The 57472-nt window shown below is 70.6% G+C and carries 48 protein-coding genes and 1 pseudogene (1 of these 49 cut by a window edge); 28 read left to right on the forward strand and 21 right to left on the reverse strand.

The genetic code is table 11. The features are described from left to right. Nucleotides 1-1820, forward strand: a 1820-nt coding sequence (locus BFF76_RS09355; RefSeq protein WP_065847972.1) for an ATP-binding protein, incomplete at its 5' end; no start/stop codon positions are given. A gap of 44 nt (nt 1821-1864) precedes the next feature. Here the strand turns inward: BFF76_RS09355 and BFF76_RS09360 are convergent. The 3 genes from BFF76_RS09360 to panB all read right to left on the reverse strand — a co-directional run bounded on the left by BFF76_RS09360 (nt 1865) and on the right by panB (nt 4746). Then, nucleotides 1865-2722, reverse strand: coding sequence for an ABC transporter permease (locus BFF76_RS09360; protein WP_065847973.1), 858 nt, complete (start codon nt 2720-2722; stop codon nt 1865-1867). Beyond that, nucleotides 2719-3738, reverse strand: coding sequence for an ATP-binding cassette domain-containing protein (locus BFF76_RS09365; protein WP_107418406.1), 1020 nt, complete (start codon nt 3736-3738; stop codon nt 2719-2721). The genes BFF76_RS09360 and BFF76_RS09365 overlap by 4 nt, the downstream gene beginning before the upstream one ends. Nucleotides 3739-3858: 120 nt before the next feature. Next, nucleotides 3859-4746, reverse strand: a complete 888-nt coding sequence (gene panB / locus BFF76_RS09370; protein WP_065847974.1) for a 3-methyl-2-oxobutanoate hydroxymethyltransferase — start codon at nt 4744-4746, stop codon at nt 3859-3861. Between the two features lie 197 nt (nt 4747-4943). On the opposite strand from panB, the gene BFF76_RS09375 reads away from it, so the two are divergent. The 5 genes from BFF76_RS09375 (at nt 4944) to BFF76_RS09395 (ending at nt 11520) form a co-directional block, all read left to right on the forward strand. Beyond that, a complete protein-coding gene (locus BFF76_RS09375; protein ID WP_065847975.1) occupies nt 4944-6551 on the forward strand; it encodes a DHA2 family efflux MFS transporter permease subunit in 1608 nt (535 codons plus the stop codon). Between the two features lie 147 nt (nt 6552-6698). Then, on the forward strand, nt 6699-7400 hold the full coding sequence (locus BFF76_RS09380) for a TetR/AcrR family transcriptional regulator (protein ID WP_065847976.1): 702 nt from the start codon (nt 6699-6701) through the stop codon (nt 7398-7400). Nucleotides 7401-7567: 167 nt separating this feature from the next. Continuing rightward, nucleotides 7568-8590: an endonuclease/exonuclease/phosphatase family protein gene (locus BFF76_RS09385; RefSeq protein WP_053928457.1), complete on the forward strand. Its 1023-nt coding sequence runs from the start codon at nt 7568-7570 to the stop codon at nt 8588-8590. A 318-nt stretch (nt 8591-8908) separates the two neighbouring features. Further along, nucleotides 8909-10102 (forward strand): Cmx/CmrA family chloramphenicol efflux MFS transporter, encoded by a 1194-nt coding sequence (locus tag BFF76_RS09390; RefSeq protein WP_065847977.1) that lies wholly within the window; start codon nt 8909-8911, stop codon nt 10100-10102. A 200-nt stretch (nt 10103-10302) separates the two neighbouring features. Then, on the forward strand, nt 10303-11520 hold the full coding sequence (locus BFF76_RS09395) for an MFS transporter (protein WP_031097065.1): 1218 nt from the start codon (nt 10303-10305) through the stop codon (nt 11518-11520). A 73-nt stretch (nt 11521-11593) separates the two neighbouring features. On the opposite strand, the gene BFF76_RS09400 is transcribed toward BFF76_RS09395, so the two are convergent. The 4 genes from BFF76_RS09400 to BFF76_RS09415 form a co-directional block, all read right to left on the reverse strand. Further along, nucleotides 11594-13348, reverse strand: coding sequence for an NAD+ synthase (locus tag BFF76_RS09400; RefSeq protein ID WP_053928455.1), 1755 nt, complete (start codon nt 13346-13348; stop codon nt 11594-11596). Between the two features lie 131 nt (nt 13349-13479). Further along, nucleotides 13480-13905, reverse strand: a complete 426-nt coding sequence (locus BFF76_RS09405; protein ID WP_031097067.1) for a CBS domain-containing protein — start codon at nt 13903-13905, stop codon at nt 13480-13482. A 123-nt stretch (nt 13906-14028) separates the two neighbouring features. Beyond that, nucleotides 14029-14697 (reverse strand): DUF305 domain-containing protein, encoded by a 669-nt coding sequence (locus BFF76_RS09410; RefSeq protein WP_065847978.1) that lies wholly within the window; start codon nt 14695-14697, stop codon nt 14029-14031. After that, nucleotides 14694-15377, reverse strand: a complete 684-nt coding sequence (locus BFF76_RS09415; RefSeq protein WP_031097073.1) for a DUF3105 domain-containing protein — start codon at nt 15375-15377, stop codon at nt 14694-14696. Before BFF76_RS09415 ends, BFF76_RS09410 begins: the two co-directional genes overlap by 4 nt. Before the next feature lie 244 nt (nt 15378-15621). Between BFF76_RS09415 and glnA the strand changes: the two genes are divergently transcribed. Next, nucleotides 15622-16983, forward strand: coding sequence for a type I glutamate--ammonia ligase (glnA, locus tag BFF76_RS09420; RefSeq protein ID WP_053928454.1), 1362 nt, complete (start codon nt 15622-15624; stop codon nt 16981-16983). A gap of 237 nt (nt 16984-17220) precedes the next feature. On the opposite strand, the gene BFF76_RS09425 is transcribed toward glnA, so the two are convergent. Further along, entirely contained in the window at nt 17221-18474 is a 1254-nt protein-coding gene (locus tag BFF76_RS09425) for an MFS transporter (RefSeq protein ID WP_065847979.1), read from the reverse strand. Nucleotides 18475-18730: 256 nt separating this feature from the next. Between BFF76_RS09425 and BFF76_RS09430 the strand changes: the two genes are divergently transcribed. Next, nucleotides 18731-19216 carry a hypothetical protein gene (locus tag BFF76_RS09430; RefSeq protein WP_053928452.1) on the forward strand — a complete coding sequence of 162 codons (486 nt, stop codon included), beginning with the start codon at nt 18731-18733 and terminating at the stop codon, nt 19214-19216. Nucleotide 19217: 1 nt separating this feature from the next. Here BFF76_RS09430 and BFF76_RS09435 read toward each other — a convergent pair whose 3' ends face one another. After that, the gene (locus BFF76_RS09435) at nt 19218-19556 is read right to left on the reverse strand and encodes a hypothetical protein (protein ID WP_031097082.1); all 339 of its coding nucleotides are present in this window, start codon (nt 19554-19556) and stop codon (nt 19218-19220) included. Nucleotides 19557-19588: 32 nt separating this feature from the next. Next, nucleotides 19589-20206: a CGNR zinc finger domain-containing protein gene (locus BFF76_RS09440; protein WP_065847980.1), complete on the reverse strand. Its 618-nt coding sequence runs from the start codon at nt 20204-20206 to the stop codon at nt 19589-19591. Between the two features lie 98 nt (nt 20207-20304). On the opposite strand from BFF76_RS09440, the gene BFF76_RS09445 reads away from it, so the two are divergent. Then, the gene (locus tag BFF76_RS09445; protein WP_053928688.1) at nt 20305-21042 is read left to right on the forward strand and encodes a metallophosphoesterase; all 738 of its coding nucleotides are present in this window, start codon (nt 20305-20307) and stop codon (nt 21040-21042) included. A gap of 235 nt (nt 21043-21277) precedes the next feature. Continuing rightward, nucleotides 21278-22066 carry a putative protein N(5)-glutamine methyltransferase gene (locus tag BFF76_RS09450; RefSeq protein ID WP_065847981.1) on the forward strand — a complete coding sequence of 263 codons (789 nt, stop codon included), beginning with the start codon at nt 21278-21280 and terminating at the stop codon, nt 22064-22066. Nucleotides 22067-22085: 19 nt separating this feature from the next. Here the strand turns inward: BFF76_RS09450 and BFF76_RS09455 are convergent, their stop codons facing one another. After that, nucleotides 22086-22619 carry a pyridoxamine 5'-phosphate oxidase family protein gene (locus BFF76_RS09455; RefSeq protein ID WP_065847982.1) on the reverse strand — a complete coding sequence of 178 codons (534 nt, stop codon included), beginning with the start codon at nt 22617-22619 and terminating at the stop codon, nt 22086-22088. 146 nt (nt 22620-22765) lie between these two features. Here BFF76_RS09455 and BFF76_RS09460 point away from each other — a divergent pair, with 146 nt between their 5' ends. Then, complete coding sequence (locus BFF76_RS09460) at nt 22766-25762, forward strand: bifunctional [glutamine synthetase] adenylyltransferase/[glutamine synthetase]-adenylyl-L-tyrosine phosphorylase (RefSeq protein ID WP_053928449.1); 2997 nt, start codon at nt 22766-22768, stop codon at nt 25760-25762. A gap of 56 nt (nt 25763-25818) precedes the next feature. Here BFF76_RS09460 and BFF76_RS09465 read toward each other — a convergent pair whose 3' ends face one another. Together BFF76_RS09465 and BFF76_RS09470 are read right to left on the reverse strand one after the other, a co-directional pair. Then, on the reverse strand, nt 25819-26832 hold the full coding sequence (locus BFF76_RS09465; RefSeq protein ID WP_065847983.1) for a phosphatase PAP2 family protein: 1014 nt from the start codon (nt 26830-26832) through the stop codon (nt 25819-25821). 76 nt (nt 26833-26908) lie between these two features. Then, a complete protein-coding gene (locus tag BFF76_RS09470) occupies nt 26909-27946 on the reverse strand; it encodes a LacI family DNA-binding transcriptional regulator (RefSeq protein WP_065847984.1) in 1038 nt (345 codons plus the stop codon). Nucleotides 27947-28328: 382 nt separating this feature from the next. Between BFF76_RS09470 and BFF76_RS09475 the strand changes: the two genes are divergently transcribed. The 6 genes from BFF76_RS09475 (at nt 28329) to BFF76_RS09500 (ending at nt 35150) form a co-directional block, all read left to right on the forward strand. Next, nucleotides 28329-29600 (forward strand): extracellular solute-binding protein, encoded by a 1272-nt coding sequence (locus BFF76_RS09475; protein ID WP_031097098.1) that lies wholly within the window; start codon nt 28329-28331, stop codon nt 29598-29600. Nucleotides 29601-29621: 21 nt separating this feature from the next. Then, entirely contained in the window at nt 29622-30638 is a 1017-nt protein-coding gene (locus BFF76_RS09480; protein WP_065847985.1) for a carbohydrate ABC transporter permease, read from the forward strand. Then, nucleotides 30635-31525, forward strand: coding sequence for a sugar ABC transporter permease (locus tag BFF76_RS09485; protein ID WP_065847986.1), 891 nt, complete (start codon nt 30635-30637; stop codon nt 31523-31525). Before BFF76_RS09480 ends, BFF76_RS09485 begins: the two co-directional genes overlap by 4 nt. Before the next feature lie 100 nt (nt 31526-31625). After that, the gene (locus BFF76_RS09490) at nt 31626-33302 is read left to right on the forward strand and encodes a glycoside hydrolase family 13 protein (RefSeq protein WP_065847987.1); all 1677 of its coding nucleotides are present in this window, start codon (nt 31626-31628) and stop codon (nt 33300-33302) included. Continuing rightward, nucleotides 33287-34345, forward strand: a complete 1059-nt coding sequence (locus BFF76_RS09495; protein WP_065847988.1) for a LacI family DNA-binding transcriptional regulator — start codon at nt 33287-33289, stop codon at nt 34343-34345. Before BFF76_RS09490 ends, BFF76_RS09495 begins: the two co-directional genes overlap by 16 nt. Nucleotides 34346-34523: 178 nt before the next feature. After that, nucleotides 34524-35150 (forward strand): NADPH-dependent F420 reductase, encoded by a 627-nt coding sequence (locus BFF76_RS09500; RefSeq protein ID WP_065847989.1) that lies wholly within the window; start codon nt 34524-34526, stop codon nt 35148-35150. Here the strand turns inward: BFF76_RS09500 and BFF76_RS09505 are convergent. From BFF76_RS09505 to BFF76_RS09520, 4 genes are all read right to left on the reverse strand, one after another. Continuing rightward, nucleotides 35131-36078: a MerR family transcriptional regulator gene (locus BFF76_RS09505; protein WP_065847990.1), complete on the reverse strand. Its 948-nt coding sequence runs from the start codon at nt 36076-36078 to the stop codon at nt 35131-35133. The two genes, BFF76_RS09500 and BFF76_RS09505, sit on opposite strands and share 20 nt — an antisense overlap. 108 nt (nt 36079-36186) lie before the next feature. After that, the gene (locus BFF76_RS09510) at nt 36187-36597 is read right to left on the reverse strand and encodes a hypothetical protein (protein WP_065847991.1); all 411 of its coding nucleotides are present in this window, start codon (nt 36595-36597) and stop codon (nt 36187-36189) included. Next, on the reverse strand, nt 36594-36815 hold the full coding sequence (locus BFF76_RS09515; RefSeq protein ID WP_065847992.1) for a DUF397 domain-containing protein: 222 nt from the start codon (nt 36813-36815) through the stop codon (nt 36594-36596). The genes BFF76_RS09510 and BFF76_RS09515 overlap by 4 nt, the downstream gene beginning before the upstream one ends. After that, nucleotides 36812-37690 carry a helix-turn-helix domain-containing protein gene (locus BFF76_RS09520; protein WP_065847993.1) on the reverse strand — a complete coding sequence of 293 codons (879 nt, stop codon included), beginning with the start codon at nt 37688-37690 and terminating at the stop codon, nt 36812-36814. Before BFF76_RS09520 ends, BFF76_RS09515 begins: the two co-directional genes overlap by 4 nt. Nucleotides 37691-37854: 164 nt before the next feature. Here BFF76_RS09520 and BFF76_RS09525 point away from each other — a divergent pair, with 164 nt between their 5' ends. The 4 genes from BFF76_RS09525 (at nt 37855) to BFF76_RS09540 (ending at nt 40752) form a co-directional block, all read left to right on the forward strand. Beyond that, nucleotides 37855-38292, forward strand: a complete 438-nt coding sequence (locus BFF76_RS09525; RefSeq protein WP_065847994.1) for an ATP-binding protein — start codon at nt 37855-37857, stop codon at nt 38290-38292. 280 nt (nt 38293-38572) lie between these two features. Next, on the forward strand, nt 38573-39493 hold the full coding sequence (locus BFF76_RS09530; RefSeq protein ID WP_065847995.1) for a DNA-binding protein: 921 nt from the start codon (nt 38573-38575) through the stop codon (nt 39491-39493). A 16-nt stretch (nt 39494-39509) separates the two neighbouring features. Then, nucleotides 39510-40409 carry a hypothetical protein gene (locus tag BFF76_RS09535; protein WP_065847996.1) on the forward strand — a complete coding sequence of 300 codons (900 nt, stop codon included), beginning with the start codon at nt 39510-39512 and terminating at the stop codon, nt 40407-40409. Nucleotides 40410-40482: 73 nt separating this feature from the next. Beyond that, nucleotides 40483-40752 (forward strand): hypothetical protein, encoded by a 270-nt coding sequence (locus BFF76_RS09540; protein ID WP_065847997.1) that lies wholly within the window; start codon nt 40483-40485, stop codon nt 40750-40752. A 3-nt stretch (nt 40753-40755) separates the two neighbouring features. Here the strand turns inward: BFF76_RS09540 and BFF76_RS09545 are convergent, their stop codons facing one another. Further along, nucleotides 40756-41529, reverse strand: a complete 774-nt coding sequence (locus BFF76_RS09545; RefSeq protein WP_065847998.1) for an alpha/beta fold hydrolase — start codon at nt 41527-41529, stop codon at nt 40756-40758. A gap of 455 nt (nt 41530-41984) precedes the next feature. Between BFF76_RS09545 and BFF76_RS09550 the strand changes: the two genes are divergently transcribed. Together BFF76_RS09550 and pulA are read left to right on the forward strand one after the other, a co-directional pair. Continuing rightward, nucleotides 41985-43700 carry a carbohydrate-binding module family 20 domain-containing protein gene (locus BFF76_RS09550; protein ID WP_065847999.1) on the forward strand — a complete coding sequence of 572 codons (1716 nt, stop codon included), beginning with the start codon at nt 41985-41987 and terminating at the stop codon, nt 43698-43700. A 95-nt stretch (nt 43701-43795) separates the two neighbouring features. Further along, on the forward strand, nt 43796-49102 hold the full coding sequence (gene pulA / locus BFF76_RS09555; protein ID WP_065848000.1) for a pullulanase-type alpha-1,6-glucosidase: 5307 nt from the start codon (nt 43796-43798) through the stop codon (nt 49100-49102). A 136-nt stretch (nt 49103-49238) separates the two neighbouring features. Here pulA and BFF76_RS09560 read toward each other — a convergent pair whose 3' ends face one another. After that, nucleotides 49239-49784 (reverse strand): YciI family protein, encoded by a 546-nt coding sequence (locus tag BFF76_RS09560; RefSeq protein ID WP_065848001.1) that lies wholly within the window; start codon nt 49782-49784, stop codon nt 49239-49241. Nucleotides 49785-49905: 121 nt separating this feature from the next. On the opposite strand from BFF76_RS09560, the gene BFF76_RS09565 reads away from it, so the two are divergent. Then, entirely contained in the window at nt 49906-51063 is a 1158-nt protein-coding gene (locus BFF76_RS09565; protein WP_031093810.1) for a GDSL-type esterase/lipase family protein, read from the forward strand. Nucleotides 51064-51202: 139 nt separating this feature from the next. Here BFF76_RS09565 and BFF76_RS09570 read toward each other — a convergent pair whose 3' ends face one another. Next, nucleotides 51203-51829: a TetR/AcrR family transcriptional regulator gene (locus tag BFF76_RS09570; RefSeq protein ID WP_065848002.1), complete on the reverse strand. Its 627-nt coding sequence runs from the start codon at nt 51827-51829 to the stop codon at nt 51203-51205. Between the two features lie 101 nt (nt 51830-51930). Here BFF76_RS09570 and BFF76_RS09575 point away from each other — a divergent pair, with 101 nt between their 5' ends. Next, nucleotides 51931-52656 carry a YqeB family protein gene (locus BFF76_RS09575; protein ID WP_065848003.1) on the forward strand — a complete coding sequence of 242 codons (726 nt, stop codon included), beginning with the start codon at nt 51931-51933 and terminating at the stop codon, nt 52654-52656. A gap of 51 nt (nt 52657-52707) precedes the next feature. Here BFF76_RS09575 and BFF76_RS32915 read toward each other — a convergent pair whose 3' ends face one another. Continuing rightward, on the reverse strand, nt 52708-53793 hold the full coding sequence (locus tag BFF76_RS32915) for a site-specific integrase (protein ID WP_065848004.1): 1086 nt from the start codon (nt 53791-53793) through the stop codon (nt 52708-52710). Nucleotides 53794-53890: 97 nt separating this feature from the next. Between BFF76_RS32915 and BFF76_RS09585 the strand changes: the two are divergent. The 3 genes and pseudogenes from BFF76_RS09585 to BFF76_RS09595 form a co-directional block, all read left to right on the forward strand. Next, nucleotides 53891-54613: pseudogene (locus BFF76_RS09585) on the forward strand (DUF4158 domain-containing protein); the annotation flags it as partial. Nucleotides 54614-54738: 125 nt separating this feature from the next. Further along, nucleotides 54739-56880 (forward strand): LamG-like jellyroll fold domain-containing protein, encoded by a 2142-nt coding sequence (locus tag BFF76_RS09590; protein WP_065848022.1) that lies wholly within the window; start codon nt 54739-54741, stop codon nt 56878-56880. Between the two features lie 361 nt (nt 56881-57241). After that, nucleotides 57242-57472: the 5' portion of a 5-carboxymethyl-2-hydroxymuconate Delta-isomerase gene (locus BFF76_RS09595; RefSeq protein ID WP_031093809.1), read on the forward strand. 120 nt of this gene lie beyond the right edge of the window; only the first 231 of its 351 coding nucleotides appear in the window; its start codon is at nt 57242-57244; the stop codon falls past the right edge of the window.

Below are 57472 nucleotides of genomic sequence, written 5' to 3' on the forward strand. Positions count from 1 at the left end.
GCCTGCTGTCCAGCGGGAGCCGCACCGTGCTGCCGCGCCAGCAGACCCTGCGTGCGGTCGTCGACTGGTCGTGGGACCTCCTCGACGACGGCGAACGCGCCGTCCTGCGCCGGCTGTCGGTCTTCTCCGGCGGCTGTACCCTCGCCGCCGCCGAGGTGGTCTGCGCGGACCGGCCGCAGGACGCGTACGACGTCGCCGGGGTGCTCGGCTCGCTCGTCGACAAGTCCCTCGTCGTCGCGGCCCCCGCCGCGGACGGCCGGATGCGCTACCGCCTCCTGGAGACCGTCGGTGAGTACGCATCCGGACGGCTCGACGAGGCGGGGGAGCGGGACGTCGTCGAACGGCAGCACCTCTCCTTCTACCGGGAGCTGGTCCGCAGGACCGATCCCGAACTCCGGGGTGCCGGACAGCTCGCCGCCCTCGAACTGCTCCAGCGGGAGTACGAGAACCTGCGGACGGCCCTGCGGCACGCCGTCGCCGCTCGCGACGAGCAGGAGTCGCTCAGCATGGTGCTCTCGCTCGCCTGGTACTGGCAGATGCGCGATCTGCGCAGCGACGCACTGCACTGGGCCGAAGCCGCCTCCGCGCTCGGCCCCGACCCGTTCGGCGCGGACGCGGGTCCCGCGCCCTCGCTCACCGAGCGCTGCACCGACGCGCCGCCGCCGATGGCTCCCGAGCTGCTCCAGGAGGCGCGGCGCCAGGTGGCGCTGCTCCAGATGGCCAGCATGGACCACGCGATGGACGTCTGGGCCAACGAGGCCGGCATGGCGCGCCTGCGGATCATCGCCGCCACCTACCGGGCAGGCCAGCCGCAGACCTGCCGCAGCCCGGGCCTGCTCTGGCTGCTGGCCGTCCTGCTCACCGGGGACAGCTCGGACCCGCGCGCAGTGCTGGACGAGACGGTCCGCGCCGCACGGGCCCTCGGACAGGACTGGGAGCTGGCCGGCGCGCTCCAGATGCGTGCCAACGTGCTGGCCAACCGGCCCGCCTGGGCGGGCGCGGCCCACGCGGACGCCGACGAGAGCCTGGAGATCTTCAGCCGTCTCGGCGACGACTTCGGTGCGGCGGAGGCCCTCTCCTCGCGTGGCGAGGCCAGCGAGAAGACGGGCGACCATGCCCGGGCGGCCGAGGACTACCAGGCCGCGATCGGCTACGCGGAGAAGCTCGGCGCCCGTGCCCAGGTGCTGGTGCTCCGCACCCGGTACGCCTCCGCGCTGATCGAGCTCGGCCGCGGCGCCGAGGGAGAGGCCATCCTTCGGGGGGTGCTTGCCGAGGGGCGCCATTCGGGGCACGAGGCGACGGCGTTCGCCCGGTTCTTCCTGGCCATGTGGCTGGGCACGTCAGGCCGCACCGTCGAGGCGCGCGAGCAACTGGGCTTGCTGCACGAGGATTTCAGGTCCGCGTCCATGGGTGTCTTCGAGGCGTTCGTGCTGGGCGGCCTGGCCTGGCTGGACAATCAGGAGGGGCTGTACGAGGACGCCCTGGCCCGGAGCCGGGAGGCGCTGGCACGGGCCGACGACCGGTTGACGCAGATGATGGCGCCGCACATGCACGTGCTCTACCTGGTCACCGTGGCACGTGCGCTGGGCGGGCTCGGTGGGGAGCGCCGGGCCGCCCTCGCGGCCCGGCTGCTGGCCGCCGGTCAGGTGCTGCTGCCGGACGGGCACGTGCTGACGCCGATGGAGCGGGACAACTACGCCGCGGCCGAGGAACTGGCCCGCGGCGTTCTCGGGGACGCCGCCTACGGGGCCGCGTACGCCGAGGGCGGCGGCCTCACGCTGGAGGAGGCCACCGCCCTCGTCGGCGCGTACCTGGACTAGGGGGTACCGGGGAGTCCGGCCAGGATTCCCCGGCATCCCCTCCGTCAGGACTTCTTCCGGAACCTGGACACCGCGAGCGGGGCCACCACCACGGTGATGAGCACGGTCCAGCCGAGCGTCACCCAGACCGAGTGGGCGAGCGGGCCGCCCATCATCAGGGCGCGGGCGGAGTCGGCCAGGTTGGACAGCGGGTTGTACTCGGTGAACGTCCGGAGCCAGCCGGGCATGGTCCCGGTCGGCGCGAAGATGGACGAACCGAACTGGAGCGGCATCAGCACGAGCATCCCCATTCCCTGGACCGCCTGAGCCGTCTTCATGGTCAGTCCGAGCAGGATGAAGATCCACATGATCGCGGCGCCGAACGCGGCCGACAGGGCGACCGCCCCGATGAGCCCGGTCACCGGCTCCTGGAGTTCCATGCCGAGCGCGAAGCCCATGCCCAGCAGGATCAGCGTGGCCACCATCATCCGGCCGAGCTCGACCACGATCTTCGCGATGAGCACCGAGGAGCGGGCGATCGGCATCGTGCGGAAGCGGTCCATGACCCCCTTGCGGAAGTCGTCGTTGACGCCGGAACCGACCGCCATGGCGATGTTCATGCCCATCATCGCCATCAGGCCGGGGATCAGGTAGTTGAGGTACTCCTGCCGCCCGCCGCCCATGCTGCCGCCCACCGAGCCGCCGAAGACGTACACGAACAGCAGCGTGAAGATGACCGGCATCAGGAGCGCGTCGAACATCGACTCCGGATCCTTCTTGATCTGGAGCAGGTTGCGCCGCACCAGCGCCCCGATGTGGCGGAGGTTGTTCCGCAGCCCGATCCGGCCCTCGTCGTGGAGCTTCGTGTCGGGTGCGTGCTGGGCCGCACCGGTGGGGGCGGGCGTCAGAGTCGTCGTGCTCATGCCGCGACCTCCTGGGGAATCGTGCCGGTGGCGGAGGCCTTGTCGCCCGTGATGGCGAGGAACACCTCGTCCAGGCTGGGCAGCGCGGTGGCGACGTGGGCGAGCGAGAAGCCCCGGGTGCCGAGCAGGCCGATCACCGCGGTCAGCTGCTCGTCGCTGAGGATCGGTACGCAGAGCAGTCCCTCGTCCGGGACCGCCTGGGCGCCGGCGATGCCGTCCAGGCCGGTCTCCCGCAGCGCCTGCGCCATCGCGGGCAGTTCGGCCGGGTCGGAGGGCCGGATCTGCAGCGTGCGGCCGCCGACCTTGGCCTTGAGGTCGTCGACCCCGCCCCGGGCGATGATCTTCCCGCGGTCGATGACGGTGAGCTCACCGGCGAGCTGTTCGGCCTCTTCCATGTACTGGGTGGTGAGCAGCACGGTCGCACCCTCCGCGACCATCCGCCGCACCTCGTCCCAGACCTCGTTGCGCGTCCGGGGGTCGAGGCCCGTCGTCGGCTCGTCCAGGTAGAGCACGGCCGGGCTGCCGATCATCGATGCGGCCAGGTCCAGCCGGCGCCGCATTCCGCCGGAGTAGTCCATCGCGGCCTTCTTCGCGGCTTCGGTGAGCGAGAAGCGCTCCAGCAGTTCGTCGGCGCGGGACCGTGCCCTCATGCGCGGCAGGTCGAGCAGGCGCCCGATCATGTAGAGGTTCTCCCAGCCGGAGAGCTTCTCGTCGACCGAGGCGTACTGCCCGGTGAGGCCGATGGTGCGGCGGAGCTGCCGGGGCTGCCTGACCACGTCGTAGCCGGCGACCACTGCGTGTCCGGCGTCCGGCACGATCAGGGTGGACAGGCAGCGTACGAGGGTGGTCTTCCCCGCGCCGTTGGGCCCCAGTACGCCGAGGACGGTGCCCTCGCGCACGTCGAGGTCCACACCGTCCAGCGCCTTGGTCTCGCCGTAGTGCTTGACCAGCCCCCGTACCTCGACGGCGTTCCTGCCGCCCTGGAGGTTCTTGTCGATTTGCGTCATGGACACCATCAGACCAGCCGTCACCGACAACTCACCGACATGTCGCTTACAGCTCGCCGACCGCAGGCGACAGCCCGCCGAGGGGGGAAGTCGGCGGGCTGTCGGTGGTGCGGCAGTGGTGTGTGGGCGTCAGTGGAAGGTGTGCTCCGCCGCAGGGAACGTGCCGCCGACGACCTCTTCGGCGTACTCCTTGGCGGCGTTCGCGAGCACCTGACGCAGGTTCGCGTACTGCTTGGTGAAGCGCGGGACCTTGCCGCCGGTCAGTCCGGCCATGTCGGTCCAGACCAGCACCTGCGCGTCCGTGTCGGGCCCGGCGCCGATGCCGACGGTCGGGATGTGGAGCGTACGGGTGACCTCGGCGGCCAGCTCGGCCGGTACGAGTTCCAGGACGACGGCGAAGGCGCCCGCGTCCTGGACCGCCTTCGCGTCGCGCAGCAACTGCTGGGCGGCCTCCTCGCCGCGGCCCTGCACGCGGTAGCCCATGGTGTTGACGGACTGCGGTGTCAGGCCGATGTGGCCCATGACCGGGATGCCGGCCTCGACGAGGAGGCGGATCTGCTCGTGGGAGCGCTCGCCGCCCTCCAGCTTGACCGCGCCGACACCGGCGTCCTTGACCAGCCGGGTGGCGTTGCGCAGGGCCTGGACCGGGCCCTCCTGGTACGCGCCGAAGGGCAGGTCGGCCACGACGAGGGCGCGCTTGGTGCCCCGTACGACGGCGGCCGAGAGGATGGTCATCTCGTCCATGGTGACGGGCACGGTGGTCTCGTAGCCGAGGTGGCAGTTGCCCATGGAGTCGCCGACGAGCATGACCGGGATGCCGGCCTCGTCGAAGACGGACGCGGTCATCGCGTCATAGGCGGTGAGCATCGGCCACTTCTCGCCGCGCTCAGTGGCGGCGGCGATGTCGTTGACGCTGATGCGGCGGGTGCTCGCGCCCCCGTACAGCGCCTTGCCGGCACCGGGAGTGGGGCCCGTGGGGGGCGTGGCGGACTGGTTGTGCGCAGCCTGAAGCGACATGGCCAACGGCTCCTTCGTCATCTCGAGGCGCCCTGACGGCGTCCCCGGATCCCTTCCATGGTGGCATCCCGGCACCGTTCCCGGGAAGTGGGCCCACCGTGCCCGGTCGTCGGGGAACGGTGAACGGTGCGGGGCAGCCGGGTAAAGTCTTTCCAATACGAGACGGTGTCGTATTGGAATGTGGCTAGAGTCGCGGCATGTCCATACCGTCCGGCGGCCCCGTCGCCGCGCCCCGCGTCCCGGAGGCGGTCCACCGCCGCCGCTGGGTCATCCTCGGCGTCCTCATGTTCAGCCTGCTCATCATCGTTCTCGACAACTCGATCCTGAACGTCGCGGTCAAGACGATCGCCAGCCCGGCGCCGACCGGGATCGGTGCCACCCAGAGCGAGCTCGAGTGGGCGATCAACTCCTACACGCTCGTCTTCGCCGGCCTGCTCTTCACCGCGGGCCTGCTGGGCGACCGCATCGGCCGCAAGAAGGTGCTGCTGGCCGGAATCCTCGTCTTCGGTGTCGCCTCCGCCCTGGCCGCGCTCTCCTCCTCGCCCGGCGAACTCATCGCCTGGCGCGCGCTGATGGGCTTCGGCGCGGCGTTCGTGATGCCCGCCACCCTCGCCGTCCTGATGAACGTCTTCGAGCGTGACGAGCAGCCCAAGGCCATCGGCATCTGGGCCGGCGGCGTCGGCCTCGGCATCGCGATCGGCCCCATCACCGGCGGAGTGCTCCTGGAGCACTTCTGGTGGGGCTCCATCTTCCTGGTCAACGTCCCCGTGGTGATCGTCGCGCTCGTCGCCATGGCCGTCCTCGTCCCCGACTCCCGCGACCCCGCCCCCGGCCGCGTCGACCCGCTCGGGGTCGTCCTGTCCATCGTCGGCCTGGTCCTGCTCGTCTACGGCATCATCCGAGGCGGTGAGCTCGCCTCCTTCACCGACATCACCGTCCTCGCCCCGCTGATCGGCGGCCTGCTGGTCCTGACGGCCTTCGTGTGGCACGAGAAGCGCAGCAGCCACCCGTCGATCGACATCTCCTACTTCCGCAAGCCCGCCTTCTCCGCCGCCGTCGCCGCGATCGCGCTGGTCTTCTTCGCGCTGATGGGCGTCACCTTCTTCTCCGTCTTCTACCTGCAGAGCGTGCGCGGCTACACCGCGCTGGAGTCCGGGCTGCTCATCCTGCCGCTCGCCGCCGCGCAGATGATCTTCGCGCCGCGTGCCCGCCTGGTCGTCGACCGGTTCGGGGCCCGGGCGGTCTGCACCGTCGGCATGCTGCTCGTCGCCGCCGGCCTCGCCGCCTTCGCGCTGTTCGGCGCGGACACCCCGCTGTGGGTGCTGTGCCTGGTCTTCTTCGTCCAGGGCACCGGCATGGCGCACATCATGCCGCCGGTCACCGTCACCGTGATGCAGGCCCTGCCCCGCGAACGGGCGGGCTCGGGCTCCGCCATCAACAACACGTTCCGCCAGGTCGGCGGAGCGCTCGGCATCGCCGTGCTCGGCTCGGTGCTCTCCACGGTCTACCGGGGTGACATCGAGGGCCACCTCGACGGTGTACCGGCCTCCGCGCGGGACTTCGCGGGCGAGTCGATCGAGGCGACCCGGGGCGTCGCGGAGAAGCTGGGCCCGGCGGGCAAGCCGCTGATCGCCGCGGCGAACGACGCGTTCATCGGCGCGATGCACGTCACCGCGCTCGGCTCGGCGGCGGTCGCCCTGATCGGCGCGGCGGTGGTGGCCGCGTTCATGCCCGGCCGACAGCCCGCGCAGGGGGAACCGGACCCGGCTCACCAGGCCGCCGGGGAGCCCGCGCACCAGTCCTGATCCGCTGCTCCGGCCGGGGGAGTCGCCCCGCCCCCGGCCGGTCGGCGAGAATCGGGACGTACGGCGAACGGCGACCAGCGGCCGGCGACCGGCGTACGACGACCAGCGGCCGGTGAACGGCGGACGGCGCAGCGAGAGGCGGCCCACGTGCGGCAGGCGGCACAGAACCCGGCGCGGGACCCGGCCGGTGGTCCGGCGGACCCGCCCTGCCAGGGGCAGGAACCGCGCCGCGGCCGTCCCCGCAGCGCGGCCGTGGAGCGGGCGATCCTCGACGCCGTCGTACAGCTGCTGGAGGCGGGGGAGACCCTGGACGGCCTGTCCATTGAGCGCATCGCCCGCACCGCGGGCGTCGGCAAGGCCACCATCTACCGCCGCTGGAGCGGCAAGGAGGAGCTCTTCGTCGAGGTCCTGCGCGACATCGAGCCCGCCGATCCCACCGTCTCCGGCACCGCGGGCCTGGACGACCTGCGCGTACTGCTCGAATCCATGCGTACGCGCGGTCTCGCCCAGCGCTCCTCCGCCCTCCTGCACAACGTGTTCGTGCAGATGAAGAAGCACCCCAGACTCTGGACCGAATACCAGAGCACCGTCATCGCACCGCGCCGCGCCGCGATGCTGGCCGCCGTGCAGCGGGCCGTGGACGCGGGGGAGCTCCGCGACGACCTCGACGTGGAGCTCATGGACGACCTGTTCCTGGGCCCGATGCTCGTCCGCACCGTCCACCGCCCCGAGGCGCCCCTGCCGGAGGACCTCGCCGACCGCATCATCCGCACGCTCCTCCAGGGCCTCGCGCCACGCGGACCGGAACCGCGGGCCGCGGCCACGGGGACGACGGCCGCCCCCGTGTGATCGTTCTGTCACAGACCCCGTAACCGGCGCCGTGCCCGGAACCCGCCGTACCGCATCCGTCGTCCTCATGGCAGAACGGCCGTCGTCGACGGCGGGAACGGCGTCACCCATCGCCTAGGGTCGTAAGGCGCGGTGATGTGTACGGCAAGGCAGTGAGGACGAGCGCAATGGTGCAGGCGTACAGAGCGGACACCGACGACGTGGGCACGGGGCCGCGGCCGGGCTCCCGATTCCGGGCCCTGCGTCACAGACTGGCCTCCGACCGGGGCATCTGGCGGCGCGGCATCCTGCTGGCGCTCTGCTCGGTCCTCCTCACCGTGGTGCTGGTCCTCCACTCGGACATCCCGAACGCGATCGGCAACCTGGGCAGCCTCATCGAGACCTTCCTGCCCTGGTTCGGCCTGCTCGTGCCGGTGCTGCTGGTCCTCGGCCTGGTCCGGCGTTCGGCGACGGCTCTGATCGCCCTCGTCCTGCCGGTCGCCGTCTGGCTCAACCTCTTCGGCGGCCTGCTGTTCGCCGACAAGTCGGGAACCGGCGGTGACCTCACCGTCGCCACACACAACGTCAACGCGGGCAACCCCGACCCCGCGGGCACCGCTCAGCAGGTCGCCGGCTCCAACGCGGACGTCGTGGCCCTGCAGGAACTGCCCAGCGGCAAGGTGGCGGCGTACGAGGACGCGCTGGCCGACCGCTATCCGCACCACTCCGTCCAGGGCACCGTCGGCCTGTGGAGCAAGTACCCGGTGACCGACTCCAGCCCCGTCGACATCAAGCTGGGCTGGACCCGGGCGATGCGCGCCACGGTCACGACCCCCGAGGGCCCGGTGAAGGTGTACGTCGCCCACCTCCCCTCCGTACGGGTCAAGCTGAACGCGGGCTTCACCGCCAACCAGCGGGACGACAGCGCGGACGCCCTGGGCGAGGCGATCTCCGACGAACCGCTGGAACGGGTCGTCCTGCTCGGCGACCTGAACGGCACGATGAACGACCGCTCGCTGAACGCGGTCACCGCCCAGATGCGCTCCACCCAGGGCGCGGCGGGCGACGGCTTCGGCTTCAGCTGGCCGGCGGGATTCCCCATGGCGCGAATCGACCAGATCATGGTGCGGGGCGTCGAACCCCTCGCCTCCTGGACCCTCCCCGCCACGGACAGCGACCACCTCCCGATCGCGGCCCGCGTGGAATTGTGAGCGCTGCCGCTTCGACCGGCGGTACGCTCCACCTCATGTCCAGCCCCGAGTCCGACAGACTCCGGCCGCCGGTTCGCCGGTGGCCGGCCGCCGATGCCGAAAGCCTCTGACCCCAGCGGTCACCGGGCTTCCCCGTCGCGCCGTCGACCACCGCCGGACCCTCCGCGGCGGTGCGGGCCGACTTTCATGTTCCATGGCAAAACCAGACATTCCACCGCGTTGCCGTCCTCGCGCTCCCGCGCGTGACGACGGGCGCGGCCCGCATCCCCTGCGCACCGCTCGTTCCTCCGACGGTTCCGTACAAGGGGTTCCCTTCTCATGCCATTCGCTGTGTACGTGCTCGGGCTCGCGGTCTTCGCCCAGGGCACATCGGAGTTCATGCTGTCCGGACTGCTCTCGGGCATCGCCGGTGACCTGCGCGTCTCACTGGGCGACGCCGGTCTGCTGACCTCGGCCTTCGCGGTCGGGATGGTGGTCGGCGCGCCGCTCACCGCGCTCGCCGGCCGCTCCTGGCCCCGGCGCCGGGCGCTGCTGTCCTTCCTCGGGGTCTTCGTCGCCGTCCACGTCGTCGGCGCCCTGACCTCCAGCTATGCCGTATTGCTCGCGACCCGGTTCGCAGGGGCGCTCGCCAACGCCGGCTTCTGGGCGGTGGCGCTGGTCACCGCGCTGGCGATGGTCGGCCCGCACCAGCGGGCGCGGGCCACCGCCGTGGTCCTCGGTGGTGTCACCGTCGCGTGTGTGGTGGGTGTTCCGGCGGGGGCGGCGCTCGGTGAACTGTGGGGCTGGCGCTCGGCGTTCTGGGCCGTGGCCCTCGTCTCCGCACCGGCAGCGGCAGCGCTGCTGCTGGCTGTGCCGGGCGGCCGCCCCGAAGGCGCGCCGAAGGTGAGCGCGGTGAGTGAACTGCGTGCCCTGGCCCGCCCCCGCCTGCTGCTGACGCTGCTGGTCATGGCCCTGGTGCAGGGGGCGACCTTCTGTACGTTCTCCTACCTGGAACCGCTGGTCACCCGGGTCACCGGCTTCGGCGCCGGCTGGGTGCCCGTGGTGCTCGCACTCTTCGGGGTCGGCTCGTTCGCGGGTGTCGCCCTGGCCGGGCGCCTCGCAGACACCCGCCCGGACGCGGTCGTCGGGCTCGGCATGACGGCCCTGGCCCTCGGCTGGGCCGCGCTGGCCCTGACCGCCTCCCACCCCGTCGCGGCGCTCGCCCTGGTCCTCCTTCAGGGGGCACTCGCCTTCGGCACGGGAACAACGCTGATCACCCGGGTCTTCCATCTGGCCCCGGACGCCCCGACGATGGCGGGCTCCTTCGCGACGGCCGCCTTCAACGTGGGCGCCGCGACCGGCCCCTGGCTCGGCGGCCTGGCCCTCGGCGCGGGCTTCGGCTTCCGCGCCCCGGTCTGGGTGAGCGCCCTGCTGATGTGCCTGGCCCTCGCGGGTGCGGGGGTGCTGTCGGCGCTCTCCGGCCCGGCCCGCAGGCCCCTCGCCGCCCGGAGGCGTCCGGCAGCGGAACGATGACGCCGAAGGCCCCGAGTGACGCCCACATCACACCCCGCCGCAACGGCATGTTCACGTCCGGGCATAAAACGTCTGAGAGACTTTGTTCCGACGGGGTACATAACCCGTTCCGGCAACGAAGCCGACGCTCCCGCACACATACCGCTGCCACCCGGCCCTCCACGGTCCCGGGCGGCCACCCTGCCCGAAAGGTCTCTTCCATGCCCCTGGCCCTGCTCGCCCTCGCTGTGAGCGCCTTCGGCATCGGCACCACCGAGTTCGTGATGATGGGGCTGCTGCCCAACGTCGCGGACGATCTGGGAACGTCCGTACCCACCGCCGGTTACCTCGTCTCGGCGTACGCGATCGGCGTCGTCCTCGGTGCGCCGCTGCTCACCGGTCTCGGCTCCAGGATCCCGCGCAAGCGGATGCTCCTGCTGCTGATGGCCGTCTTCACCGTCGGCAACCTCGCTTCCGCCTTCGCCCCCGACTTCGGCTGGCTGCTGGCCGGCCGGTTCCTGGCAGGGCTGCCGCACGGCGCCTTCTTCGGCGTCGGCGCGGTCGTCGCCGCCCGCCTCGTACCGGACGGGCGACAGGCCCGAGCCGTCGCCACCATGTTCCTCGGCCTGACCGTCGCCAACATCGTCGGCGTACCGGCGGCCACCCTGCTGGGGCAGCACCTCGGCTGGCGCGCCACGTTCATGGTGGTCGCGGTGATCGGGCTGGCCGCGATGGCCGCGCTCGCCCGCCTCGTCCCGCAGATACCCGTCGAGGCGCACCAGAACGTACGCCGTGAACTGAGCGCGCTCGGCAACCGGCAGGTGATGCTCGGCCTGCTCACCGCCGTCCTCGGCTTCGCGGGTGTCTTCGCCGTCTACTCCTACCTCTCGTCCATGACGACCGAGGCGATGGGCTTCGGCGAGTCCTCGGTGACGATCGTCCTCGCGCTCTTCGGCATCGGGATGACCCTCGGCGCGCTGGCGGCGGGGCCGCTGACCGACCGGGCACTGCGTCCCACGCTCTACGGCTCGCTGGCGGCCCTGGCCGTCGTCCTCGTGGTCTTCCCCTTCACGGTCCACGTGCAGTGGGCCGCGCTGGTCATGGTGGTGCTGCTCGGCGGCGTCGGCTTCATGACGACCACCCCGCTGCAGATGCTCGTCATGAACAAGGCCAAGGACGCCCCCACCCTCGCCTCCGCCTCCAACCACTCCGCCTTCAACCTCGCCAACGCGGGCGGGGCCTGGCTCGGCGGGGTCGCCATCGCGGCGGGCTGGGGCTGGACGTCTCCCGCCCTGGTCGGCGCGGTGCTCGCCGTGGCCGGTCTCGCCGTGGCCGTCACGGCGGGCGTGCTGGACCGGACCCCGGGCACCTCGCGCGTGGTGGCGACCGGCGCCCGCGCCGAGGAGCGCGAGTACGCGGAGGCACGCTCCGAGTTCTGAGCCCTGGACACCGCCCCGGGTTCCGGCGCCCGGGCCGACCTGCCTCTCCGCAGGCCGGCCCAGGCGTCCTCCGTCAGCTCGACTCGCGCCACCGGTTCGTGATCGGCAGCCGCCGGTCCTTGCCGAAGCCCTTCGGCGAGATCTTCGTGCCCGGCGGGTACTGCCGCCGCTTGTACTCCGCGGTGTCCACCATCCGCAGTGTCTTCGTCACCAGGGCCGCGTCGAACCCGGCGGCCACGATCGCGTCCCCGCCCTGGTCCCGGTCGACGTACATCTCCAGGATGCGGTCGAGCACGTCGTAGTCCGGCAGCGAGTCCGTGTCCACCTGGTCCGGGCGCAGCTCGGCGCTCGGCGGCTTGGTGATGGACGCCTCCGGGATCGGCGGCGTCTGCCCGCGCTCCTCGGCGGCGCGGTTGCGCCACCTCGCGAGGCGGAAGACCGAGGTCTTGTACACGTCCTTGATCGGCCCGTACGCGCCGACGGAGTCCCCGTACAGCGTGGAATAGCCCACGGCCAGCTCGGACTTGTTGCCCGGCGCGAGCACGATCTGGCCCTCCTGGTTGGAGAGGGCCATCAGCATCGTGCCGCGCAGCCGCGACTGGAGGTTCTCCTCGGCCAGCCCGGTGAGCCCCAGCGACCCCATGTACGCGTCGAACATCGGCTCGATCGGTACGGTGCGGAAGTTCAGCCCCGTACGCCGGGCCAGCTCGGCCGCGTCCCCCTTGGAATGGTCCGAGGAGTACTTCGACGGCATCGAGATGCCGTACACGTTCCGAGCCCCCAGCGCGTCGCAGGCGATCGCCGCGACGAGCGCCGAGTCGATGCCGCCCGAGAGGCCGATCAGGACGCCGCTGAAACCGTTCTTCGCCGCGTACGCGCGCAGGCCCACGACCAGCGCCGAGTACAGCTCCTCGTCGTCGTCGAGCCGCTCGGCGTACCCGCCTGCCAGCTCGGGTTCGTAGGACGGCAGCGGCTCCTCGCTGAGGACCACGTGGTCGATCCGCAGCCCGTCGTTGACGAACCCCGACGGCGGCTCGGGAGCAGCGGCCGGCAGGTCCAGGTCCAGGATCACGCTGCCCTCGGCGAACTGGGGTGCCCGGGCGATGACTTCGCCGTTCCTGTCGACGACGATCGAGTCGCCGTCGAAGACCAGCTCGTCCTGGCCGCCGGTCATCGCCAGATACGCAGTCGTGCAGCCGGCCTCCTGAGCCCGCTTGCGGACCAGCTCCAGCCTGGTGTCGTCCTTGTCGCGCTCGTACGGGGAGGCGTTGATCGACAGCAGCAGCCCGGCTCCGGCGGCGCGGGCGGCGGGGACGCGGCCGCCGTCCTGCCAGAGGTCCTCGCAGATCGCGAGGGCCACATCGATGCCGTGCACCCGCACGACGGGCATCGAGTCGCCCGGCACGAAGTACCGGAACTCGTCGAAGACGCCGTAGTTGGGCAGGTGGTGCTTGGCGAAGTTCAGCGCGACCTGCCCGCGGTGCAGCACGGCCGCGGCGTTGCGCGGGGACCCCGCGGGCTGGCCGTAGCGTGCCGCGGCGTGCTCCGAGCGGTCGAGATAGCCGACGACGACCGGCAGTTCCCCGAAGCCCTCGTCGACGAGGCGGGCGGCGAGTGAGCGCAGCGCCGTCCGGGAGGCCTCGACGAAGGACGACCGCAGGGCCAGGTCCTCGACGGGATAGCCGGTCAGCACCATCTCGGGGAACGCCACCAGGTGGGCGCCCTGCTCGGCGGCGTGCCGGGTCCAGTGGACGATCGACTCGGAGTTGCCGGCGAGGTCTCCGACGGTCGCGTCGATCTGATTGAGTGCGAGACGTAGTTGAGGCACGTCGCCAGTCTAATCGTCTGACTGACGCGATGTCCTGGTGTCTCCCCGCCCGGAGCCCCGGGCCGCCTGGGGCGGAGTGCGCCGGGAGCGTGCGGACGGGGTGGACGGACGGGCGTGTACGGCGAGGGGAGTCAGGCGCGGGCGTAGACCTTCTCCGCCCAGCCGGCCACCTGCTCGTCCGAGAGGTGGAGTGCCAGGTCGGCCTCGCTGATCATGCCGATCAGCTTCTTGTCCTCGACCACCGGCAGCCGGCGGATCCGGTGGCTCTGCATCTCCTCCAGCACCGCGTCGACGTCGGCCGTCGACTCGATCCAGCGCGGAGTGCCGTCGCAGAGCTCGCCCGCCGTCATCCTCGACGGATCGTGCCCCGACGCCACACACTTGATCACGATGTCCCGGTCGGTGATGATCCCGACCATCTTGTCCTGCTCACCTTCGGCGGAGACGGGAAGCGCCCCCACCCCGTGGTCCCGCATCATCTGAGCAGCACGGTCGAGCGTTTCGTGGGCGGGGATCCACTGGGCCCCGGTGTGCATGATGTCCCTGGCCGTGGTCATGGGTTGCCTCCTGCGTGCCGATGGGCACTGCTGTACGGCCCCGAGTCCTTCCATCGTCGGGGACCTGCCCGGCGCACGCGAGTGCTGTCACCCGTTCGGGCGTACGCCGGGCCGGTCCCGCGCTCAGGAACGGGGCGTCGCCCCGCGCGCCGCGAGCATGTCCGCCATCAGGTCCAGCTCGGACTGCTGGGCCTCGACCATCCCCTGGGCCAGACGCTTCTCCACGGTCACGGTGCACTGCTCCGCGCAGCCGCGGGCCATCGCGACGCCGCCCTCGTGGTGGTCGGTCATCAGTCGCAGGAAAAGGATCTCGGCCTGCTTCCCCTCGGCCTCGCCGAGCTGCTTCAGCTCGGTCCGGGAGGCCATGCCGGGCATGAGGACGCCGTCGTGATCCATCCGTTCCATGCCGTGGCCGCTGTGGCCGCCCCGCATCCAGGCCATCGGCCCCTGACCCTCGGGCGCGGTCTTCGGCAGCTCCCACAGGTCCAGCCAGCCGAGCAGCATGCCCCGCTGGTTCGCCTGGGTGTTGGCGATGTCGTACGCGAGACGCCGTACGTCCTCGTCCCGCGTCCCGTCCCGCACGATGAACGACATCTCCACGGCCTGCTGGTGGTGGACGGCCATGTCCCGCGCGAAGCCCGCGTCCGCGGACCGCTCCGAGGGTGTGCGGGGCCCGGCCGGAGCCCCGTCGCCGCGCGCGGAGGCGATCGTCGCCGCACCGGCGAACAGCAGGGCGAGGGCCACGGCGGAGCCCGCCGCCCACCGCGTGCGCCGCGTCCGCGACGGGGTCACCCGTCGATCCCGCCGGTGCAGGGCGCGCCCGGTTCGGGCGTCTGCGCACCCTGGACGTACCTCGCGAAGAACCGGGCCACCCGCGGGTCGTCCGCACCGTCCACGGTGACCTGCTTGCCCCACGCGCTCAGCATGATCGCTCCGGCCTGGCCCTCGTACGGGGACATCAGGGAGAACGGGGTGCTCCTGACGCGTGACGCGAGCCTGCCGATGTCGTCCGGGGATGCCTTCCCGTTGTGCGTCACCCAGACCGCGCCGTGCTCCAGGGCGTGCACGGCGTTGACGTCGGGGACGGCCTTTTCGTATACGACGCCGTCGCAGTTCAGCCAGGCCGGATTGTGGTTCCCGCCGACGGGCGGCTTCATGGGGTACTTCACGTCGGTCCCGACGTGGTGGCGGGTCAGCGTCTTCGCGTCCCACGTCCTCTCGTCCGCGATCGGCTCCGCGGCGAGCTTCTTCCTCTCCTGTTCCGTCTGCTCCGTCTGCTTGCCGTCCTGGGCCCGGCTCGCCCCGTCGTTCTCCTTCGCCTCGGACTTCTCCAGGAGCATGTACGTGCCGAAACCCAGCAGCCCGGCGACCACGACCGCGCTCAGGCCTATGGCCACGACCCGGTTGCGGCGGTCGCGCGCACGGTCGGTGCCGCGCGTCTGATCCATAGGGGTCCTGTGGTCGAAGCTCATGACGTCGGTCCTTCTGCCAAGGGGTCGGGAGGGACGGGGCGGGACGGGGAGAACCTGGCCGTGGAGGGCCGCGGCCGGGCGGCTGCGGCCCTTGCACACCATGGGCGCCGATCGTAGTGGGTGGCCGCGTGCTCTCTCTCACACCGTGTGCGTAATCTGGGTGAAATCCCGGGTCGTGATACTGAGGTGTCTCCCCTACCCCGGGCGGTGGTGCACGGACCGTCTGAACTGCAAGGATGTGGCTATGGACAAGCAGCAGGAATTCGTCCTCAGGACGCTTGAGGAGCGCGACATCCGCTTCGTACGGCTGTGGTTCACCGATGTTCTCGGTTACCTCAAGTCCGTCGCCGTGGCCCCGGCCGAGCTCGAACAGGCCTTTGACGAGGGCATCGGCTTCGATGGCTCCGCGATCGAAGGCTTCGCCCGTGTGTACGAGTCGGACATGATCGCCAAGCCGGACCCCGGCACGTTCCAGATCCTTCCGTGGCGTGCGGAGGCCCCGGGGACGGCGCGGATGTTCTGCGACATCCTGATGCCTGACGGCTCGCCCTCCTTCGCCGACCCGCGCTTCGTACTCAAGCGCATCCTCGCGAAGACCTCCGACCTGGGTTTCACCTTCTACACCCACCCGGAGATCGAGTTCTTCCTGCTGAAGAACAAGCCGGTCGACGGCAGCCGCCCCACCCCTGCCGACAGCTCCGGCTACTTCGACCACACCCCCCAGAACGTCGGCATGGACTTCCGCCGCCAGGCGATCACCATGCTCGAATCGATGGGCATCTCGGTCGAGTTCAGCCACCACGAGGGCGCCCCCGGCCAGCAGGAGATCGACCTGCGGTACGCCGACGCGCTCTCCACCGCCGACAACATCATGACCTTCCGCCTGGTCATGAAGCAGGTCGCGCTGGAGCAGGGCGTGCAGGCCACCTTCATGCCGAAGCCGTTCTCGGAGTACCCGGGCTCCGGCATGCACACCCACCTCTCGCTGTTCGAGGGCGACCGCAACGCCTTCTACGAGTCGGGCGCCGAGTACCAGCTCTCCAAGGTCGGCCGGTCGTTCATCGCGGGCCTGCTCAAGCACGCCGCGGAGATCTCCGCCGTCACGAACCAGTGGGTCAACTCCTACAAGCGCATCTGGGGCGGCTCCAGCCGCTCCGCGGGCGCCGGCGGCGAGGCCCCCTCGTACATCTGCTGGGGCCACAACAACCGCTCCGCGCTGATCCGGGTCCCGATGTACAAGCCCGGCAAGACCGGCTCGGCCCGCGTCGAGGTCCGCTCCATCGACTCCGGCGCCAACCCCTACCTGACGTACGCGGTGCTGCTCGCCGCGGGCCTCAAGGGCATCGAGGAGGGCTACGAGCTCCCGGCCGGCGCCGACGACGACGTCTGGGCACTCTCCGACTCGGAGCGCCGCGCGATGGGCATCGAGCCGCTGCCGCAGAACCTGGGCGAGGCGATCGCGCTGATGGAGAAGAGTGAACTGGTCGCCGAGACGCTGGGCGAGCACGTCTTCGACTTCTTCCTCCGCAACAAGAAGCAGGAGTGGGAGGAGTACCGCAGCGAGGTCTCGGCCTTCGAGCTGAAGAACCTGCTGCCGGTGCTCTAGGGTCTTTCGTCTGGATCAGGCCGGGTCAGGGAGCGGGGTCTGGTGCCGTGCATCGCAAGGCGGAGGAGGGAGTCAACGCGGAGCGTTGCCGACTGACGACAACGCCGCGAGGTGCGGTGCCAGGGCACGCGAGCCCGGCATGATCCAAACGAGAGGCTCTAGGCGCAGTTCGGCGCTCTCAGGGCGCGTGCACATGACTTCGGGCCGACGGTGCGACACCGTCGGCCCGAAGCCGTGTCAGTCCCGCCGGGCCGTGTGCGAGCCGTCCAGGGCCGGATCGGAAGCGGGCACCTGCGCGGTGTGCGCCTCCGGCCGCGTGGTGCGCCGGGTACCGATGGCCGGTGCGAGGAAGACCGCCACGGCGACGAACGCGAGGACGACGATCATGGCTGAGCGCAGCCCATAGTGGTCGCCGAGGAAGCCGAGACCGGGCGGCCCCACGAGGAAGGCGATGTAGCCGATCATCGCCACCAGGCTGACGCGGGCCGCCGGGTCGGGGCCCGAGTCGCCGGCCGCCGACAGTGCGACGGGGAAGCCGAGCGAGGCCCCCAGTCCCCAGAACAGCACCGCGGCGCCCGCGAGTACGGGGGAGTCGGCGAAGATGACGAGCGTGAGCCCGAGGGCCGCGGACAGTGCGCTGGCCCGGACGACGGCGGCCCGGCCGAAGCGGTCGATGAAGAAGCCGCCTCCGAAGCGGCCGAGCGTCATGGCGGCGGCGAAGCCCGCGTAGACGGCCGAACCGAGGGCGGGGTCCACGCCGTGGCCGTCCACCATGAGCAGCGGCAGCCAGTCGTTGGCGGCACCCTCCGCAAGTGCCATGGCGAGGATGATCCCGCCGATCAGCAGCAGCCGCCTGTCCTTCCACACCGCGGCCCGGGCCGGCGCCGCGTCGTCGTCGGCGGTCCGGGGCCCCCTCGTCCTGCCGACCGCGGCGGGGATGGCGCGGAAGGCGTACACGAACATTCCCGCCGCGATGACGGCCACGCCGCCCAGGTGCCACTGCACCGGGAACTCGACGGCGGTGCACACGATGCCGACCACGGCGCCGACGACCGTGCCGAGGCTGAAGAAGCCGTGCAGGGTGGGCAGCACCGTCCGGCCGGTGATCCGTTCGACCTCGGCGCCGTCGATGTTGACCGCGACCTCGCCGCCCCCCATCCCGGCGCCGAAGAGGAAGAGCCCGACGGTGACGGCGGGGGCGGAGGAGAGCAGGGCCCCGCTTCCGATGACCGCCATGCTGACGATGATCAGCACCGTGCCGACGCCCATGACCGGCCTCGTGCCGAAGCGTGCCACCAGGGCCCCGGAGCTGAGGATGCCGAGCATGGAGCCTACGGACAGGCCGAACAGGACCAGCCCCATTTGAGCCGTGGAAGCGTCCAGTTGATCCCTGATGTCGGGCGTCCGCGTCACCCAGGACGAGATCGACAAGCCGGGCATGAGGAAGAAGAGGAAGAGCGCCGTTCGGCGGCGGCGGGTGGCCAGGTCCATCAGGGCACGACTTTCACGAGAAAACGGCAGGGCGGACGGCACCCCGGGCTGAACATGTACGAACGTACACTCCCGGATCGAGCAGTGGAAGTGGCCCATGGCGGGCGGCGATCGCATGCAACGTGCTCACGCGGCCGGGTCGGCCCCGGTGCGTGTCCGGAGCGTGCGAGGGTGCAACCGGGGCAGCCGTATCCGTACACCGTGGGCGCGGAGAGCGGCCCGCGGCCCCGTTTGCCGAGCTGAGGAGGGACGGCGCATGACGACGCTGGCCGTGACCGGACACACCGACCTGACCGAGGAGACGGTGCCGCTCGTACGGGCCGCGCTGCGCGAGCTGCTGCATCCCTACAGCGAGGACCTCACGGGGGTCTCCTGCATCGCGGCCGGGGCCGAATCGCTCTTCGCGGAGGAGGTCTCGGCCATGGGCGGCCGCCTCGTCGCCGTCATTCCGTCCCTGGACTACGGCACCGCGGTGGTGAAGCCCGAGGACGCCGCGGTCTTCGACCACCTCAACGAGACCGCCGTCGAGGTGCAGACCCTCCCGTACGAGACCGCCGACCGCGCCGCGTACGAGGCGGCCGACTCCGAACTGCTGAAGCGGGCGGACCGGCTCGTCGCCGTATGGGACGGTACGCCGTCGTCGGGGAGGGGCGGTGGGACGGCCGACCTCGTCGAGGAGGCGCGCCGGGCCGGCGTTCCGGTCGACGTGGTCTGGCCGGACGGCGCGGCGCGGCGCGGCTGAGTCACCTTCCCCGTACGGCCGCCGTGACTGCCAGGGCCATGGTTGCCGACAGGGCGGTCACCACGAGTGAGGCGAAGAACAGCACCACCAGCCACCCGGGGGTCGCGCCGGTGGTCGTCCCGTCGAAGGAGGCGCAGGCCACCTCCGTCGGGAATACCTGCCTGCGTATGTCGCCGCAGGTGTTGGGCAGGTCGTCGTTGATCGCGTACGCCTTGACCCAGCACAGGGTCCAGCTCAGCAGGAAGACGGCCGACGAGACGGCGGAGACGGCCCACAGCTGCCTCGGTCCGTCGGGCCGGGATGCGGTCCGGGGCGTGCTGCTGGGCGGGTGCTGTGCCATGCGGGGAGCGTAGCGGCATGGCTGACGGGACATCAGGGCTGGGCTGATGCCCCGTTCTGTGCGCGGTGGTGGCGTTCGTAATGACGCGCCGCCCGGGCGCGGTTTCCGCAGGAGGGCTTGCACCACTCCTGGCGGCCGTGGCCCTTCACGAAGTAGCGGACGCAGCGAGGTGCCGTGCACGCCCGCAATCGCCCGCGCTCCGGGCCGCCGAGGAACTCGACGGCGGCACGCGCGAGGGCGGCGAGGAGCGTGGCCTGCGGGTCGTCCCGGGTGGCCGACAGACGCGCCTCCGGGGGGCCTTCGGGCGGCCAGTCCAGCTGGGGGACGACGGGGACCAGCGCGGCGGTCGCGTTCAGGTGTGCGACGGCCCTGTCGGCCGGCATCAGCCGATGGGCGTCCGGGGGGCTGGGGCGCGTCGGGCTGACCGCGCGGGCGAACAGCGCGCGCACCGCGCGTCGTACCTCGACGGCACGGAGCCTGAGGTTCTCGTCCACCACGTCCCCGGCCGCGGGGTCATGTCCGGCCGGCGGGGCGTGCTGCCGGAGGATCCAGTCCTTCAGGCCCTGGACGGTGGCCAGGTCGTCTGCCACGCCGCCCTCGCCGTCATGGCGGATCGTGCTCGCCAGCTCCAGTGCCGCCCACCGCTCCATGAGGTCCCGCTCCCGCCCGTACCGGTTGATCGCTCGGTACGCACAGCCTAGGGTCTCTAACGGATAACTGGAAATAGCCATTAGGGGGAGACGTGACCGTGCTGCTCGCACAGATCAGTGACCTGCACCTGGACGGCAGTGAGAGGGCGACCCGTCGCGCCGTACGCGTCATGGATTACCTGCGGGCCCTGCCCCGCCCCGTCGACGCCCTGCTGGTCACCGGCGACATCGCGGACCACGGCGCGGAGGCGGAGTACGAGGAGGCCGCGCGGATCCTGGCCGCGCCCTTCCCGGTCCTCCCGTGCCCCGGAAACCATGACGCCCGCCCCGCGTACCGGAAGGCGCTGCTGGGTGAGGCCCCCGACGCCGGACCCGTCAACCGGGTGCACCACATCGCGGGTGTCGCGATCCTGATGTGCGACTCCACGGTCCCGGGGCGCGACGAGGGGCGCCTCGACGAGCGGACCCTCGCCTGGATCGATTCGACTCTCGCCGAACTGCCGCAGGACACACGGGCCCTGATCGCCTTTCACCAGCCGCCCGTCGCGCTCCACCACCCGCTGCCCGACTCCGACATGCTCCAACGCCCCGGTGACCTGGCCGCCCTGCTCGACGCGCATCCGCGGGTGGCCGCCGTCCTCACGGGGCACGCACACACCGCGGCTGCCTCCACCTTCGCGGGACGCCCCCTGATCGTGGGACCCGCCATCACCTGGACGCTGCGGATGCCGTGGGAGGGCGACATCGCCGCCGACCGCGATCAGCCGCCCGGCCTCGCCTTCCACCTCCTGGATGACGACGGCCGGCTGACCACCCACTACCGCGTCGTGATCTGAGCCGGTCGTCGCCCGGCTGCGGCGCGTGCCCCCATCGACGGCCGAAAGGATTCGGGGGCACCTGCCTGTCCGGCGCCGGTCGGGTAGTGTGGCCGCTCCCGAGACCGGGACCGACCAAGGAGGTGAGACCCATTACCGCTTCAGCAGTCTGGGCGCTCACCCCCCGCCGTCGTCCGGCCCACCGGGCCTGAGCGATCGCGGAGCGCCCATCGGTCATCCCGAAAGGCTCCGCACCATGCAGGAATTCGCTCCGCCGCTCACCTTCTCCACGCTCGTCACCGCGCTCCGATCCGCCGGCTGTGTCTTCGCCGAGGACGAGGCGGAACTCCTCCTCTCCGCGGCGGCCGACCCCGCCGGACTCGCCTCCCTGCTGGAACGCCGGGTATCCGGCCTGCCGCTTGAACACGTGCTCGGCTGGGCCGAGTTCTGCGGGCTGCGGATCGCAGTGGATCCCGGGGTGTTCGTCCCCCGGCGGCGTACGGAGTTCCTCGTACAACAGGCCGCGGCGCTCGCACCCGGCCGGGCTGTCGTCGTCGACCTCTGCTGCGGTAGCGGCGCGCTCGGCCGGGCACTCGCCTCGTCGCTGCGTGAGGTCGAACTGCACGCCGCCGACGTGGAACCCGCCGCCGTGCGCTGTGCCCGGCGCAACGTGGGCGGACTGGGGACGGTCTACGAGGGCGACCTCTTCGAGCCGCTGCCCCCTTCACTGCGCGGCCGGGTCGACGTCCTGCTCGCCAACGTGCCGTACGTACCCACCGACGACGTCGAGCTGCTGCCCGCCGAGGCGCGCGTCCACGAGCCGCGCGTCGCGCTCGACGGAGGCGGCGACGGGCTGGACGTGATGCGGCGCGTCGTCGCGGAGGCCGCCGACTGGCTCGCCCCGGGCGGCAGTCTGCTGGTCGAGACGAGCGAACGGCAGGCGGCGCGCGCCCGGGAGACGGTGGGGAGCACCGGACTGGCCGCGCGCGTCGTCGTCTCCGAGGAGCTGTACGCCACCGTCGTCGTCGGGACCCGGCCCCGGTAGCCGCGGGCGCGGGCGCGGCTCAGTTGAAGCGCCAGCGCGTCTGGCCGTACGGGTCGCCCTTGGCGAAGCCGAAGGCCGTGCGGGGGTGCACCTCGTAGACCTCCGCACGGCCGCCCGCACCGTTGGAGAACATCCCGTCCGTGACGCCGAAGTGCCACTCGGCGCCGTACTTCGCCTCCCAGGCCTCGGCCAGCGCGATCAGCCGCTGTTCGTCCGTCACCCTGGCGGCAGGGCCCTCGACCACCACGTCGAAGCCCTCGCGCAGCGTGTTGGCGCCCGTGGTCAGGACGACCTCCGGGTTGGACGCCAGATTGCGCGCCTTGCGTTCCGAGGGGCCCGTGCAGAAGTGGAGCGCGCCGTCCGACCAGAGGCCGATCAGCGGGGTGACGTGCGGGCGGCCGTCGGGGCGGACGGTGGACAGCCAGTACAGCTCGGCGTCCTGCAGCAGCGAGACCGCCTCCGCCCACGGACGGGCGGTGGCGTCCTCGCCGCTGTAGTGCGGGTCGAGCACGGTCTCAGGGGCGGTGGCGTCCTTCTCCGGTGTGACTGACATGCGGGCCTCCCATGGCGTTGCATCGGCGCGTGGCGCCTTATTCCGATCGTCCCCGTGAAGTACGGACTCCGCCCCCGCTCCGGAATCATCGGCGCGGGGCTAGGCTCGAAGGGCGGATATGTGAGGTCGGCTGGCAGGAGACACGGATGACGACGGTGCCGGGACGCAGAAGCAGTACGTTCACCCGACTGCTGCGGCACGGTTTCACCGATCCGTCCGCCGCCGAGAGGCTGCTGGATCTGCCCGAGCTCTCCTCCGTGCGGGCCGATCCCGTCCTCTTCGACGCCCTCGGGGCGACCGCCGACCCCGATCTGGCCCTGCACAGCCTCGTACGGCTCGTCGAGGCGGAGGAGGCCGACGAGCGGCAGATCCTGCTGGACACCCTCGTCACGGCCAAGCCGCTGCGGGACCGGCTCCTCGGGGCCCTCGGCGCCTCCGAGGCCCTCGGGGACCATCTGGCCCGGCATCCGCGCGACTGGCAGGTGCTGGTCACCTACGAGGCCACCGATCTGCACCCCGGGGTCCCCGAGTTCGAACACATGCTCATGGACGCCGCGGATCCGGACGCGCTGCGGGTCGCCTACCGCAGGTCACTGCTGTCGATCGCCGCCCGCGACGTGTGCGGGACGACGGATGTCGCCCAGGTCGCCGCCGAGCTCGCCGACCTCGCGACGGCCACCCTGCGTGCCGCGCTCGCCATCGCGCGCGCCGACGCGCCCTCGGACGCCGCCCAGTGCCGTCTCGCCGTCATCGCGATGGGCAAGTGCGGCGGGCACGAGCTGAACTACGTGTCCGACGTCGACGTGATCTTCGTGGGCGAGCCGATCGCCGGCGCGGAGGAGAACGGCGCCATGCAGGCCGCCACCCGCCTCGCCGCCCACATGATGCGGATCTGCTCCGACACCACCGTCGAGGGCACCATCTGGCCCGTCGACGCCAACCTCCGGCCCGAGGGCCGCAACGGCCCGCTGGTCCGCACCCTGACCTCGCACCTCGCCTACTACCAGCGCTGGGCCAAGACCTGGGAGTTCCAGGCCCTGCTCAAGGCCCGGCCGGTCGCCGGGGACCCCGAGCTGGGCGCGGAGTACGTCGAGGCCGTGTCGCCGCTGGTGTGGCAGGCCGCCGACCGGGAGAACTTCGTCGGCGACGTACAGAAGATGCGCCGCCGCGTCGTCGACAACATCCCCGTCGACCGCGTCGACCGCGAGCTCAAGCTCGGCCCCGGCGGACTCAGGGACGTCGAATTCGCCGTCCAGCTGCTCCAGCTCGTGCACGGCCGCAGCGACAGCACCCTGCACTCCGGCTCCACGCTGGCGGCCCTGAAGGCCCTCGCCGACGGCGGCTACGTCGGACGGGCGGACGCCGCACAGCTGGACGAGGCGTACCGCTTCCTGCGCGCCATGGAGCACCGCATCCAACTCTACCGGCTGCGCCGCACCCATCTGGTCCCCGATGACGAGGCCGACCTGCGCAGGCTCGGCCGCTCCCTCGGACTGCGCACGGAGCCCGTCGCCGACCTCAACAGGGCGTGGCGGCGGCACGCCTCCGTCGTGCGGCGGCTGCACGAGAAGCTCTTCTACCGGCCGCTCCTGGACGCCGTCGCCCAGCTCGCGCCCGGCGAGAGCAGGCTCAGCGCCAAGGCCGCCGTCGTCCGGCTGGAAGCCCTCGGCTACGCCGATCCGGCCGCCGCGCTCCGGCATCTGGAGGCGTTGTCGTCGGGGGTCTCCCGCAAGGCGGCGATCCAGCGCACGCTGCTGCCCGTGCTGCTCGGCTGGTTCGCGGACTCCGCCGACCCGGACGCGGGCCTCCTCGGCTTCCGCCAGGTGTCCGACGCCCTGGGCAAGACCCCGTGGTACCTGCGGCTCCTGCGCGACGAGGGCGCCGCGGCCGAGAACCTCGCCCGGGTCCTGTCCGCGGGCCGGCTCGCCCCGGACCTGCTCATGCGCGCCCCGGAGGCCGTCGCCATCCTCGGCGACCCGGAGGGGCTGAAGCCGCGCAGCCGGGAACACCTGGAGCAGGAGGTCCTGGCCGCGGTGGGCCGGGCGCCGGGGGCCGAAACGGCCGTCGCGGTGGCACGCGGGGTGCGCCGGAGGGAGCTGTTCCGTACGACGGCGGCGGACCTCATCAGCTCGTACGGCACCGAGGACCACCCGGCGGAGACGGACCCGGGCGCGCTCGCCGACCGGGTCGGCTCCGCGGTCACCGACCTGAACGCGGCCACGCTCTCCGGTGCCCTGCGCGCCGCCGTGCGCGAGCGCTGGGGCGACACCCTGCCGACCCGGTTCGCCGTCATCGGCATGGGCCGGTTCGGCGGGCACGAGCTGGGATACGGCTCGGACGCGGACGTCCTGTTCGTCCACCAGCCCCGTGAAGGGGTCAGCGACGAGGAGGCGGCACGGGCCGCGAACACCGTCGTCACGGAGATGCGCAGGCTGCTGGAGCTGCCGACGGCCGACCCGCCGCTCCTCATCGACGCCGACCTGCGGCCGGAGGGCAGAACCGGTCCCCTGGCGCGCACCCTGAAGTCGTACGAGGTCTACTACCGGCGCTGGTCGCTGGTCTGGGAGAGCCAGGCGCTCCTGCGCGCCGCGCCCATGGCGGGGGACCCGGACGTGGGCCGCGCCTTCGTCGAGCTCGTCGACCCGCTGCGCTACCCGGTGGAAGGGCTGGGTGACGACGCGGTCCGGGAGATCCGGCGGCTCAAGGCGCGGATGGAGTCCGAACGCATGCCGCGCGGCGCCGACCCGACGCTCCACACCAAGCTCGGCCGCGGCGGGCTGAGCGACGTCGAGTGGACGGTCCAGCTGATGCAGATGCAGCACGGCTGGGCCGAACCCGGGCTGCGGACCACGCGCACGCGGGAGGCACTGGCGGCGGCGTGCGCGGCGGACCTGATCCCGGCGGATGAGGCCCAGACGCTGGACGAGGCGTGGGTGCTGGCCTCGCGGGTGCGCAACGCGGTGATGCTGGTGCGGGGGCGCCCCGGAGACACGTTCCCCTCGAACCCGCGTGAGCTGGCGGCGGTGGGACGGTACCTGGGCTACGAGCCGGGGCACGTGGGGGACATGCTGGAGGACTACCGGCGGATCACCCGGCGGGCCAGGGCGGTGGTGGAGGAGCGGTTCTACGGCGCCGCGGGGTGAGAGCGGGCGCCGCGGGGTGAGAGCGCGGGAGAGCTCCGACCCTCGCTCCGACCCTCTCAGCGGCCCGGCGGGCTCGGTTCCCGCGCGGCCAGTGCCACCGCTCCGGCGGCCGCCTCGGGCCGCGTCTCGCCGGGCTCCGGTTCCGGCCCCGGTGCCTGCTCGCGGCGGGGGCGCAGTCGGCCGCGCAGACGGCCCGCGCCGGGACGCTCCACCCGCTTCGGCAGGTGGTGCGGCAGCGCCCCGTACCATGCGTAGGAGACCGACACCCCGAAGGCCAGGCAGGCCATCCCGCCCACCGCGTCCAGCCAGAAGTGGTTCGCCGTCGCCACGATCACGACCAGGGTCGCCACCGGGTACAGCGCGCCGAGGATCCGCGCCCACGGGGCGGACGCCAGGGCGCAGATGGTCAGACCGCACCACAGGGACCAGCCGATGTGCATGGACGGCATCGCCGCGTACTGGTTCGACATGTGCTTGAAGTTGCCCGAGGCCATCGAGCCCCACGTCTGGTGCAGCATCACCGTGTCGATGAACCCGCTGCCGTTCATCAGCCGGGGCGGCGCCAGCGGGAAGACGTAATAGCCGAGCAGGGCCACCGCCGTGGTGGCGAAGATGACCAGTCGGGTGGCCGCGTAGCGGCCGGGATGGCGGCGGAACAGCCAGACGAGCACACCGATGGTCACGACGAAGTGCAGTGTCGCGTAGTAGTAGTTCATCGACACGATCAGCCATGTCACCGAGTTGACGGCCCGGTTCACCGTCTCCTCGAAGGCGAGACCCACGCTCTGCTCGATGGACCAGATCCAGTCGGCGTTCCGCAGGGCCGCGGCCTTCTGCTCGGGAACCGCGTTGCGCACCAGCGAGTAGAGCCAGTAACTGACCGCGATCAGCAGGATCTCGAACCACAGACGGGGGCGTCGCGGTGAGCGCAGGGAGCGGAGTGAAAAGCGGGTGCGCATGCGGGGCAGGCTGATCGCCCTCGTTGAGCCGGACATTGTCCTCCCGTCCGCGACGGGTGACGGGGTGGCCGCCGTGCGGTCTTCCTGCGTGGTCACGTGCGATTCACCCATAGGCGCAGAGTCTGCCAGATACGCCCCCCTCCGACCGATGATCCTACGGTCGGGGCGGGGTCGCACATTCAGTACTTTACCGAGGACCCCGGGCCGCCGGGGAGGGGCCCGAGGCGGTTGAACCGCGTACGACCAGTTCGGGCATGAAGACGAACTCGCTGTGCGGAGCCGGCGTGCCGCCGATCTCCTCGAGCAGCGTGCGCACGGCGGCCTGGCCCATCGCCGTCACAGGCTGCCTGATCGTGGTCAGCGGCGGATCGGTGAAGGCTATGAGGGGCGAGTCGTCGTAGCCCACCACCGAGAGGTCGCGCGGCACCTCCATCGACAGCCTGCGGGCCGCCCGGATCGCGCCGAGCGCCATCATGTCGCTGGCGCACACCACCGCGCTGCAGCCACGCTCGATCAGCGCCGAGGCGGCCGCCTGGCCGCCCTCCAGCGTGTAGAGGGAGTGCTGGACCAGCTCCTCCACCGCGTCCGCGGTGAGACCCAGCTGCTCCCGCATCGTGGCGTGGAACCCCTCTATCTTGCGGAGCACCGGGACGAAACGCTTGGGGCCGACCGCCAGCCCGATGCGCTGATGCCCCAGCGCCACCAGGTGTGTCACCGCGAGCCGCATCGCCGCCCGGTCGTCGGGGGAGATGAACGGGGCCTGCACCTTGGGGGAGAAGCCGTTGACCAGGACGAAGGGGACGCCCTGGGCGCGCAGTTGCTCGTAGCGCTGCATGTCGGCGGAGGTGTCGGCGTGCAGCCCGGAGACGAAGATGATGCCCGAGACCCCGCGGTCGACGAGCATCTCGGTCAGCTCGTCCTCGGTGGAGCCGCCGGGCGTCTGCGTCGCCAGCACCGGCGTGTAGCCCTGCCTGGTGAGCGCCTGACCGATGACCTGGGCCAGCGCGGGGAAGATCGGGTTCTCCAGCTCGGGCGTGATCAGGCCGACGAGACCCGCGCTGCGCCGGCGCAGCCGGACGGGGCGTTCGTAGCCGAGCACGTCGAGCGCCGCGAGGACGGATTCACGGGTGGCCGCGGCGACACCGGGCTTGCCGTTCAGTACACGGCTGACCGTAGCTTCGCTGACCCCCGCCTGAGTTGCGATATCGGCAAGCCGTGCGGTCATGGCAATGGACTGTACCGGGCGCGTGTCGGATTGCCCACCATGTGCGGGATCCGGGCGGTCCGACCCCCGCGGCCACCGGCCGGCGGGTGCCGCGCGGCATCATCCGCTCGTCACGCGGCAACATCTTGCAAGACCTTGCGGGATCCGTGAGGCCGGTGCGGTCCGATCGTCGTACAGCCGCTGAGGCGTGTCTGGCCAGGCACGGACAGCGTGCGAGGGCTTCCGTCAAGAGGCTTGACGGCAACCTTGAGGACACGCCAATGTAACGATCGGCGGCGCTTGCAGAAATCTTCCGCAAGGTCTTTCGGTCGTCTTTCATCCTTGTTACGTTCACGTCGACCCGGCGCCGCGACGGAGCGGTACGGCAGTTGAAGGAGTTCAGATGCGACGTGGCATAACGGCCACCGCCCTGGTCGCGACCCTGGCGCTCGCGGCGACCGCTTGCGGAAGCGACGACGAGTCCGGCGGCAGCAAGAGCTCGGGCGAGCTCTCCGGCACGGTGACCTGGTGGGACACCTCGAACGTCGGCAGCGAGGACAAGGTCTTCAAGAAGATCGCCGAGGGCTTCGAGAAGAAGCACCCGAAGGTCGACGTCAAGTACGTCAACGTCCCGTTCGGCGAGGCGCAGAACAAGTTCAAGAACGCGGCCCAGGCCGGCTCCGGCGCCCCCGACGTCATCCGCTCCGAGGTCGCCTGGACCCCCGAGTTCGCGAGCCTCGGCTACCTGGCCCCGCTGGACGGCACCACGGCGCTCAAGGACCAGGACGACTTCCTCAAGCAGGCCGCCGCGTCGACCAAGTACGAGGGCAAGACCTTCGCGGTCCCGCAGGTGATCGACTCCATGGGCATCTTCTACAACAAGAAGATGTTCAAGGACGCCGGCGTCGAGCCGCCCGCGACGATCGCCGACCTGAAGACCATCGCCAAGAAGATCAAGGACAAGACCGGCAAGACCGGTCTCTACCTGCGCGGCGACGACTCGTACTACTTCCTCTCCTTCCTCTACGGCGAGGGCGGCGACCTGGTCGACGCCGACTCGAAGAAGGTCACCGTGGACAGCGCCGAGGGTGTCAAGGCCTTCGGCGTCGTGAAGGACCTCGTCGACTCCGGGGCGGCCAAGACCGACGCCACGGACGGCTGGGAGAACATGATGCAGTCGTTCAAGAACGGCGACGCCGCGATGATGATCAACGGTCCCTGGGCCGTTGCCGACACCCTCACCGGTAAGCAGTTCACCGACAAGGCGAACCTGGGCATCTCCACGGTGCCGGCCGGCTCCGCCGCGCAGGGCGCCCCGCAGGGCGGCCACAACCTCGGCGTCTACGCGGGCTCCAAGAACATCGACGCCTCCTACGCCTTCGTCGAGTACATGACCTCGGTCGAGTCCCAGGCGCAGACCGCCGGTGAGCTGAACCTGCTGCCGACCCGCACCTCCGCGTACTCCAAGAAGGAGGCCGTGGACAGCGAGATCGTCCAGTTCTTCAAGCCCGTCGTCGAGACCTCGGTCGAGCGTCCCTGGATCCCGGAGACCGGCAGCCTCTTCGCCCCGCTGAACGTCGAGTACACCAAGGTCCTCACCGGCCAGACCACGCCGGAGAAGGCCGCCAAGGCGACCGGCGACTCCTACCGCAAGCTCCTCGAGGGCTGGAAGTAACCCAGGAAGGCAGGCCGACTGATGGCTGTCCACACCAGCCAGTCGGTGGCGAAGGCCGCGGGCGACGACGTCGCCCGCGGCCGGAGCCGCGGTACTGGTAACCCCCCGCCGCCGAGCAGGCTCCGGCGCGCCCTGTCGGTCCACTGGTACGCCTGGACCATGGTCGCCCCGGTCGTCCTCGTGATCGGCGTGATCATCGGCTACCCGCTGGTCCGCGGTATCTGGCTCTCGCTGACCGATGCCGACGAGCGCAACGTCGCCCGGTCCATCGGTGTCAACAAGATGCCCGCCACCTACGAGTTCGTGGGGCTGGACAACTACGCCGATGCCCTGACCGGCAACCAGTTCCTCGGAACGCTGGGCTGGACGCTGGTGTGGACGGTCTCCTGTGTGACCATCACCTTCTGCCTGGGCATGGCCCTCGCCAACATCCTCAACCGCAGGATCGCCGGCCGCTCCGCCTACCGCATGGCGCTGATCCTGCCCTGGGCCATCCCCGGCTTCGTCTCGGTCTTCGCCTGGCGTTTCCTCTACAACGAGAACAACGGCCTGCTCAACAAGATGCTCGGCGGCGCCGGAATCGACGGCATACCCTGGCTGAACGACCCCACCTGGGCCAAGTTCTCCGTCATCGCCGTCAACGTATGGCTCGGTGTGCCGTTCATGATGGTCGCCCTGCTCGGCGGTCTGCAGTCGATCCCCTCGGAGCAGTACGAGGCCGCGGAGATGGACGGTGCCACCGCATGGCAGCGCTTCCGCCACGTCACGCTCCCCGGACTGCGCCCGGTGTCCACCACGGTGGTGCTGCTCTCCACCATCTGGACCTTCAACATGTTCCCGGTGATCTTCCTGCTGACCCGCGGCGGACCTGGTGAGGCCACCCAGATCCTGGTCACCCAGGCGTACAAATTCTCGTTCGAGATCAGCCCGCGCGACTTCGCGCAGTCCTCCACCTGGGGCGTCCTGATCCTCGTACTCCTGATGCTCTTCGCCATGGTGTACCGGCGAGTGCTCCGCACGCAGGGAGACAACTGGTGACCACCGTCACGGCGACCCCCGCCACCGCCCCCGCCAAGCACGGCGCCCGCAAGGTCCGCAAGCGCGGCGACCGCTCGCCGGCCGCGTCCCTGGCCCTGCACCTCACCCTGATCGTCACGTCGGTGATCGCGGTCTTCCCGGTGCTCTGGGTCCTGCTGACCTCGCTGAAGCCGGCGAAGTTCGCGTCGACCACGGACTTCTTCAAAGAGACGACGTTCGAGAACTACACGAACCTGATCAAGGACACCGAGTTCCTGAGCTGGTTCGGCAACTCCGTGATCGTCGCGGGGCTCTCGACCGTCATCGGCGTCTTCGTCTCCGCCACCACCGGCTACGCCGTCAGCCGCTTCCGCTTCCCCGGCAAGCGCGGGCTGATGTGGACCCTGCTGGTCACCCAGATGTTTCCGGTGGCCGTCCTCATCGTGCCGATCTACAACATCATGTCGACCATGGGCCTGCTCAACCAGCCGGCCGGGCTCGTCATCACCTACCTCACCATCTCGGTGCCCTTCTGCGCCTGGATGATGAAGGGCTTCTTCGACACGATCCCGCGTGAGATCGACGAGTCGGGGCAGGTCGACGGACTCACGCCGTTCGGCACCTTCTGGCGGCTGATCCTGCCGCTCGCCAAGCCCGGCCTCGCCGTCACCGCCTTCTACTCCTTCATCACCGCCTGGGGCGAAGTGGCGTACGCCTCCGCCTTCATGGTCGGTGACGAGAACCTCACGCTCGCCGGCGGCCTGCAGAAGTTCGTCAACCAGTACGGAGCCCAGTGGGGCCCGATGACCGCGGCGTCCGTGCTCATCGCGATCCCCGCGGCCCTGGTCTTCCTCTTCGCGCAGAAGCACCTGGTCACCGGTATGTCCGCCGGAGCCGTCAAGGGCTGACGCACAGTCCCGCACGACCGTACGACCGCACCCGTCACGGCGGCGCCGGAACACCGACCCGGTCCCGGCGCCGCTCCCCACCAGACACCCCAGGGACGACATGACCCAGCACCTCGCTGCCCCCTCCACCGGCACGTCCGACGACGCCCCGGGCCACCGCACCGGCTGGTGGCAGGACGCGGTGATCTACCAGGTGTACCCACGCAGCTTCGCCGACGGCAACGGCGACGGCATGGGGGACCTCGCGGGTGTCACCGCGCGGCTCCCGTACCTGCGGGACCTCGGTGTGGACGCCGTGTGGCTCAGCCCCTTCTACGCCTCGCCGCAGGCCGACGCGGGTTACGACGTCGCCGACTACCGGGCCATCGACCCGATGTTCGGCACGCTCCTCGACGCCGACGCGCTGATCCGCGAGGCCCACGGTCTGAACCTGCGCGTCATCGTCGACCTGGTACCCAACCACTCCTCCGACCAGCACGAGTGGTTCAAGCGCGCCCTCGCCGAGGGCCCCGGCTCCGCCCTGCGCGAGCGCTACCACTTCCGCCCCGGCAAGGGCACCGACGGCGAACTCCCGCCCAACGACTGGGAGTCCATCTTCGGCGGCCCCGCGTGGACGCGGACCACGAACCCGGACGGCACCCCCGGCGAGTGGTACCTGCACCTCTTCGCGCCGGAGCAGCCCGACTTCAACTGGGAGCACCCGGCCGTCGCGGACGAGTTCCGCTCGATCCTGCGCTTCTGGCTCGACATGGGCGTCGACGGCTTCCGCGTCGACGTCGCCCACGGCCTCGTCAAGGCGGAGGGTCTGCCCGACCTCGGCTCGCACGACCAGCTGAAACTGCTGGGCAACGATGTCATGCCGTTCTTCGACCAGGACGGTGTGCACGAGATCTACCGCAGCTGGCGCACCATCCTCGACGAGTACCCCGGCGACCGTATCCTCGTCGCCGAGGCGTGGACCCCCACCGTCGAGCGCACCGCCAACTACGTGCGCCCCGACGAGATGCACCAGGCCTTCAACTTCCAGTACCTGTCGACCGCCTGGGACGCCGCCGAGCTCCGCAAGGTCATCGACTCCTCGCTCGACGCGATGCGTCCGGTGGGCGCCCCCACCACCTGGGTGCTCTCCAACCACGACGTCACCCGGCACACCACCCGCTTCGGCAACCCGCCGGGCCTGGGCACCCAGATCCGTACCCCCGGAGACCGCGAGCTCGGTCTGCGCCGGGCCCGTGCGGCGACCCTGCTGATGCTGGCCCTGCCCGGCTCCGCCTACGTCTACCAGGGCGAGGAGCTCGGCCTGCCGGACGTCACCGACCTGCCCGACGAGGCCCGCCAGGACCCGTCCTTCTTCCGCGCCGAGGGCCAGGACGGCTTCCGCGACGGCTGCCGGGTGCCGATCCCGTGGACCCGCGAGGGCAGCTCGTACGGCTTCGGCAGCGGCGGCAGCTGGCTGCCGCAGCCCGACAGCTGGGGCGCGCTCTCCGTCGAGGCGCAGAGCGGCACGGAGGGCTCCACCCTGGAGCTGTACCGCGCCGCGATCTCCGCCCGCCGCGAGCACCCGGGTCTCGGCGCCGGCACGGACGTCGAGTGGCTGGACGCCCCCGAGGGCGTACTCGCGCTCCGCCGCCCCGGCTTCGTCTGCACCGTCAACACCACAGGTGCGCCGGTGCGGATCGCCGCCCCCGGCACCCTGCTGCTCGCCAACAACCCGGTCGCCGTCGACGGTGACATTGTGGAGCTGCCCGCCGACACCACGGTGTGGTGGACGGTGTGACCGTCCCCGCACCCAGGACCGGACCGGCGCTGCGGCTCTCCGACATCGCCGGTCAGGCCGCGGTCAGCGAGGCCACCGTCAGCCGGGTGCTCAACGGGAAGCCGGGCGTCGCGGACACCACGCGTCAGCGGGTGCTCGCGGCGCTCGACATCCTCGGCTACGAACGCCCCGTACGGCTGCGGCAGCGCAGCGCCGGGCTGATCGGACTGGTGACACCCGAGCTCACCAACCCGATCTTCCCGGCGTTCGCGCAGTCCGTGGAGCAGGTGCTCGCGGGGCACGGCTACACGCCGGTGCTCTGCACACAGCTCCCCGGCGGCGCCACCGAGGACGAGCTGGTCGAACAACTCGTCGAGCGCGGCGTCGGCGGCATCGTGTTCCTGTCCGGCCTGCACGCCGACACCTCGGCCGACCCGGCGCGCTACGCCGCGCTCACCGAACGCGGCGTACCGTTCGTCCTGATCAACGGCTACAACGAGCGCATCAGCGCCCCGTTCGTCTCGCCCGACGACCAGGCCGCCGTACGCATGGCCGTCAGCCACCTCGCCGAGCTCGGACACCGGCGGATCGGCCTGGCGATCGGACCGCAGCGCTATGTGCCCTCCCGGCGCAAGCGGGACGGCTTCGTCGACGCCGCCGTCTCGCTGCTCGGCATGGACCGGGACGAGGCCGAACTCCTCGTCTGCTCCACGCTGTTCAGCGTCGAGGGCGGCCAGGTCGCGGCCGGCGCCCTGCTCGACCAGGGCTGCACCGGCATCGTCTGCGGCAGCGACCTGATGGCGCTCGGCGTGGTCCGGGCGGCCCGGGGAAGGGGCTTCGACGTCCCGCGTGACGTCTCCGTCGTCGGCTTCGACGACTCGCAGCTGATCGCCTTCACCGACCCGCCCCTGACGACGGTGCGCCAGCCGGTCCAGGCGATGGCCTCGGCCGCGGTGGGGGCGCTGCTGGAGGAGATAGGCGGGAGCCCCGTACAGCGCACGGAGTACGTGTTCCAGCCGGAGCTCGTGGTGCGCGGGTCCACGGCGGCGGTACGCAGCGCCTGAGCGGGGCGGGAGGAGTACGTGGTGAGGGGCCGGGGCCGGAGGGGGGACCCGGGACTCGGCCCCTCTTCAGCGGGATGAGGCGCGAGGGGAAGCGCCCGCAGACCTAGGCCCATGGTGCGGGTCCACCCGGTCCTGCGGTCCGATTCGTCGGGGCCCGACAACGCCTAGCGTCACACCCATGCGTATAGGACTACTTGGCACCGGCAACGTTGCACGAGCGCTGGCCCATGGCTGGAGCGCCGCAGGACACGACGTACTCCTCGGCTCACGCCGGCCCGAGGACCGGACAGAACTCGGACTCCCCGTGGCGGGCCTGAGCGAGACAGCCGCCCACGCGGAGGTACTGGTGAACGCCACGCCTGGGACCGTCTCCGTGGAACTGCTGCACTCCATCGGAGCACCGGCGCTGGCCGGCACCTTACTGATCGACGTCGGAGTGGGTCTCTCCGACGACTTCACCGAGCTCTCGCACCCCAACAGCAGCCTGGGAGAACAGATCCAGGAAGCCTTCCCCCTGACCCCCGTCGTCAAGACGCTGTGCACCATGGACTCCACCGTGATGACTGCCCCGGACGGTCTCGACGGTCCGAGCACCGTCTTCCTCTCCGGCGACGACGCCGAAGCCAAACAGATCACCGGCCGGCTGCTCACCGACCTCGGCTGGTCCTCTTCGTCCCAGCTGGACATCGGCGGCATCACCACCGCACGCGGACAGGAGCACTTCGCCCTGCTCTTCATAGGCATCGCGGGCGGTCTGGGCGCACACACGTTCAACATCAACGTGGTCACCCGTCCCTCTGCGTAGGTTCCGCTCGCAGGGCTTGGACGATCCAGGGGTGTACCGGGATCAGGTTCGGTACCACCTGCCAGCCGTTGACGATCCACACCAGCTGCCAGTACCGGTCCACCCCGGGGTCGTGCGCCTCTTCGAACTGCTGGGCCAACCAGTCCCGGAACTCCGCGTCGAGGGTGCGCGCGAACACCTTGGCGAAGCGGTGCACCAGGTCCTCGACGACGGGTGTGGCCGCGTTGCTGAGCGGGCCGACGCCCGCATCCATGGCCCCGGTCACCGTCCGACGGGTGAACTCCATCAGTTCCCCGCCGGCCGCACTCTCGATGTCGGGCAGGCGCCCGGTGGCCTGGCGCACAGCCGTCCTGCGCATCCGGGCCCGGAAACCCTCGTCGCCGACCAGCTCGGCGAGTTCCACCCATGCGTCGACCTGCTCGCTGGACGCGTCATCGGGGAGGTCGGGAGTGGCAGCGCGCACCATGGCCGCTGCGGCTGGGTCGGTATGCTCCGAGCCGAAGGTGCCGTCGATGAAATCGTCGATCAGACGCCGGCGTTCTTCGCCGGACAACTGCGTGAGCTTGTGCATGAGCTTGGTCTCCTCGGGATCGGACCCGCGGCCTGCCACGACTCGCAGAACGCTCCGACGTAGTTGCAGCACCCGGATCTGAACGTCCACGGCGTCCGCGTGTGCGGCGGCGACTTCCGCCACCGAGAGCTCGCGGTCCAGTACCCGTTTGATGGTGGCCAGGTCCATACCCAGCTCGCGCAGGGTGCGGAGAAGTTCCAGGCGGCGCAGTGCGTCGAGGTCGTAGAGCCGGTAGCCGGCGGGACTTCGAGTGGTCGGCGCCACCACCCCCGAATCGGAGTAGAACCGGATGGTCCTCACGGGCAGACCGGTGCGCCGGGAGAGTTCCCCGATCGAGTGGAGGGTCGTGGCGTCCATGACCCCGACTCTGCCGCCTCCAGTCACTGGAGACTCAAGCTTTTCTCGGGCCGGGACCTGAACGGAGGCCGGTTCAGCGGGATCCCGGCTGACAGGGACCGCTCGCGATCAGGGCCGATCAGGCGACGGCACGACCACGACCTGCACGTCGTCCTCGTAGACGACCCGACCCGGATCCGCGGAACGCACCATCAGGCAATCGACGCCGTGGGCGGCCAGGACCTCCAGATAGCCGGGAACCCGCCCGAGGAGATGCGCGGCTGACGGCTTGAACCACGCTGCCGCGCCCGGGTTGATCTCGTCGTCGTAAACGGTGGGGTCGACCGTCGAAGGGTCGGTGTACGCGGCGTCGTACCAGCTGTTGTTGCTGCGACGGAACGACTCCTGCTCGTCCGAGAGCCTTCCCTCGCGCGCCAGGTTGTTGACGAGCCCAAAAACCCCGGTGAACCGGCCTCGCGAGTTCGGGTGTGGCGACTGGAACCGTACGTACGGGGCGGCTTCGCTCTCGCCGGCGGTCATCCCTCTTGCCAGTCCTCGGAGGCGTACGTCACGAAGGCTTCCCATGTGGCGGAGGTGAAGCCGAGGCGGGGGCCGGGCCGAGCTTTGGAGTCGCGGACGTGCACGGTGCCGGGGGTGGTCGCGACCTCGACGCAGTCGTTGCCGTCACCGCTGCTGCTGTAGCTGCTCCTGAGCCACTTCAGCTGTGTCGCTTCCTCGGCAGAGGGCTTGCGGATCATGTCTCTCCCAGCAGTTGCTCAATGAAGGCCAGCGACTCACGTGGCGAAAGAGCCTGCGCCCGGATCATGCCATAGCGCAGTCCGAGGATTCTGAGTTGCTTCGGGTCGGAGACCGGGCGGCCACTGAACGCACCCTCGGACCGCCCGACCGCACTCCCGTCGGGAAACCTCAGCACCTCGATCAGGCCACCCGTCCCGCAATGTTCCTCGCGGCACGTCGGCATCACCTGGACTGCCACGTTCGGCAACCGGCCCACCTCCAGGAGATGTTCGAGTTGGCGGCGCAGCACCATTGTGCCTCCGACCGGACGGCGAAGCGTCACCTCTTCCTGGACAAAACTCAGGGAGGGGAGGGGTGCCCGGCCAAGGATGGATCGTCGGGCGAGGCGAGCAGCCACCACCCGGTCCATCTCGTCCTGCGTGTAGGCCGGCAGCCACGAGGCGAACAACGCCCTCATGTGCTCCTCGGTCTGCAACAGGCCATTGATGTTGTGATGGTGGTACGCCTCCAGCTCGACTGCCTGCGCCTCCAGCTTCGCCAGTTCCCGGACCTTCTTCGGGTAACGGACCTCTGCCATCTCCTTCTTGAACATGGCGAGCTTGCCGGCTGCCCCCAGCACCTCGTCCGCCCTGTCCAGGAACTCAGGGCGGGGAATGCGCCGACCGCCCTCCACCTTGAAGACGAGATCCTCCCCGTACCCGATCGCGGCCCCGAACTCACCGGCCCGCATGCCCGCAGACTCCCGCCACGCCTTGATCTGACGGCCCACAGAGGCGACCAGTGCCGAGCCCGACTCGTCATCGGGATCGACCTCCCAGCCGGGCTCGTCCGCTCCGGCGTTGCCGCGTGCCGTACCGGCCTCATCCACGCTCATCCATGCCCCACTTCCGACGCGCCTGCCGTTCGTGCTTCAACCCCTGTGATCCCCGGGCAGTCACCCCGGACAGCCGGGACAGCACTGGACAAGGACCGGACAATCACCGTACGTAACCGACTTGTCCCTCTTCACGGTAAGCAAAAGAGGCCACGCTGAGTGACGTGACCCAAGAAATCACCCGAACCGAACATTCCGCTCCGACCCGGCAGTTCACCGTGCTGCTCTCTCCCACCCGCCGGGGCGCCAGGCTCGCCCGTCTGCTCACCATGGCGCATCTGGCCCACTGGGGGCTCCCCATGGAGTCGGCCGCACACATCGTCGCCGAGCTGGCCACCAACGCCACCGTTCACGGCCGTGTAGCAGGCCGGGACTTCCGGCTGCGCCTCGCTGTCCTCCGCGATGCGCTCCTCCGTATCGAAGTGACCGACGCCCGGGGCGAACGGCTGCCTCCCGCGCCCGGAACCGTCGATCTGCCGGGCGACGAAGCCGAGTCGGGGCGCGGCCTGCTGATCGTCGGGGCGCTCGCGGACCGCTGGGGCATCGACGTCGGGCCCGCCCCGCGCAAGACGGTCTGGGCCGAACTCGACCTCGCACCGTGACCGCTGTCACCGGGTCGCGGGGGCCCACGACCCGGTGAGCCGCGACGCGGCTGCCCACGATGTCTAAAGCTTTTAAGAACGTGGGGAAATTACCCCTCCCCACCCAACCCGCCGTAGTTCATGCTTCGTCACTCACTCGGGTGACAAAGGGCAACTGAACTGGATTTGGCACGTGTTGTCGGGCATATGCTCGCCTCGACCACCACAGACATGAGACGGCCCCCGCCGGGACTGACATCCCGAGCGAGGGCCTGACCACCGAGGAAGTAGAGGCTTCCCGATGGGTACCCAGCAGATTAGCGCGCCTCCGGGCGCCGAGCCCGTCGTATCCGGCGTGATCCACTGCAACGTCCGGCACACCGCAGGCTTCACCGTCATCGGCAACCACCTGGCACAGCATCGCGGCCTCTCCCTCGTCGCGGTCGGCCTGGCCGTGCACATCCAGTCGCTGCCGGCCGGAGCGAGGGTCGGCATCAAGCGCCTCGCCGAACGCTTCCCGGAGAGCGAGACCCGGATCGCCGCAGCCCTGCGGGAGTTGGAGGCAGCCGGTTACCTGCACCGCAGCCGCGTACGCCTCGGTGACGGGCGGATCGTGACGCGCACGGTCTCGTACAACCAGCCGGGGGCGGACACCCCCGCCGCCCCGGTCACCAAGCCCCGGGTCGCGCGTGGCGCGGCCGAGTCCCCGCCGCGCGAGCCCGCCCCGGTGATCCCGGCGCCCGCGCAACCTCCGCCGCAACCCGCCGCCGTCCTCGTGCCGCCGCCCATCGCCCGCACAGCGGCACCCGCACCGCTCCCGCAGCCGCAGGCGTGTACCCCGGAGCTCCAGCGCACGGCAGCCGCGCTTCTCTCCGACCTGCGACGTCACGCGCCTCAGCTGGTGCTGTCCGAGACCGACATCCGCGTACTTGTCCCGGGCGTCGTCACCTGGCTCGAACGCGATTCCCATCCCGACACCGTCCGGCACGCCCTTACCGCCGACCTCCCCGTGCCGCTCAACCACCCCGCCAAGCTCCTGCGGCACCGCATCACCGCTCTTCTGCCGCCGCCGCTCCCCGGCGCCCAGGACCTCGCACCACCCGCCCGCCCCGGCGCGATCGTGATCCCGCTCCAGAACTGCGACCGCTGCGACCGCGCCTTCCGCTCGCGGCACCCCGGCCACTGCCGGGACTGCCGCACCGACCTGTCCACAGCCGCCTGATCCCGAACGGAAACCCATGGTCAGCGCACCGCACGAAGCGATGCACCGCATCTTTCAAAAAGAGCCGGGCCTGTTCTCCCGGCTCCCCGAAGTCCTCGGGCTCGAACTTCCGCCCCTCGCGTCGGCAGAGCCTCTGACCGTCGACCTCACCGAGAACGAGCCGCTCGAACGGCGCGTCGACACCCTCCTGCGCATCGAGACGCAGAACGACGGGCCCTTCCTCCTCATCGTCGAAGCGCAAGGCAAGAAGGACCCCGGCAAGACAGCCAGCTGGCCCTACTACGTCACGCACCTCAACAACAAGTACCGGCTCCCCGTGCTGCTCCTCGTGATCTGCCAGGATCACGCGACCGCTGCGTGGGCGGCCCGGCCCCTCACCATCGGCCTGCCCCAATGGCCGACCGTCACCACCCGTCCCCTGGTGGCGGGCCCCCACAACATGCCCGTCATCACCAATGTGGCCGAAGCCCGGAAGGACCTCGCGCTCGCCACACTCTCCGCGATTACACACGCAGACAATCCGGACGTCGATGCGATACTGAAGACGATGTCGGTCGCCCTGCGCGACACACCGGAATCGATCGCTGAACCTTTCGTCGAACTCATCGCACAAGGCTTGGGCAACCGCCCCGCCGCACAACAGTGGAGGAACCTGGTGGCCGTGGATCTCTCCTTCTACACCTCGCCGCTCTCCGAAGGAATCCGGGACGAAGGCCGCGTCGAGGGCCGCGTGGAGAGTCGCGCCGAGGACGTCCTGCTCATCCTCGGCGCACGTGGCATCGAGATCACCGACGCCACCCGCGACAAGGTCACCACCTGCGATGACCCGGAGCTCCTCCGCCGATGGCTGTTGCGCGCAGCGATCGTCACCACCTCTGACGAGATCTTCGGCGAGGCGACCCCTGCCGATCGATGACGTCGTTCCGGTGCCGGTTGGCCTTCGCGGGCTGCCGGCATCGGTTCCGCCCGGACAACGATGGAGGAACCTGGTGGCTGATCTTTCCTTCTACATCTCGCCTCTCTCCGAGGAGATCCGGGAGGAGGGCCGCGCGCAGGGCCGCGCGCAGGGCCGCGCGCAAGCTCGCGCCCAAAACATCCTGATCGTCCTCGGCGCACGTGGCATCGAGATCACCGGCGCCACCCGCGAGAAGATCACCACCTGCACCGACTCGGAACTGTCCCGCCAGTGGCTGATCCGTGCCGTCCATGCCACCACCGCCGAAGAGATCTTCGGCGCGGAGGACCATCCGGACCGCTGACCCTCAGCCGTGCGCCGAGAGCGCCGCAGCGGTCTCCCGTGCGAACGCGTCCGGCTGGTCCAGCATGATGTTGTGCCCGCAGTCCGGGACCGGGACCACCCGCACACCGGCCTCGGAGAGGGTGTCGGCCCCGGCGGGGGAGCCGTCGGCCGCCGGGTACAGGAACGTTCGCGGGATGCTCAGCTCCACCAGCAGCTCACGCATCGTGGGAGTGGTCCCTCGGGTGAGGTGTACGGCGCTGCGGTGGAGGGCCTCCAGGCCGGTCAGACGCATCGTGGACCACCAGTGCGGGCCCGCCAGATCGCGGATGTGCTGCCAGCCGCCCGCCAGGAATTCGGGTTCGGAGAGGGCGGCGATCCCGCTGCTCCCCGGGGCGCCGGACACCGGCGTCACGGGGTCGAGATTCGCGTCCACCAGCACCAGGCGCGAGACCAGCCGTGGGTGACGGGACGCCAGGACCACCGCGACCGAACCGCCCATGCTGTGCGCGACCAACTCCGCGCCCGTGACGCCCGCGTACGTCAGGGCGGCAGCCAGCGCGTCGGCGTGTGATTCGAGGCGGTAGTCGAAGTCCGTCGGCCGGTCGCTGATGCCGTGCCCCAGCAGGTCGACGAGCAGCGACCTACGGCCGGTGAGCAGCGGATGGGCGGCCGCCTGTGCGAAGTAGGCGGGGGAGGTCGCGCCGAGGCCGTGCACATAGACACGGGCCGGCTCCTGCCCGGGCAGCTCCACCCAGCGGATCCGGTCGCCTCCGGGGGTCACGGCGGCGTCGTGCACTCTTCACTCCTCCGGCTCGTCGGTGACCGGCAAACATAGCCCCCGCACGCCCGCCACGCACAGGAGAGGCCCCGAAGTCGGCCCGGGTTGGGCCGGCGGGGAAGCGACGTCGGGGCCTCTCCGTGGCGTGACCGGCCCGGCCGGACGGGCGCGTGGGGTCCGGATGACCGGACCCCCGGCCGGCCGGGCCGGAGTCGGGATGAACTTAACAGCCCCGCAATATCTTGCGTAAGCCCTTGCAGGAAGAAATCTCCGATATTTCAGCGAGGTGATCGGGATGTAAGCGCACCATGTCCAGGGGGTTGACCAGGGCAGGTCAGGCTCGTACGGTCTGCTGCACCCCAGGTTTTGCATCCTTTCTGCAAGAACCTTCAAGAAGCCTTGACGGCACGGCGCGTTGCCAGGTGAGGCTGCTCCGCCATCCCCCGCACTTCCCCCACCGCAGGAGGAACGTCATGGCACGCAGGCCCTTGTCTGCCGCGCTAGCGCTCGCCACGGGCGCCGCAGTCCTCGTTGTCCCCGCCGGGCTCGGCGCCGGGACCGCCCAAGCCGCACCGCCCGGCGAGAAGGACGTCACCGCGGTGATGTTCGAGTGGAAGTTCGCCTCGGTCGCCAAGGCGTGCACCGACAGCCTCGGACCGGCCGGTTACGGCTACGTCCAGGTCTCGCCGCCCCAGGAGCACATCCAGGGTGCCCAGTGGTGGACCTCGTACCAGCCCGTCAGTTACAAGATCGCCGGCCGCCTCGGTGACCGTACGGCCTTCGCGAACATGGTCAGTACGTGCCACAACGCGGGTGTGAAGGTCATCGCCGACTCAGTCATCAACCACATGTCGGCGGGCTCCGGCACGGGCACCGGCGGTTCCTCGTACACGAAGTACAACTACCCGGGTACGTACTCGGTCAGCGACATGAACGACTGCCAGTCGCAGATCAACAACTACGGCGACCGCGGCAACGTCCAGAACTGCGAACTGGTCGGCCTGGCCGACCTGGACACCGGCGAGGACTACGTACGCGGCAAGATAGCCGGGTACCTCAACGACCTGCTGTCCCTCGGCGTCGACGGCTTCCGTATCGACGCCGCCAAGCACATGCCGGCCGCCGACCTCGCGAACATCAAGTCCCGGCTCAGCAACCCCGGCGTCTACTGGAAGCACGAGGCGATCTACGGCGCCGGCGAGGCCGTCTCGCCCTCCGAGTACCTCGGCAGCGGCGACGTCCAGGAGTTCCGTTACGGCCGCGGCCTCAAGCAGGTCTTCAACAACGAGAACCTCGCCCACCTCAAGAACTTCGGCGAGGGCTGGGGCTTCATGGAGTCGGGCAAGTCCGCCGTCTTCGTCGACAACCACGACACCGAGCGCGGCGGCGACACCCTGAACTACAAGGACGGCGCCAACTACACCCTGGCGAGCGTCTTCATGCTGGCCTACCCCTATGGCTCCCCGGACGTCCACTCCGGCTACGAGTGGTCCGACAAGGACGCCGGCCCGCCCAACGGCGGCCAGGTGAACGCCTGTTACAGCGACGGCTGGAAGTGCCAGCACTCCTGGCGCGAGATCTCCTCCATGGTCGGCTTCCGCAACGCCGCCCGGGGCCAGGCCGTCTCGAACTGGTGGGACAACGGCGGCGACCAGATCGCCTTCGGCCGGGGCTCCAAGGCGTACGTCGCCATCAACCACGAGGGCTCCTCGCTGACCCGTACGTTCCAGACGTCGCTGCCCGCCGGTGACTACTGCGACGTGCAGTCCGGCAAGGGCGTCACCGTCAACGGCTCCGGACAGTTCACCGCCACCCTCGGCGCGAACACCGCCCTCGCCCTGCACGCCGGCGCCCGGACCTGCTCGGGCGGAGGCACCGCCCCGGGAACGGGTGACTCCGGCGCCTCCTTCGGCGTCAACGCCACCACCCAGTCCGGCCAGAACATCTACGTCACCGGCAACCAGGCCGCCCTCGGCAACTGGGCCCCGGGCAGCGCGCTGAAGCTCGACCCGGCGACGTACCCCGTCTGGAAGCTCGACGTGGCCCTGCCCGCCGGTACGGCGTTCCAGTACAAGTACCTCCGCAAGGACGCCGCAGGCAACGTCACCTGGGAGAGCGGCGCCAACCGCACCGCCACCGTGCCTGCCTCCGGCAAGGTCGCGCTGACCGCCGACGTCTGGCGCAGCTGATCATCCACCTGGCGGGCCGGGGACGCGAGGGTGAGCGTCCCCGGCCCGCACCGCTCCACACCGCCAGATCCCCGAAAGCCGAGGAGTACCCGCCCGTGTCCCGAACCACCCTCCGGCGGGGGGCCGTCGCCGCACTGTGCGCGGCGCTGCTCCCCGTCGTGCCGGCGGCCTCCGCGTCCGCCGCGCCCAGACCCCCGTCCCCGCCCTCGGACGCGGAACTCGCGAAGGAGCCGGCCAGGCACGACCTGACCCGCGAGCAGTTCTACTTCGTGCTGCCCGACCGCTTCGCAAACGGCGACACGTCCAACGACCGCGGCGGGCTCACCGGTTCGCGGATGGAGACGGGCTTCGACCCCACTGACAAGGGCTTCTACCAGGGCGGCGACCTCAAGGGCCTCACCCAGCGGCTCGACTACATCAAGGGCCTCGGCACCACCGCGATCTGGCTCGCCCCGATCTTCAAGAACCGGCCCGTGCAGGGCGCCGGTGACAACGCGTCGGCCGGCTACCACGGCTACTGGATCACAGACTTCACCCAGGTCGACCCGCACTTCGGGACCAACGCCGACCTCACGAAGCTGATCGACAAGGCCCACGGCAAGGGCATGAAGGTCTTCTTCGACGTCATCACCAACCACACCGCGGACACCGTCGACTACGCCGAGAAGAAGTACGGCTACAAGCCCAAGGGCGCCTTCCCGTACCTCGACGAGGACGGCCGCCCGTTCGACGACAGCCAGGGCATGGCGGAGGTGGACGCCGACTCCTTCCCGTACACCCCGCAGAACACCGGGAAGAAGGTCCCGGCCTGGCTCAACGACAGCACGATGTACCACAACAGGGGCGATTCGACCTACGCGGGCGAGTCCACCGAGTACGGCGACTTCTCCGGCCTCGACGACCTGTGGACCGAGCGCCCCGAGGTCGTCTCCGGCATGGAGAAGATCTACGAGAAGTGGGTCCGCGACTTCGGCATCGACGGCTTCCGCATCGACACCGTCAAGCACGTCGACATGGACTTCTGGACCCAGTGGGCCACCGCCCTCGACGACTACGCGGCGAAGCGCGGCCGCGACGACTTCTTCATGTTCGGCGAGGTCTACTCCGCCGACACCGCGATCACCTCGCCCTACGTGACGCGGGGCAGGCTCGACGCCACGCTCGACTTCCCCTTCCAGGAAGCCGCCCGGCAGTACGCCTCCCAGGGCGCCCCGGCCTCGAAGCTCGCAGCGGTCTACGGTGACGACTACCGCTACACCACCGACAAGGCCAACGCCTACGAGCAGGTGACCTTCCTCGGCAACCACGACATGGGCCGGATCGGCACCTTCCTGAAGCAGGACAACCCGGAGGCCGGCGACGCCGAGCTCACGGACCGCGCCCGCCTCGCCAACGAGCTGATGTTCCTCGGCCGCGGCAACCCGGTGATCTACTACGGCGACGAGCAGGGTTACACCGGAGCGGGCGGCGACAAGGACGCCCGCCAGACGCTCTTCGCCTCGAAGACCGCCGACTACCTCGACGACGACCAGCTGGGCACCGACCGCACGCATGCCTCCGACGCGTACGACACCGCCCACCCGCTCTACCGCTCCATAGCGGCCCTGTCGAAGCTCACCCGGGAGCACCCGGCGCTGCGTGACGGCACCCAGACCGAGCGGTACTCCAAGGGCTCCGTCCACGCCTTCTCGCGCACCGACACCAAGAAGCCGTACGAGTACGTCGTCGCCACGAACAACTCCTCCGAGGCGAGCACCGTCGAGCTGCCCACCGCATCGGCCGGCATGAACTTCCGTACGCTGTACGGCGGTTCCGGCACCGTGCGTAGTGGAGCGGACAAGACGGCCAAGGTCACGGTGCCCGCGCTCTCCAGCATCGTGCTCCGCGCCGACAAACCGCTCGATGCCCCCGCCGCCAAGCCCTCGGTCACCCTGGTGGCCCCGGCAGCCGGAGCCACCGGCACCGTCGAGATCAGCGCCGACGTGGACGGCGGGGATCTGAACCGCGTCGTGTTCGCCGCGCAGACCGGCAACGGCAAGTGGCGCACCCTCGGCTCCGCCGACCACGCCCCGTACAAGGTCACCCAGCACCTCGACGAGTCGGTGAAGGCCGGGACCGCGCTGCGCTACAAGGCCGTCGTCGTCGACCGCGCCGGGCGCACCGCCGGCGACACCGCGTCGACCACCGCGGGCCAGGCCCCGGCCACCCCGAAGCCCGTCGCCGTCGAACGCGACCACGCCGTCGTCCACTACAAGCGCGCGGACGGCTACTACGAGGGCTGGCAGCTGAAGTCCGGTGGGAAGACCGCCGACTTCATCGGGCGGGACGCCTACGGCGCCTTCGCCTGGATCGACCTCGACGAGGGCGCGTCCTCGGTTCCGTATAAGGTCGAGAAGAACGGCACGGCCGACGGGCCCGGGCGCACCATCGACCTCGCGAGGACCGGCCAGGTCTGGATCGAGCAGGGCAAGGACGAGCAGACCGCCGAGGCTCCCGGGACCCCGCCGCAGGACACCGGAAAGGCCGTCCTGCACTACCACCGCGCCGACGGCGACTACGACGGCTGGGGCCTGCACACCTGGACGGGCGCCGCAGCGCCCACGGACTGGGCCAAGCCGCTGGAGCCCTCGAAGACCGACGCCTACGGTGTGACCTTCGAGGTCCCGCTCACCGACGGTGCCACCTCGCTCAGCTACATCCTCCACAAGGGCGACGAGAAGGACCTCCCGAGCGACCAGTCCCTCGACATCGCCTCGCACGGGCGCGAGGTCTGGATGCTCGGCGGCAAGCCCGGCTATCTGCTCCCGCAGGCCGGCGGGGTGCCGACGCCCGACCTCACCAAGGCCGAGGCGCAGTGGATCGACGCGAACACCGTCGTCTGGAAGGTGAAGGCCACCGACGCCACCAGCCAGCAGCTCGTGTACGCGAAGAACGGCGGGATCTCCGTCGTCGACGGCGCGCTCTCCGAGGAGGGGCAGTGGCTCCGGCTCGGCGCCACCGAACTCACCGACGCGCAGAAGGCGAAGTACCCGCACCTGGGGGACTATCCGGCGTTCACCGTCGACACCCGTGACCGGGACAGGGTCCGCGAGTCCCTGCGCGGCCAGCTGATCGCCACCCAGCGCGCCGCCAACGGCGCCCTGCTCGCCGCCACCGGCGTACAGACAGCGGGTGTCCTGGACGAGCTGTACGGGAAGGCCGCGAGCAGCGCCTCCCTCGGGCCCGTCTTCCGCAAGGGCAGCCCGACGCTCTCCGTGTGGGCGCCCACCGCCCGCACGGTCTCGCTCGAAATGGACGGGAAGACCGTCCCGATGCGGCGCGACGACCGCACCGGCGTCTGGTCGGTCGCGGGTAAGAAGTCCTGGACGGGCAAGCCCTACCGCTACGCCGTCCAGGTCTGGGCGCCCACCGTCCAGAAGCTGGTCACCAACAAGGTCACCGACCCCTACTCCACCGCCCTGACCGCCGACTCCGCCCGCAGCCTCGTCGTCGACCTCGACGACCCGGAGCTCGCCCCGAGCGGCTGGTCCGCGCTGAAGAAGCCCGCCGCCGTGCCGCTGCGGGACGCCCAGATCCAGGAGCTGCACGTCCGTGACTTCTCGGTCACGGACACCACGTCGAAGCACCCCGGCGAGTACCTCGCCTTCACCGATTCCCGCTCCGACGGGATGAAGCACCTCAAGGAGCTCGCGGACTCCGGCACCAGCTACGTCCACCTGCTGCCGGTCTTCGACATCGGGACGATCCCCGAGAAGAAGTCCGACCAGCAGCAGCCGGCCTGCGACCTGTCCGCACACGCCCCCGACTCGGAGGAGCAGCAGGCCTGCGTCACCAAGGCCGCCGCGAAGGACGCCTTCAACTGGGGCTACGACCCGCTGCACTACACCGTCCCCGAAGGCTCCTACGCCTCCGACCCGGACGGCACGAAGCGCACCACCGAGTTCCGGCAGATGGTCCAGGGGCTCAACGGCGCCGGGCTGCGGACCGTCATGGACGTCGTCTACAACCACACCGTCGCCTCCGGCCAGGACGACAAGTCCGTCCTCGACAAGATCGTGCCCGGCTACTACCAGCGGCTCCTGGAGGACGGCACCGTCGCCACCTCGACGTGCTGCGCCAACACCGCGCCCGAGAACACCATGATGGGCAAGCTCGTCGTGGACTCGGTCGTCACCTGGGCCAAGGAGTACAAGGTCGACGGCTTCCGCTTCGACCTCATGGGACACCACCCCAAGGCCAACGTCCTCGCCGTCCGCAAGGCCCTCGACGAGCTGACCGTCGCGAAGGACGGCGTCGACGGAAGTAAGATCATCCTGTACGGCGAGGGCTGGAACTTCGGCGAGATCGCCGACGACGCCCGCTTCGTCCAGGCCACCCAGAAGAACATGGCCGGCACCGGCATCGCCACCTTCTCCGACCGGGCCCGCGACGCCGTGCGCGGCGGCGGCCCCTTCGACGAGGACCCCGGCGTCCAGGGCTTCGCCTCCGGCCTCTACACCGACCCCAACACCTCGGCCGCCAACGGCACCGAGGCCGAACAGAAGGCCCGGCTGCTCCACTACCAGGACCTGATCAAGGTCGGCCTCACCGGCAACCTCGCCGACTACACCTTCACCGACACCCAGGGCCGCACGGTCAAGGGCTCGGCCGTCGACTACAACGGCGCCCCCGCCGGTTACGCGGCGGTGCCCGGTGACGCGCTCGCCTACGCCGACGCCCACGACAACGAAACCCTCTACGACGCCCTCGCGTTCAAGCTCCCGGCGGACACCACGGCAGCCGACCGGGCCCGCATGCAGGTCCTGGCGATGGCGACCGCCGCGCTCTCCCAGGGACCGGCGCTCTCCCAGGCCGGCACCGACCTGCTGCGCTCCAAGTCGCTGGACCGCAACTCCTACGACAGCGGCGACTGGTTCAACGCGCTGCACTGGGACTGCCGCAAGGGCAACGGCTTCGGCCGGGGACTGCCGCCCGCCGCCGACAACAAGGACAAGTGGTCCTACGGGAAGCCGCTGCTGACCGCCCCTGGGCTCACCCCCGGGTGCGCACAGATCACCGGCGCCTCCGCCGCGTACCAGGACCTGCTCACCATCCGCACCACCGAGAAGGACTTCGGCCTCGCCACCGCCGGGCAGGTCCAGGACACCCTGTCCTTCCCGCTCTCCGGCAAGGAGGAGACGCCCGGGGTGATCACGATGCGCCTCGGTAAGCTGGTCGTCGTCATGAACGCCACCCCCGGCACGCAGAGCCAGGACGTCCCCGAGCTGGCCGGGAAGGCGTACGCCCTCCACCCCGTCCAGGCGGCGGGCGCGGACAGCACGGTCAAGAAGTCCTCGTACGAGGGGAAGTCGGGCAGCTTCACCGTGCCGGGGCGCACGGTCGCCGTGTTCTCCCAGCGCTGACGCCCCGCCCCACCGGCCGGTCCCGGCTCCCCGCCCTCGGGCGGGAGCCGGGACCGGCCGCTTTCTGCGCGGTGACCGTGCTTAGGTGAGGACTACAGCGGCAGGGGTGTGCGGGCTCTCGCCGGCCCCTGGTCCGTCACCTGCGCCCACCGAACTCCCAGTCATGAACTTCTATGCCGGCATACCGGTCCGGCGTCAGGACGGCACGCGCCGTATCCGGGTCGGAAGCCGTGAGCAGCGCCGCCGTACCCAGCCAGGTGGCGCCGTCGTCGGACAGCAGCGGCCCGTACGCGATCAGCTCGTCACGGCCGGGCGGCACCGCGAGGTCGGCGGGCCGGCCCGAGCCGAGCCCGAGCACCAGGTAGCGGTTGCCACGGGTCCGGTCACCGGGGAAGTCCCACATGGTGCGCCCCAGCAGGTTGCGCCACCGGCGCAGCAGTACGTCCCGGTAGGCGCCGGCCTGGTAGTTGGGCTCGTCGAATGCGAACGTGCGGGCGGTGGCGGCATCGGGCAGGTCGACGATGTGCACGCTGCCCGTGGGCGTCTCGTCGCCGGCGAAGGTCGGGCCGCGAGCGATCAACTCCTCGGCGTACCGGTCCATGTAGGACCAGTGCTCTTCCACGAGCTCGTTGCGTAACGTGAGGGAGCCGGGCCGGTCGCGGTGGTAACAGAAGAACTCCATGCCCACAGTCTCCGTCCGGCGTACGGCTGCCGGACAACAGGGTCGGGGAACGACGACCGCACCGTCGCGGCGCGCGATCTCGATCGTAGGCTGACCTCGGGAAGGAGCGGTGACGGTGGCGATGCGGGCGTTTCCTCTGGTGGGCGGACCGGTGGAGTTGCGGGGTGCGCTGGATCTGGAGATCACGCCGACGGGGGTGATGCCGCGCCGGCTGCCGGCGTGGACCAAGGAGCAGTACCAGGACCCGTCGGTCTACGGCGTGACCGTGATGCCTTCGGGCGTGCGCCTGGTGTTCCGCACCGATGCGTGTGAGCTGGAGTTCGAGGTGCTCACCTTCACGGGGCAGCTCGACACCGATCCCCTGCCCCGTCCGACCGGGATGCTGGAGCTGCTGGTGAACGGCGCTCTTGCCGGGCGTCGTCGGGCACCGGTGGGAAACGTGCTGCGGATGGCGGGTCCCGGGGCCGCGCAGCGGCTGATCCCGGGCGATCCGGGGACCGTGCGGTTCACCGGGTTGCCGGCCGGTATGAAGAGCGTCGAGCTGTGGCTGCCGCAGCAGACCCCCATGGAACTGGTCGCACTGCGCGCCGACGGTGAAGTGCTTCCACCGCTGCCGGACGGTCGGCGCCGCTGGGTGCACCACGGCAGCTCCATCAGCCACTGCATCGAGGCCGACGGCCCGACCGGCACCTGGCCGACGGTGGCAGCCGCACTCGGGGGAGTGGAGGTGATCAACCTCAGCCAAGCGGGCAACGCGCTGTTGGACCCCTATGTCGCCCGGACGATCCGTGATGCGCCCGCCGACCTGATCAGCCTCAAGGTGGGCATCAACATCGTGGGTCTGGCCGCCTTTCGGCTGCGGACGTTCGGCCCGGCGGTGCATGGGTTTCTGGACACCATCCGGGACGGGCACCCGGACACTCCGCTGTTGTTGATGTCCCCGGTGAGCTGTCCTGCGGTCGAGGAGACTCCAGGCCCGACGACGATGGGCCCGGACGGGAGGATCACAGCCCTGGGTGACCCGGCCCAGGTGGCCGCGGGGGCGTTGACGCTGGCGGTGGTCCGTGCCGAGTTGGAACGGATCGTGGCCGCCCGGCGGACACGCGATCCCCACCTCCACCATCTCGACGGCCGCGAGCTGCTCGGCCCGGACGAGGCGGACGATCTGGCCGACGGGCTGCACCCCACGGCCACCGCATACCGCCGGATGGGCAAGCGATTCGCCACCCGCGCCTTCGCGAGCGACGGTCCCTTCCGGCCGAGGGCGCCTCGGCCTTAGCTTCACGGAAGGGTGGGCACCACAGTTCCGGCCTCGGGACTGGTAGGCGCGCATGTTGAGGTGTCGCGTATTCGCCGCCGGTGCGGCCGGAAGATCACTCTGTGTGTTTGCCGCTGTATTGGGTCCTATAGGTGCCTGTTCACCGCTCCGGTTCCTGGTGTGTGTGGGGTCGTAGGAAGCGTTGGAGGATCAGGCGCAGGGTGGGGAGCTGGGCGGCCGGGGTGAAGGACGGGTCAGTGGCGGCGCTGGTGTAGAGAGCGGCGATGAGTGCCATGATCCAGGCTGCGGTGTCGTCGGGGTCCAGGGTGGGGTCGATCCGGTCTGCTGCGGCCGCGTCGTACAGCAGGCCGGTGATGGTGGACCGTTCCTCATCGTTGTCACGGCTCAGCAGTGCTTCGAGTTCGGGGTCACGGTAAGCCTGGATCATCGCCTCCATGGCGAGGGCGGGGACCAGCGGCTCCGCGGCGGGGGCGGCGAGAAGGTCGACGATGTCGAGGAGGGCGGTCCACGGGTCGTCGGCGGTGCGGGCAGCGGCGAGACGCTCGGCCTTGGTGGCACCGTCGTGCTCCTCGTCCTCGAAGACGGCGTGGAAGATCGCGCGCTTGTTGGGGAAGTAGTGGAACAGGTTGCCCGCGCTCATGCCGGCGGCCTTGCAGATCTCCGCTGTGGTGGTGCGTTCGAAGCCTTTAGCGGCGAAGAGTTCGGCTGCGGCGTTGATGATGTGCCGGCGCCGTGCCTGGTGCCTGGCCGGGTCGACTGTCCTCATCGGGGCCTCTTTCCGGTCAACTCTCGAATCTGGTCTCGGATGGGCATTGATAGACCGAGCGCTCGGTCTATTATTACGCGACGCTGGAGGCAAGGGGGAACATGAACGTGCACGAGGGAACGAAGCGAGAGTCGCAGGGGAGTCGGCTCACCGTGCTCCGGCAGTCAACTTTGAGCACCGTGTGCATTTACGTCGTTTTCATGCTGGTGGGGGCGGGTGTCGGTTGGCTGGTCGGCCTCCTGGCCGACTGGCTGGTGACGCTTCCCTGGGCACCGCTGCAGGGACCGGCCGAGCTCGTTGCGTCGATCCCCGCCCCGTGGTTGCCCACCGCGGGTGCGGTGACTGGGCTGGCCCTTGGACTTGTTGCTCAGCACGAGCAGTTGGTGATTCGTCTGTCGTATGACCGCGTTGTGCTCACATGTAAGGGACGGGAACGGAAATTCCCGCGCGACGCCGTCGCCGCAGTGTTCCGGGACGGCAAGCAACTCGTCCTGCTCGGCCACGACGGTGGCGAGCTCACTCGGCAGGAGTGCGACCTGGACGTCGGCCGCGTTGCCGACGCCTTTACCGTGCACAATTACGTGTGGGCGGACGTCGATCCGCACCAGGACGAGTTCCGCCGCTGGGTGCCTGACACTCCCGGTCTCCCGGAGGGTGCGAACGCCATCCTCAAGGCCCGCCAGGAGTCGTTGGAGAAGAAGGGGCCCTCCCACGCGGACGTTTGGGAACTTCGTGGGGAACTGGATCGTCTCGGCGTCGTGGTGCGGGACGAGAAGCGACGCCAGTACTGGAGGACGTTCCAGAAGTCAGGTCCGGCCGTGGAATGAATGACGGTGAGACTGTCTGGACCGTGTCCCTCGGTGAAGCCGAACCTGGTGTCACCGTGTGTGGTCGCCAGGGGCGTACCGGCTCCAGGTTCCGCCGGCCTCGGTGACCAGGCGGGTGGCGGTCTTGTCGTGGTAGCCGAGAGCTTTCGCGATGACGGGGGCCGGAGCCTGGAGGACGAGTTGGCGGATCGCGGAGGTCCTGCCGCGTTGCGGTGGGACGCCGATCTTCCGCAGGTGGACTTGGAGGCTGACCGGATTCATCGGCTGTCCGGGCTGGCGGCCCGGGAAAAGCCACTGTGAGCTTCTGCTGCTGGCGTAGGGCAGGTGCCAGCAGGACTGGACGTATGCCCGCATGAGGTCAGCGACGGGCTCCGGCAGTGGGGACGGCGGATCTCCCAGCCGGATGGTGACGGTGGCCCCGTCGTCGATGACGTCGTTGACAGTGAGGCGGACGATGCGGCTGACGGGTTGCGCATAGAGGAGAACGAGTGCGGCGGCGACCCGGGCTCGCAGGGACAGGGAGTCGTCGTTGAGGGTCCGCCGGAGGATGGCGAGTCGGCGGTGCTGGTGCAGCGGCGCTTTGTCCTGGTTGACGATCTGGGGTTGCAGGGCGAGGCGGGGCATCCGGCTCGTCTTCATGCACCAGCGCAGGAACGTCTGGGCCGGGCGCCGGGTGGCCACCTTCTCGGTGTGCCAGGCATCGAGGTCGGCCTGCTGGCAGTGTTCGATGGTGTGGCCTCGGTCGGCGAGCCAGGCGAGGAAGGCGCCGGCCTGAGTGATCTCCTGTTTCGCCTGGCTGGTCTGGGAGCGTCCCAGAGTCCCCTTCTCCGCTTTGCTCCGCAGGTGTCGCATCTGATGCCAGGTGACGAAGTGCTGAAGACGCCGACGGTGTTCGGGGTCCTCGATGCCGGCGAGTCGTTCGGTCAGCCAACGCTGATAGAGCATGAGCTGTCGGTCGACGGGCGGAAGGACGCCGCTGTCCATCAACAAGTCGCGCAGGTGAGCGACGGTTCGCCAGGGTGTTTCCTGGTGCAGCTCGTCGTGGGTGAGCGGGATGGTGCCGGTGGCCAGGCCCCGGAGGAGGCGGACGACGTTGGGGTTGCGGAGCCAGATGAGTCGGCTCTTGGGCCGGTCCATCTTCAGCAGGGTGGTGACCAGTGGTTGCAGCGGAAGCGCGACCTGTCCGGTGCCGTCGTCGAGGAGGCGGGCGAGGGTGTCGGACGCCGTCGGCTTGCGCTCGGTGTACCAGCACGCGTGGGAGATCCGGGACGCGTACGCGTACCACGAGTACGACGATGCGGAGTGGGGGCGGAAGTTCCGTACGTTCCTGCACGGCCGGGCGTGGACGCACGACGAGGGGCTGGTGGCGCTGTTCAATCAGGCGGTGGGCTGGATGCGCCGTCACCGGGTGCTGCTGCCGGGGGTGTCCGTGCTGGCCCGGAAGGTGTCGGAGGTCCGTACGGCCGCGGAGAAGCGGCTGCACGCCACGGTCTCCAGGGCCGCGCACCGGGCGGACGCGACGCTGCCCGGGGACCTGGTTGCCACCCTGGTGACGCCGGAGGACGCCCGGTTCTCGGAGCTGGAGCGGCTGCGCCGGCCGCCGACGCGGACGACGGGCACGGCGTTCGCCCGGTCGCTGGAGCGGGCCGATGAGATTGGCGCGTTCCAGCTGGGCCGAGTGCGGCTGTCACAGGTCCCGCCGAACCGGCTGGCCGCGCTGGCCCGCTACGGGCTGGGCTCGAAGGCGGCGAGCCTGGAGCGGGCGGAGGAGCCCAAGCGCACCGCGATGCTCACCGCGGTGATGCGCCACCTGGAGGCGAAGGCCATCGACGAGGCCCTGGACCTGTTTCAGGTCCTGATGGCGACCCGGCTGATCAGCACGGCTAAGCGGGCGACGGAGAAGGAGCGGCTGTTTACGCTGCCGCAGCTGGAGAAGGCGTCACGGATGCTCGCGCGCGGGCCGTCGCCCCGGCCACACCGTGTCCTGACCCGGCGTCATTCGGGAGCGGCCCGCGTGCGCTGCTGCTAGCCTCCCCCCGCCAACGATCTTCGGTGGCGTCACAGGGGAGGGGTACGCGCATGATGAGACGTACGGGAGTTGGACGGGCGAGACGGGCGGCTGCGGTCGCGGTGATCGCCGCTGGGACGGTGCTGGCGTCGCCGGGCACCGTACTGGCGGCGTCCGGCGCGCTCCCGCCGAAGCAGCCGCTGACCGCCGAACTGGAGACGGGCGGCGAGCCGTGCGTGTCCGGGGACGAGCGGCCCTACGTGAGATCCGTCCCGCGGCTGACGGCACGGCTGTACGGGCCCGGCGGCGGACAGCCGGGCCAAGTGAGCGCCTTACGCGGTGAGTTCGAGGCCTGGTGGCAGGGCGAGGGCGGCGCCGAGGAGCGCGTGACCATGACCACCACCACGAAGTCCGACATCGCCCCGTTCAGCTGGCAGCTGCCGGGCGAGATCCCCGACGAGACCGTCATCTCCTGGCGGGTGCGTGCCGTCAACGACGCCGGGGCGTCGGCCTGGAGCAGCGAAGGGGCGGGAGCGCCCTGCCAGTTCGTGTACGACCGCACCCTGCCCGACGCCCCGGTCGTCACCTCCGGCGACTACCCGGACGACAACACCTGGACGCCCGGAGTCGGCGTCCGGGGGACCTTCCACGTCACGGCACAGGCCGACGACGTCACGGCCTATGCCTACTCCTTCATCGGCGGACCGCCGAAGACGGTCGAGGCCGAGCCCGACGGATCGGCCGAGATCCGCTTCCTGCCGGAGAGCGCCGGCGTGCAGACCCTCTCCGTACAGGCACAGGACCGAGCGGGCAACCGTGGCCCGCGCACCAGCTACACCTTCCGGATCGGGGAAGGCCCCGCCCCGGTGGCGCGATGGAAGCTCGCCGACGCGGCGGGCTCCCGCTCGGCCGCCGCGGAGACCGGTACCGCCGCCCGTGCCGGTGCGGGCGTCACCTTCGGCGCGCCCGCGCCCTCCGGCACACCGCTCACCGCCACCGCCTCGCTCGACGGATCGGGGAACGGCTTCCTGACCCCGGGCGCCCCGGTCGTCACCGACACCGCGGAGACCTTCGCGGTCGGCGGCTGGGTGCGGCCGGGTCGCGTGGACGGCACCCGTACGGTCCTCTCGCAGGACGCGGGTACGGCACGCGCCTTCACTCTGGGCCTGACCCAGGTCGCGGGCGCCCCCCAGTGGTCGTTCTCCGTCGGCGGGGCGCGGGTCACGGGCGGGCTTCCCGAGACCGGCGCGTGGGCTTATGTGCTGGGCCTGTACGACGCGGAGACCGGTACGGCACGGCTGTACGTGAACGGCCGCGCGGCCGGCGAGGAGGTGGCCGTCACCCCCGTGGCGGGCGAGGGCGCCTTCCAGATCGGCCGGGCGCGTGGCGCGCAGGGGTACCGGGACCGCTGGCAGGGCGAGATCGGTGACGTACGGGCGTACGACCGGATCGTCGTGGCCTCCGAGGTGAAGGACCTCGCCACCCGTGCCGCGCGGCGGCTCGGCCACTGGGCGCTCGACACCGCGCCGGACGGCCTCGCCCCGGAGGCGGGCGGCGGCGCACCGCTGAAGCTGGGACCGGGCGCTTCGCTCTACCGCCTCGACGACCCGTGCGACCCGCTGGACCTGGAGTGCGGCCAGGACTTCCCCCTGGAGATCGACGGCGACGGCCACCTCCGCCTCGAGGGCGTCTCGGGCCACGCCGCCACGGAAGCGCCCGTGGTCGACACCTCGGGGAGCTTCACCGTCAGCGTCCGGGTCCGGCTCACCGACGACGAGCCGGCGGCGCCGATGACCGCGATCTCCCAGGGCGGCGAGCACAGCGACGCCTTCAAGGTGCGCTTCGATCCGGAGAGCTCCAGCTGGGACCTGGTGATGGCCCACGCCGACGCGCCGGGCGCGCCGGAGACCGTGCTGAGCCGGATCGAATCGCCGGACGGCAACAGCGGGCCCGGCCACCGGGTGACCGTCGTCCATGACGCCTCCGTCAAACAGGTGTTCTTCTACGTGGACGGGGAGAAGTTCGACGAAGGCGGTACGGCCGACTTCGCCGCCGCCTGGAAGAGCACGGGCGGGCTCCAGCTCGGCCGGGGCCGCACCGCCGACGGGTGGGGCGAGTATCTGCACGGCGCGGTGGACAGCGTGTTCGCCTACGAGGGCGCGCTGAGCGAGGAGGACATCCGCCTGCTGCCGTGGCCGCTTGCCGACGGCCGCTGATGAAAGCCACCGCCGCCCCGGGCCTCATGCCGGGGCGGCGGTCGCGCGCACAGTGGTGCGTATGAGGACACCCTCGGCTCCCGCAGAGACGACCCCCGCAGAGCTCACCCCCGAGGAGGTCGACCTCCGCGAACGGCTTCAGACCTAGCCCCACCCGATCGCCGAGCTGCGGTAGTCCCGCCCACGACCCGCATCGATCCCATGATCACCGGCTTGGCGTTAACCGCTGTACCGCTGTACCCCGGGCCCGAGTTCCCCGCGCTCACTTGTGCGGGCCGCGCGATCACGCGAAGCTGAGGCCGTACACGTGCATGCACGCTGTACACGTATGCGTACCCGCACCCGCGATCAGGAGCGTTTGATGCCGCAGATCACCGTCGACTACTCCGCCGACCTCGACGACAGCTTCGACCGCCGCGGCTTCGCGCTGGCCCTGCACCCGCTCGTCGCCGAGACCGTGTCCACCAAGCTCCCCGCCTGCAAGACCCGGTTCCGCCGGACCGAGGACTCCGTCGTCGGCGACGCCGCGACGGGCGACTCCATCGTGAACGTCTCGATCGCGATGCTGCCCGGCAGGACCCCCGAGATCAAG

Origin of the sequence: Streptomyces mutomycini, assembly GCF_001700505.1 — a bacterium.
GTDB classification, from domain to species: domain Bacteria; phylum Actinomycetota; class Actinomycetes; order Streptomycetales; family Streptomycetaceae; genus Streptomyces; species Streptomyces mutomycini.

Bases quoted from the DNA above. Each gene is read 5' to 3' on its own strand.
- BFF76_RS09515 (WP_065847992.1), bottom strand. From the start codon at position 36,815: ATGATCCGCAAGCCCTCTGCCGAGGAAGCGACACAGCTGAAGTGGCTC.
- BFF76_RS09570 (WP_065848002.1), bottom strand. From the start codon at position 51,829: ATGAGGACAGTCGACCCGGCCAGGCACCAGGCACGGCGCCGGCACATC.
- BFF76_RS09490 (WP_065847987.1), top strand. From the start codon at position 31,626: ATGACCCAGCACCTCGCTGCCCCCTCCACCGGCACGTCCGACGACGCC.
- panB (WP_065847974.1), bottom strand. From the start codon at position 4,746: ATGTCGCTTCAGGCTGCGCACAACCAGTCCGCCACGCCCCCCACGGGC.
- BFF76_RS09450 (WP_065847981.1), top strand. From the start codon at position 21,278: ATGCAGGAATTCGCTCCGCCGCTCACCTTCTCCACGCTCGTCACCGCG.
- BFF76_RS09440 (WP_065847980.1), bottom strand. From the start codon at position 20,206: ATGGAGCGGTGGGCGGCACTGGAGCTGGCGAGCACGATCCGCCATGAC.
- BFF76_RS09365 (WP_107418406.1), bottom strand. From the start codon at position 3,738: ATGGTGTCCATGACGCAAATCGACAAGAACCTCCAGGGCGGCAGGAAC.
- BFF76_RS09535 (WP_065847996.1), top strand. From the start codon at position 39,510: ATGGTCAGCGCACCGCACGAAGCGATGCACCGCATCTTTCAAAAAGAG.
- BFF76_RS32915 (WP_065848004.1), bottom strand. From the start codon at position 53,793: ATGGACCGGCCCAAGAGCCGACTCATCTGGCTCCGCAACCCCAACGTC.
- BFF76_RS09465 (WP_065847983.1), bottom strand. From the start codon at position 26,832: ATGGGTGAATCGCACGTGACCACGCAGGAAGACCGCACGGCGGCCACC.
- BFF76_RS09590 (WP_065848022.1), top strand. From the start codon at position 54,739: ATGAGACGTACGGGAGTTGGACGGGCGAGACGGGCGGCTGCGGTCGCG.
- BFF76_RS09385 (WP_053928457.1), top strand. From the start codon at position 7,568: ATGGTGCAGGCGTACAGAGCGGACACCGACGACGTGGGCACGGGGCCG.
- glnA (WP_053928454.1), top strand. From the start codon at position 15,622: ATGGACAAGCAGCAGGAATTCGTCCTCAGGACGCTTGAGGAGCGCGAC.
- BFF76_RS09360 (WP_065847973.1), bottom strand. From the start codon at position 2,722: ATGAGCACGACGACTCTGACGCCCGCCCCCACCGGTGCGGCCCAGCAC.
- BFF76_RS09500 (WP_065847989.1), top strand. From the start codon at position 34,524: ATGCGTATAGGACTACTTGGCACCGGCAACGTTGCACGAGCGCTGGCC.
- BFF76_RS09455 (WP_065847982.1), bottom strand. From the start codon at position 22,619: ATGTCAGTCACACCGGAGAAGGACGCCACCGCCCCTGAGACCGTGCTC.
- BFF76_RS09480 (WP_065847985.1), top strand. From the start codon at position 29,622: ATGGCTGTCCACACCAGCCAGTCGGTGGCGAAGGCCGCGGGCGACGAC.
- BFF76_RS09390 (WP_065847977.1), top strand. From the start codon at position 8,909: ATGCCATTCGCTGTGTACGTGCTCGGGCTCGCGGTCTTCGCCCAGGGC.
- BFF76_RS09565 (WP_031093810.1), top strand. From the start codon at position 49,906: ATGCGGGCGTTTCCTCTGGTGGGCGGACCGGTGGAGTTGCGGGGTGCG.
- BFF76_RS09435 (WP_031097082.1), bottom strand. From the start codon at position 19,556: ATGGCACAGCACCCGCCCAGCAGCACGCCCCGGACCGCATCCCGGCCC.
- BFF76_RS09470 (WP_065847984.1), bottom strand. From the start codon at position 27,946: ATGACCGCACGGCTTGCCGATATCGCAACTCAGGCGGGGGTCAGCGAA.
- BFF76_RS09550 (WP_065847999.1), top strand. From the start codon at position 41,985: ATGGCACGCAGGCCCTTGTCTGCCGCGCTAGCGCTCGCCACGGGCGCC.
- BFF76_RS09575 (WP_065848003.1), top strand. From the start codon at position 51,931: ATGAACGTGCACGAGGGAACGAAGCGAGAGTCGCAGGGGAGTCGGCTC.
- BFF76_RS09375 (WP_065847975.1), top strand. From the start codon at position 4,944: ATGTCCATACCGTCCGGCGGCCCCGTCGCCGCGCCCCGCGTCCCGGAG.
- BFF76_RS09505 (WP_065847990.1), bottom strand. From the start codon at position 36,078: ATGGACGCCACGACCCTCCACTCGATCGGGGAACTCTCCCGGCGCACC.
- BFF76_RS09475 (WP_031097098.1), top strand. From the start codon at position 28,329: ATGCGACGTGGCATAACGGCCACCGCCCTGGTCGCGACCCTGGCGCTC.
- BFF76_RS09395 (WP_031097065.1), top strand. From the start codon at position 10,303: ATGCCCCTGGCCCTGCTCGCCCTCGCTGTGAGCGCCTTCGGCATCGGC.
- BFF76_RS09520 (WP_065847993.1), bottom strand. From the start codon at position 37,690: ATGAGCGTGGATGAGGCCGGTACGGCACGCGGCAACGCCGGAGCGGAC.
- BFF76_RS09560 (WP_065848001.1), bottom strand. From the start codon at position 49,784: ATGGAGTTCTTCTGTTACCACCGCGACCGGCCCGGCTCCCTCACGTTA.
- BFF76_RS09510 (WP_065847991.1), bottom strand. From the start codon at position 36,597: ATGACCGCCGGCGAGAGCGAAGCCGCCCCGTACGTACGGTTCCAGTCG.
- BFF76_RS09405 (WP_031097067.1), bottom strand. From the start codon at position 13,905: ATGACCACGGCCAGGGACATCATGCACACCGGGGCCCAGTGGATCCCC.
- BFF76_RS09460 (WP_053928449.1), top strand. From the start codon at position 22,766: ATGACGACGGTGCCGGGACGCAGAAGCAGTACGTTCACCCGACTGCTG.
- BFF76_RS09430 (WP_053928452.1), top strand. From the start codon at position 18,731: ATGACGACGCTGGCCGTGACCGGACACACCGACCTGACCGAGGAGACG.
- BFF76_RS09530 (WP_065847995.1), top strand. From the start codon at position 38,573: ATGGGTACCCAGCAGATTAGCGCGCCTCCGGGCGCCGAGCCCGTCGTA.
- BFF76_RS09425 (WP_065847979.1), bottom strand. From the start codon at position 18,474: ATGGACCTGGCCACCCGCCGCCGCCGAACGGCGCTCTTCCTCTTCTTC.
- BFF76_RS09415 (WP_031097073.1), bottom strand. From the start codon at position 15,377: ATGAGCTTCGACCACAGGACCCCTATGGATCAGACGCGCGGCACCGAC.